The organism is Thermosipho sp. 1244, from assembly GCF_018588215.1.
Classification (GTDB): Bacteria; Thermotogota; Thermotogae; order Thermotogales; family Fervidobacteriaceae; genus Thermosipho; species Thermosipho affectus.
This window is the reverse complement of record NZ_LNGA01000003.1, coordinates 1-57,671: the sequence shown is the minus strand read 5'-3', so window position 1 is coordinate 57,671 and position 57,671 is coordinate 1. Positions and strand designations below refer to the sequence as shown.

Below are 57,671 nucleotides of genomic sequence, written 5' to 3'. Positions count from 1 at the left end.
TGGCAAAACTTTTTTCAACTTTTCACGTGCCTCTGTGGAAAGATTTGGAACCTTATCAAAATTTATATTTGATATATCAAAGGATTCATATTCTTCAAAAACCTTTACCTCTTCCAACATCTTTTCTATGTATCCTTCATACTTTATATAAATTTCTATCTGCTCCAAAAGTTCTTTGTCTTCTATTTTTTCATCATCTAATTCCTTTATATCTACGTATCTAATCTCTGGTCTTTTTAATAGATTATAAAGTTTTGTCCCCTCTTTAAGTGGTGTTGTACCCAAATTTTTTAAAAGATCGTTCACCCTATCTGATTTTGGTACTTTTACATTTCTCAACCTTTCAATTTGTGCATTTAAACTTTTTTCCAGATTCAAAACTTTTTCGTAAAACCATCTTGGAATAAGTCCCACCCTATACCCATACTTTGTAAGTCTTAAATGCGCGTTATCATGTCTTAAAAGAAGCCTATACTCTGCTCGTGAAGTAAGTAGTCTATACGGTTCATCTACCCCTTTGGTAGTTAAATCATCTATTAAAATCCCTATATAACTTTCAAAGCGTTTTAAAATAAGTGGTCTTTCACCTAAAATCTTCATTGCGGCATTTATTCCTGCAATTAATCCTTGACCAGCTGCCTCTTCGTATCCACTTGTACCGTTTATCTGCCCTGCAAAGTACAATCCTTCAACCAATTTTGACTCAAGTGTTTGATACAACTGCAATGGATCAATATAGTCATATTCTATTGCATACGCAGGTCTTACTATCACTACATTTTCAAGACCTGGTATTGTCCTTAGCATTTTTATCTGTGCAGCATACGGCAGGCTTGTAGATAAACCGTTTAAATAATACTCTTGGGCATCTCTTCCCTCTGGTTCGACAAACACCTGATGTGAATCTCTGTTAAACTTTACTACTTTATCTTCGATAGAAGGACAATACCTTGGCCCCACACTTTGTATAAGTTTTACATCCCCATACAATGGAGAGTACACAAGATAATCCCTTATTATCTTATGCGTTTTCTCGTTTGTATGGGTTAACCAGCAAGGATGTGTTTTGGAAAGTATTTTTGGCTCACTAAAGTACGAAAAAGCACGCGGTTTATCGTCTGTATCTTGTCTTACCATCTTTGAAAAATCTATACTACTTTTTAAGACCCTAGCAGGGGTACCCGTTTTAAATCTTGAAAGGTTAAACCCCAAAGATTTTAAACTTTTACTAAGACCCTTTGCGGGTAAATCTCCCATTCTACCAGCTTCCATAGTGTCTCTTCCTATAAATATCTTTCCACGGAGGAAAGTACCTGTGGTAATAATCACAGCCTTTGCATAATAATCTATTCCAAATGAATCTACAACACCTTTTACCTTCCCATTTTCCACCAATATTTCTTTTACAACTCCAAATCTTAACACCAAATTTTCTTGAGTTTGCAACTTATTTTTCATAGTTTGCGAATAGGCATATTTATCTATTTGGGCTCGCAATGCCCTTACCGCGGGGCCCTTTCCTGTATTTAGCATCCTTACATTTATCATAGTCTCATCTGTGGTCTTTGCCATTTCTCCACCCAAAACATCTATTTCCCTTACCACAATTCCCTTAGCAGGCCCACCAATTGCGGGATTACACGGAGCCCATCCCACACTATCAAGATTAGTTGTTAAAATAAGCGTTCTAAGACCAAGTCTTGCAGGTGCAAGCGCTGCCTCAATACCTGCGTGTCCTGCACCAACCACTATAACCTCAAATTCCATATCATCTTTTGGCCTTTCAAAAAACATATCAAGCCTCCTTAATTTTTAATAAATTATACCACAAAAAAATTCTGGGGATATTCCCCAGAATTATATGTGAATCGACCATTTTCCTTCAAATGCACCTAGTAGTGTTTCTGTCAACGTGGGATGGGGATGTATGGCCTCTGCCACTTGATGTGCGGTCATTTTGTATCTTACCGCTAAAACTCCTTCCATTATCATATCCGTTGCACTAGGTGAAACAATCGTTACTCCCAATACCTTTCCCGTCTTTTTATCTTCGATAACCTTTGCAAATCCTACTTTTTCTTCCATAGTCCTTGCCCTACCATTTGCAGAAACGGGAAATTTCCAAACATTTATACTTTCCTTATTCATATCCCCTTCCTTTATACCAACTGACGCAATCTCAGGATTTGAAAAGATAATAGAGGGTACTGCAGAGTAATCCATTTCCTTTTTCTCTCCCGCAATATTGTGTGCCGCAACTATTCCTTCGTACATGGCAACATGAGCAAGCATTATCTGCCCCCTTATATCTCCAATTGCATAAATATTTTCAATATTAGTTCTCATATGGCTATCTGTAACTATTCCTCTATCTACCTTTATTCCTAAATTGATCACATCTTCTGTAATATTTGGTCTTCTACCAACTGCAAGTAATACCTTTTCCACTTCAAATTCTTTATCTTTCAACTTCACCAAATAGCCCGTTTCTCCCTTTATTACCTCTTCAACTTTTTCTCCTTCTATTACCTTAACCTTTTTCTTTTTCAACTCCTTCTTTATCTCCTCTGCTACATCAATATCTTCAAATGGTAAAATATGCTCTGCAAGTTCTACAATTGTCACATCTACATCAAATGTGGAGAAAAACGTTGCAAATTCAATTCCAATAACTCCTCCACCTATTATTAATATACTTTCTGGAAGTTTATCCATTTTAAATACATCATCACTAGTCCAAATTCCAGGTACACCATCAAATGGTGGAAAGATCGCCGGAACAGAACCTTGAGCAAGGATTAAATGTTTTCCCTTAATTTTCTCCCCACTCTTTTTTAAAAGCACCGTCTCATTATCTTTTAACACACCTTCATCTTTGAACACATCTATTTTATTCTTTTTCATCAAAAACTCTATACCTTTCCTTGACATAGTTACAGACTTTTGCATATGTTTCATTATAGAAGAAAGTTCAAAACTTACACCTTCCACCTTTACACCAAACTTTTTGGCTTTTTCCCTTATGTCTCTATACAAATGCGCACTTGTAAGCATGGCCTTGGTGGGAATACATCCTTTGTTTGTACAAGTACCTCCCAATTCTTCCTTTTCTACAACCGCAACTTTCTTTCCAAGCTGTGAAAGCCTGATTGCCGCTACATATCCCCCTGGTCCCCCTCCTAAAATTACTACATCATACATACTCTCCCCTCCTTTAAAAGGTCTTCAACTAAATTATATATTTTAAAAAAAAAGAGTCAATCAAACTTTAAAGGAATTTTTCTTTTAAATATTACCCATTCTTCTTCAAAGGAAAACAATAACGGAACTATTTCAACACCTGCTCTATATGCTTCTTCCAACTTCTTTGAAAATACAGGATCAACTTTGTAGTTTGGTGAAAAATATTTTGCATCTGAAAAAACTAAAAAGTATATTTCTGCACAATATCCCATTTTCTTTAACTTAATTAATTCTTCTATATGACGAATGCCCCTTTTAGTAGGGGCATCTGGAAACATTGCCACGCCATCTTTTGACAGCGTACAACCTTTTACCTCTATGAATTTATTACCATCAACAAAAAAATCTATTCTGCTATTACCCACTTTTACCTCTGGCTTTACTATTTTATACTTTTTTCTTAAAATTTTCTCTGCTATATATCGATGATACTTGGAGTTTAAAAGTACAAATTCCTTCCCGCTCCACGCAGCAATTAAATCGTACTTTGTTTTCCTCCCTTTTTTATCTTCCCTCTTAATTAACACTTTATTTTTTTCGTATAATAATTCTTTCAATCTACCTGGATCATGGATATGTACATATTCTTCTTTCTGTAAGTGCACCACACCTACAAATTTATTTACCCTTTTCAAAAAAATCGCAGGTTCTGTTCCATTAATTTTATAAATTCTCACTTAATCCCCCTTTAAAAATTTTCTTACCTCATCTACTGTGGGCACTTTTCCAGAAACAACAATCTTTCCATCTACTGCAACAGCAGGCGTTGCAAAGATTCCTCTTGATACTATTTCATTTATATCTTGCACCTTTTCAACAACTGCGTCAAGCCCTTTTTCATTAACAACCATTTTTACAACCTTCTCCGTTTGTTTACATTTTGGACATCCACTCCCAAAAATTTCTATTTTCATATTATCCCTCCTTTAAATATGTCCGTAAATCATACCAAACATCGTTGAAAAAACAATAACAAGCATAAAATACGTAAATGCCTTTTTCCTTCCAAATAACTTTGTAATAACTATCATACTTGGTAAACTCAAGGAATTGCCCGCCATTAGCAATGCAAGTGTTGGACCTTTTGCCATACCTAGTTTTAATAAAGCTTGCACAATAGGTACTTCGGTAAGTGTTGCAAAGTACATAAACATACCTATAACCGATGCCAAAAGGTTTGAAAAAATGCCGTTACTTCCAAGAAGTTTTGTAACTACCTCTTGTGGAAGAAGTTTTGTCAATATCCCCGCAAGAAAGACACCAAAAAATAAATAAGGTAAAATTTTCTTTGCAAAATCCCATGTTTCCAGTAACCAAGCTTTTATTTCTTCTCTCTCAAACAAAAAGAGTACCATAAAAGTTATGGAAAGGAAAATTCCAAATAATATATAATACTTAAATCTTATCTTCAAACCACTAACAATTAGAAAAGAAAGTAAAAGTAGAAAAAAAGCTAGTTGCTTTCCCCCAAAATTTTTCCCTTCATCAACTACCAAACCTCCTTCTCCCTTTTCTTGATAAATAAATTCCATAATAAGTCCTATGAAAATTGCCGCGGTGATAGTAGAAACAAGCCTTGCAAATCCCAAATCCCAACCTAAAACCTTTGCAGTTAAAAATATAGCCGCAATATTTATCGCAGGTCCGCTAAATAAAAACGTTGTAGCAGGACCTATTCCCGCTCCTTTCTTGTAAATACCACCAAAAAGTGGAAGTATGGTACAAGAGCACACGGCTAAAATACCTCCAGATATAGCCGCAACGGGATATGAAACTATCCTTTTTGCCTTTGGTCCTAAAAGTTTTAATATTGCACCTTTGTTAAGCATAACAGAAATTGCACCTGCAATAAAAAACGCAGGAACAAGGCATAACAGCACATGATCCCTTGCATATTCATGGAGCATAAAAAAACCATTCAACAAGCTATCTTTTACCACAACCAAATTAAAAGGTACAAAATAGAAAATTAAAAATATTCCCAATATCACCAAAAATTCTTTCACAAAATCCACCACCTTTGATGATAATTTCGTATATTAGTATATAAGAAAATTCTAATATAGTCAACAAAAAAATTAACCTACAATCTGTATAACTTTTTTAACGAATTCATCTTTAATGGAATAATAAACTGTATTTCCTTTTCTTTCATCTTTTACAATTCCCAAATTTCTAAGAATTCCCAAGTGCTGAGAAAGGTTGGGTTGATTAACTCCAAGTTTTGGAAGAAGCTCACATACACACATTTCTCTTTTGCTGAGTAAATATAATATTTTCAACCTTGTGGGATGTCCCATTGCCTTTAGGATATTTGCCTTTTTAACCAACTCTTCCATTTTTTCACCTCTTGTCTATTATAACCAACTCTTATTATTTTTGTCAATTTAATGTTAAAATTTTCTGCTAAAATGTTAGTAATCCTAACAAACAAAAGGAGGGAATCTATGCACATATACAGAAAGCTCTTCAAAATTGCCATTCCCATTGCACTACAACAATTTTTATTCAGTAGTGTGAACTTTTTAGACACGTTAATGATAGGAAAACTTGGTGAAAACTCCATCGCTGCTGTTGGGCTTGCAAATCAATTTTTCTTCTTTTACAATATAGTGATTTTTGGACTTGTATCAGGTGGTGCCATATTTTTTGCGCAGTTCTGGGGAAAAGGGGATCTAGAAGGGCTATCTAAATCAACGGCACTTACCACCATATCTTCTCTTTTTATTTCCATTCCATTCTTTCTACTTACACTATTTTCCCCAAAATTTGTTATGACATTTTTTTCACCTGATCCACTGGTAATCGATTTAGGGATAAAATACTTAAAAATACTATCCATTTCATTTCCCATATTTGCCGTTTCAATGGTATTTTCTTTTATGCTCCGCAGTATACACAAGGCACATATCCCTATGTACACAACAGTTGTAGAATTATCTACAAACGTACTTTTAAATTACATACTTATATTCGGTAAATTTGGTTTTCCAAGGCTTGGTGTAATAGGTGCATCTATTGCAACTGTTATATCAAGATTAGTAGGTTTGATAGTTCTAATTGCAATAATAAAAATAAAGAATCTTCCAGGTATGTTTTCTATAACTCACATAAAACTCTTGAACAAAAGCTTTATAAAAAAATTTTTTCACTACACACTTCCCACAGTTGCAAACGAATTTGCATGGTCTTTGGGATTTACCATGTACTCTGTTATATACGCACATATGAGCACTAAAGTAATTGCCGCACGAAATATAGTAGGTACAATTGAAGGATTTGCCTGGGCTTTTTCATTTTCCCTTGCAAATGCCGCTTCCGTTATTGTTGGAAATTACCTAGGTGCGAAAAAATACAATGACGCATACAAAATATCAAAAAAAATAATAACACTCACGGAAATAGTAGCTATTATTTCGGCACTTGTTACGTACATATTAACCATATATGCGGTAAACTTATTTAACGTCTCTCAAGAAGTTAAAAGATTGGTAATAATAGCCATGGCTATATCCATGGGATTTGTCCCTGTGAAAATTTTCAATGGATTAAACGTCGTAGGATTCTTACGCGCAGGTGGAGATACCAGGTTTTCCTTCGCAGTAGAGGCCTCCACTCTTTGGTTTTTAGGTGTTCCTCTTGCCGCATTTGGAGGACTTGTATTAAAACTAAGTTTTCCAATTGTATTACTCCTTACAATGACAGATGAACTTGCAAAATTTCTAATACTTTTATTACGATACAAAAGTAAAAGGTGGATTAGAAATGTTGTTGAAAATATTTAATTTCCTCCTCGAGTGTTTCTATTTTTTCCAAAATTTCCATTATTTCATTTTCTAAATTTTCCTTCTTCTCCGTTAATTCCATAGCCTTTACATAGTCTGCACCTACCCCAGAAAGCTCTATTTCCACAAGTTCAAGCTTTTTTAAAAGCTTTTCCTCCATGCCTTTTAGTTTTTTTATTTCTTCTTTTGCCTTTTTTAATTGATTTTTTATCTTTTTCTTCTGTTCATATTCAAAGTTAGGCGATTTTTTCTCCACTTTTTTTTCTACACTAATTTCAAAATCAGATGAAACCTCAACAAGTCTTCTATTTTTTATCATATAATATCTAATACAAACATTTTTAATCAATTCTTCATCGTGAGACACAAGGATAAGACTTCCTTTATACTCCTTCAACGCCTTTTCAAGTGCCTCAACTGTTTCTAAATCCATATGATTTGTAGGTTCATCTAATACTAAAAGATTTGGTCTTTTCAATAGTACTTTTGCAAGTGCAAGAATTTGTCTTTCTCCTCCACTCAATTCAAATATATTCTTAAACACATCTTCGCCTTTAAAACCAAATCTTCCCGCATAAGCCCTAATTATATAATCAGGTTGAAATGACATTTCATTGGAAAGCTCTTCAAAAACTGTGTTTTCCTCATCCAAGTTTTCCACAAACTGGTCTAAAAACTCCACCTTTACGTTATGACCAAATTCCACAATTCCTTCACCTTTTAACCTTCCAGCCAACAATTTTAAAATGGTACTCTTTCCCGAACCATTTGGTCCAAGAATTGCCACCTTTTCCCCCGTATATACTTTAAACGACACATCTTCTAAAATATCCAAAAATTTTAAATTACTTACACTTAAAACAACATATCCAGATGGTTCAGGGATTGGTATGGAAACTTCTTTTTCCACATCTTCCTCAAATGTTACCTCAGATTGTAATTCCTCTAACATCCTTTGAAGCATTTTTTCTTTGCTTTTTGCCTGCTTCATAAACTTTTCCCTTCCCCATTTCCTGTACCTTTCAATTATCTTTTTTAACCTTTCTATTTCACGTTGTTTGTTTTTCATTGAGCGTTTTTGATTTAAAATTAAAGTTTCCCTTTCTCTCAAATAGTTATCAAAATTCATCCTAAAGTCCCAAATTTTTGAATTATTTATCTCCAAAAATCTTTCGCAGGTATCCCTCAAAAAACTTCTATCGTGGGATATAATTATGTATCCTCCACGAAAATTCTTTAAAAGATTTTTTAAAAAGTGTATACCTGGTATATCCAAAAAATTTGTAGGTTCATCCAAGAGGATAAAATCCGCATCTTCCAAAAAGATCCTTCCAATGTGAAGACGTGTTTTTTCCCCTCCACTAAATGTATTAATATCCCTGTGCCAATCTTCTTCTGCAAACCCCAAACCTTTTAGAATACTCCTAACAAGTCGTTGCTTTTCGGGGGTATCTGCAACCTCTAGATAATACTCATATGGTGTCCCACTGTGAAACGTTCGGTATTGATCAAGATACACCACTTTACCTGTGGTATTTATCTGTCCTACATAGTCTTTAAATTCACCAATTATTGCTTTTAAAAGGGTTGTTTTTCCACTTCCATTTTTCCCGATTAACGCAACCCTTTCACCATCTGCAATATTTAACGTTACATTGTTTAAAAGTTCTTTTCCAGGAAAGTGTATTGAGACGTTATTTAACGCTATCAATCTTTCTACCTCCCATAACTACTTTAAAAGACTCAATTGAAACAAGTATGGAGAATATGTGCCACAATACAATACAAATTGATATTACAAACACATGAACACCTGTAAAACTTGTACTCCCTTGTGAAAGACCCGTAAACTTTGAATAAAGTTGTGCAAAAAGTATAGTTAGAAGTTCTATACCTATAAATATTATTATCATCTTTCTTTGATGATTAAAGGCAAAAAACATAGTACCAATCCCACCAATCAAAGTAAATATCACCAATTCAACGGGCATTAAATAATCGTAAAGAAAATGTCCTACACTAAAAAACGCTACAAATGAAAATATTATAGGCGCAACAAAGGGGATTAGGGTGAGAAAAGAAAAAAAATACAAAAAAAATTTTTTCATATAAATCACCTCCTGAGTATCATTATACCATCAAACTCAACGATAAATTCAAAAATTATTCACATTTGAATAGTTCTACTGTGATATAATTAAAGTGGATAAATTTTGGAGGTGATATAATGCCAAATCCACAGTTTAATTTAAACAATGGCGATACAAAGATAAAAGAAAAAATGTCAAAGGTAAAACACAAAATAGCCGTTTTAAGTGGTAAAGGTGGAGTAGGAAAGACAACCGTTGCAGTGAATATTTCCACTGCACTAGCGGAAAGTGGTTACAAAGTAGGGCTTTTGGACCTTGATATACACGGTCCAAATATTGCAAGGATGCTTGGTGAAAAAAATCCATCTGTAGATGGAGAGGAAATTGTTCCCGCAGAGATTTTACCAAATTTAAAGGCACTTTCAATAGGAATGCTTGTTGAAAGTGGTAAAGCAGTTATTTGGAGAGGTCCACTTAAACATTCTGCAATTAAGCAATTTTTGGGTGACACAAAATGGGGAGAGTTGGACTTTTTAATCTTTGACCTTCCACCTGGTACTGGAGACGAAGCATTAAGTTTGTTTCAAACACTCCCGGATTTAGATGGTGTAGTAATGGTAACTACTCCACAAAAAGTGGCATTAGATGATGTACGTCGTGCAATTGATTTTGTACATTCTATGAACAAAAAACTCATAGGTATAGTTGAAAATATGTCTTATGTAAAATGTCCAAAATGCGGTGAAAAAATAGAAATATTTGGTAGCGGTGGAGGAAGCATACTTGCAAAAGAATACAACGTTGAACTCTTGGGACAAATACCACTTGATCCAAAAGCCGCTCAACTTGCAGACGAAGGAAAACCTATAACCTTGTACATGAGAGAAACAGAAGTCGAAGAAACGTTTAGGAAAATAGTGGAAAAAATTGCACAGATAGTAGAATAACCCCCAAATCTGGGGGTTTTTCTTTCCATAATTCAATATTTTATGATATAATCATACGAAGAACCTTTTTCTTAACTGGAAAGTCGAAAATTAGAGGTGAGTAACTTTGAGGATAGAACCTACAGGCGACCCGAAAATAAAAAATGAAAAAATAAAAAAGAAAAAAGGTTCAAAAGGTAAAAAAGTGAATTTCACAAACGAAACTCCCGGCTTTTTCGATGTATTAATGGATGTAGAAGAAGAAAAGATAAACATGGAACTTGAAAAGATTGTAAATGAAATATTGGATGCGGGGAATGATTTTATTAGATCCCCTACACCTGATACTTTGAAAAAGTACAAGGAAAAAATTAAAAAATTTCTAAAACTCATTGAAAAAAAGATGTATAAATTATCAGGTAAGATGGATTATTCAACTAATTCGCCGAGATTACACGTAATTGTAGAGGATATAGATGAAAAACTCAAAAACCTTGCCGAAAAGCTTATAACTTCAGAAGGTGGAACCATCAACTTTGCCGCCAAAGTTGATGAAATAAACGGCTTAATATTAGACTTGTATAAATAAGGAGGAAAAACATGAACATCTTGGTAACAAATGACGATGGGGTAACGGCAAATGGCATATTGTGTCTTGCAAGACATTTAAGCAAAAAACACAAAGTAACCGTAGTTGCGCCTGAAACGGAACAAAGCGCTGTAGGACATGCAATAACGTTGAGGCTTCCTTTGTGGCTTAGAAAAATAGATATAAACGAAGATTTTGAAATTTATGCAGTTTCTGGTACTCCTGCAGATTGTGTAAAGATAGGTATAGATGTCGTATTAAAGGAAAAACCAGATTTATTAATCAGTGGAATAAACAGGGGAAACAACTTGGGAACGGATGTGGTGTATTCTGGAACGGTAAGTGGCGCGCTAGAAGGTGCTATAGCGGGAATTCCAGCCATAGCCGTATCAAGTTTTAGTTTTGAAAATCCCATATATGAAACAGCGGCAAAGTTTATACTAGATTTTCTAGAAGAATTTGATATTAATTCCATACCGCAATTTACCGCATTAAACATAAACGTACCTTCCATCCCTTACGAAAAACTTAAAGGTTGGAAACTAACAAAACAAAGCAAGAGAATGTATGAAGACTACTTTGAAGAACGAAAAGACCCATCCGGTGGAAATTATTACTGGATGATGGGAAACATAATAGAAAATGACCCAGATCCAAAAGCAGATTACAAAGTACTAACCCAAAATTTCGTATCGGTAACTCCAATTAGTGTATTTTTGACAAACGAAGAATATCTAAAGCGATTGGAGGAAAGGTATGAAGATAAGGCTATACGGTGATCCAATTCTTAGGAAAAAGGCAAAAAAAGTTGAAGATTTTGAATACTTACAAAGTATAAAAGATGATATGTTAAAAACTATGTACATAGAAGATGGTGTGGGACTTGCCGCGCCGCAAGTGGGTATTTCTTTAAGATTTTTTGTTATGGATGATGGAAATGGACCACTTTTTGTTGTAAACCCCGAAATACTGGAACATTCAACTGAAAAAGAAATTGGAGAAGAAGGATGTCTAAGTCTTCCGGGCATTTTTGCCGATGTTGAAAGGTATAAATGGGTTAAATTGAAATTTCAAGACGAATATGGAAAAGTTCAGACAAAGTTGTTTGAAGGATACAGTGCAAGAATAGTACAACACGAAAGAGATCACCTTGATGGTATATTATTTATCGATCACCTTCCAACCACTGTAAAAAGACGACTTTCTCCTGAGCTTTCCAAAATAATGAGGATGAGATTGGAGGAAACAAAGTGAACTTTGAAGATTTTAACTTAAGTGAAAAGACGCTTCGCGCAATTTACGAGAAAGGATTTGAAACACCAACACCTGTGCAAGAAAAGGTAATACCTATACTGCTAAAAAAGGAAAAGAATTTAATTGTACAGGCAAAGACAGGCACGGGAAAGACTGCGGCATTTGGAATACCACTCATAGAACTTTTGGAAAACAAGGGGTATGTCCAAGCGATTATACTCACCCCTACACGTGAACTGGCACTGCAAGTTTCAGAGGAGATAAACTCTTTAAAAAGGAAGAGGCTCAAGATACTTCCCATATACGGAGGGCAGTCTATAAAGAGGCAAATAGACCATCTAAAAAGAGGTGTTGATATAGTAGTTGGTACACCGGGAAGGATCCTTGACCATCTAGAAAGAAAGACGATAGACCTTTCAAAAGTAGAGTACTTTATCTTGGATGAAGCAGATGAAATGCTTGATATGGGCTTTATAGACGACGTGGAAAAAATATTGAAAAATACAAATGGTGAAAAATTCTTTTTGATGTTTTCTGCAACGATACCAAAGAGAATCATAGACCTTGCAAAAAAATACATCAAAAACTACGAAGTTATAAAGATACTTGATAAACAACTCACCACAAACCTTACAGAACAAATATACATAGAATTAAACGAAAGCGATAAATTTGAAGCACTTTGTAGAATAATAGATGTGGAAGATGATTTCTACGGTATGGTATTTTGTAGAACAAAAGTAGAAGTAGATACCGTATCTGCAAAACTCATTGAAAGGGGATACGACGCAGAAGCATTGCATGGAGATTTTTCACAATACCAACGTGAAAGGGTGCTGAAAAAATTTAAAGAAAAGAAGATAAATATACTTGTCGCAACTGATGTTGCAGCACGTGGGATAGATATTACCGGTTTATCTCATGTAATAAATTATTCCATTCCGCTTAACCCGGAACACTACGTGCACAGAATAGGTAGAACGGGAAGGGCTGGAAAAGAAGGTATCGCCATAACGTTTGTTACCCCAAAAGAATATAGACAACTCTTTAGAATAAAGAAATTTTCAAAGGCGAAGATCAAAGAAGGTAAAATCCCTTCAGTGGAACAAATAATAAAGGCAAGATCGGAAAAAATAAAAAAAGATATTTTAAATCATAGTAAAAATATACAGAAAGTATACTACGACCTTGCTGATGAACTCCTTGAAAACGCAGAACCAAGAGAAGTTGTAGCAAAACTTTTAAGTACTGCTTTTAAATCTTTAAATCCAGAAAATTACAAAAAAGTATCCCCTACTTCAAAAGCAAAAGAAGTTGTAAGGTTGTTTATAGCCAAAGGAAAACAAGCTGGTCTTACCAAAAAAGATCTAGTTAAATTTATCGTTGAAAAAACCAACATAAATCCAAAAGTAATAAGTGATGTACTTGTTTTGGACAAATTTTCATTTATAACCGTCCCATACAAAGAAGCGGAAATAATACTATCAATCTTTAAAAAACGAGGAAGAAGATCCTTAATATCCAAAGCAAAAGAAAGAAACTAGGAGGGAAAAGTATGAAAAAAGTGGGTTTTCTAGTCGTATCTATAGCTATTTTACTCTCATTTGTACTACTCTTTGCAGGAGGAGACACAAACCAAAGTCCAAAAATTGCATACATTGATTCAAACAAAGTACTACAATCGTATGATAAATTTATAACACTCCAATCCAAGTATCAAGAAGACGCACAATTTTATCAGAAAAAACTCAAAGAACTTGCAGCAGAAATAAATCAAATGAAAAAAGATGGTGCAAGCGAACAAGAGTTAAATAAAAAGTTAGCAGAATACACACAAAAACAACAACAATATTCACAGCTTTTAAATAACGAATATCAACCAAAATTTTCACAGCTTGAACAGGAGATACTCCAAAAAATAGCAGAATACGCGGAAATAATGGGGTATGATTTTGTGTTTAACAGCAAATCAATGGCATATGGTTCCCCAAAATACGATATAACGGATAAATTTATTGAATACTTGAAATCCGCGCAATGAAAATAGTATGTAAAGATATAAAAAAAAGATTTGGAAAAAAACAAGTTTTAAACGGTGTAGATTTAATCGTAAACACAAACGAAATAGTGGGCTTGCTGGGGCCAAACGGTTCCGGCAAGACTACTTTATTTAATATTATATTGGGTGTAGTAATTCCAAGCAGCGGTAAAGTTTTTTTAAATGAAAAAGATATTACAAAGGTACCAATACACAAAAGGGCAAGGTTGGGAATAACATATCTTCAACAGGAAACATCTGTCTTTAGACAACTTACTGTGGAAAAAAATTTAAAACTCGTTATAGAACATTACGACAAAGACTTTGGTAAGATAGACACGCTTCTTAAAAATTTTGGATTACTTGATTTGAAAAACCAAATGGCATTTAGTCTATCTGGTGGGGAGAAAAGAAGGCTTGAACTTGCACGTATGATGACACTCTCTCCAAAGTTCTTACTCCTTGATGAACCATTTGTGGGTATAGATCCAAAGACGGTAAAGGAAATTCAAAAGATGGTACTAGAATTGAAAAAAATGGGATTGGGGATAATTATAACAGACCACAGTGTAGATGCACTAAAAGATATTGTGGATAGGTTATATGTAATACACAAAGGTGGTATAATTGCAAGTGGGGAACCAAGCGTTGTCTTAAACGATAAAATTGTCAAAAAAGTGTATTTGGGGGGATAGCATGAAGGTTATCTTAACTTTTTTATTTTCAATTTGGGGACTTTTCGCTCCAGAAAGTATTATTGTAAAAAACGGCGATTACTTCATTTCTCAAATGGGAAAGCTATACGTTGAAGATGGTAGTGTACTTTATATGTCAAAGGAAAAAAACGAAATACTTTTAAAAATGGTAGATCCACGGGGAATGCTCAAAGAAGGTAAATACCTCTGGATTGTAGATTTTGATAGGCTTGTAAGGCTTGATCTTTCAACGGGAAAGTACAAAAACTTTTTTGCATCTTCTCCTAAGTATTTAAATGATATAGTAAAATACAAAGAAAAATATTACGTTACAGATACATATGGAAACACAGTATACAAATTAAACGATGAAAAATTAGAAGTTACATACAATTTAAAAAGGCCAAATGGTATTACAACAGATGGAGAATATTTATACATTATATCCTTTACTTCTCCCGCTGTTGTCTACAAATGTGACGAAAACAAAATCATTGAAACATATACCTTAAACGAGGTAAAAGGTGGAGATGGTATAGTGTATGTAGATAATATGTTTTTCATATCGGGTTATACTTCAAAAAACGTGGTAATTTACAATTCTTCTTGGAAAAAGATTGGTGAAAAGAATGGATTTTCATCTCCCGCTGATATATACTACTCAGATGGAAATCTTTACGTACCAGATATGAAAGAGGGAAAAATTTACGTATTTAAGGTGGAAAATGAATAAATATCTGATCAAATTCAAAAAACTTGGAATGTACAGATTCATTTCGGGGCTTGATACCATATCCATGATAGAGAGAACATTTAGAAGAACAAATCTTAAAATGCAATTTACAGAAGGGTTTCATCCAAAACCCAAGTTTACTTATGTTGATCCAGTTGCAACTGGGGTAATAGATTGGGCTTTTTATCTTACAATTGAACTTTTGGAAGATTATGACACATCCTTTGTAAAAGAAGAAATAAAAAGGGTACAACCTCCGCATTTTGTAGTAGACAAAGTTTTAAAAAAAGATGTCAATCTTTCAAAAATACGTGCATATGAATTTAAAATTATAGCAAGAAAAAACTTTAATCTCCCGGAAAAAATAGTAAAAAAGACAAAAAGGGGGTTTAGGGAAATCCCCATATCTTCTTTGGAAAATCTCAAAATTATTGAAAAAAAGGACTATATTGTGATAAACTATATAGTTGAAAAGGAAAATACATTTAATCCGTATATCATTTCAGATGCCGTGTTCTTAGCTATAAGAAAGGAATGTTATCCTTCTTTTCTTTTTGAAGGGAGTGTATTAGATGAAAAAGATCCTTGTAGTGGATGATTCTGAAGTTTTGCGAAAAATCACGTCTTTTAACTTAAAAAAAGCGGGATACGAAGTGTACGAGGCCTTTGATGGGGTAGATGGCCTTGAAAAGATGAAAGACATAAAACCCGATCTCATAATATTGGATATAATGATGCCAAGACTCGACGGGTTTGGTGTTTTAAAAGAAAAGAAAAATATAGAGGAAATAAAAAACATCCCCGTAATTATACTCACCGCAAAGGGTGGAGCAGAAGACGAAAAAGTGGCCAAAAGCTTAGGAGCACAAATAGTCATGACCAAACCATTTAGCCCATCAAAATTAATCGAAGAGGTAAAGAGGCTGATTTCCGATGATTGAAAAATTGGAAAAACTATACCTAAAACTACTTGAAATTTCAAAAAACCAACAGAAATCATACTCATCTGAAGAGGAACTTTGGGCATTGGTAGAAGAAGAAATTAATATAATTACAAGTGAATTTCTATCTTACAAGCAGGAATTGGAATCATCTACAATACTTATTGAAAGTCAACTTGAAGAAATTTCCAGACTGTATGAAGAAATTTCAACACTTTTTGAAATAAGTAAAATTGTGGCATCCAACATAGAAACAAGGCAGATTCTAATGCCCGTGTTAATTACTTTGAAAAAGGCAATCAATTTTTCATGTGGAATAATTAGTATAAACTTTGATGGGAAATTTTCCGAAACTATTGGAGAATGTCCCAATAACATTGAAGAGATATTGAAAGATAATTTAGACGAAAATGCAGACATTATATTCAAAGAAACCTGTGAGAAATTAAATAATAGAAGTATAATATACAAATCTATATCCACCGCGTCAAATAAAAGAATGGGATATATCCTTGTTGTTGGAAAGGAATCCGGCACTATATTTACAGCAGGTGATAAAAAGATTATAGAATCTGCCGCACAGCAGATTGCAAGTAGTATAGAACGCGAAATAGCTTTAAGAGAAGAAATAGAAAGGGAAAAGTTAAACCAACAAATTGAAATTGCAAGAAGTATTCAATTTAACTTTTTCCCGAAGGCGTTCCCTCAAGATGAAAATTTTGATTCATTTGGCGAAAGCATCCCCGCTATACACGTTGGTGGAGATTACTTTGATGTGTTCTTGAAAAATAATAGTCTCTACGGTATAGTAGCCGATGTGTCTGGAAAGGGGCTTCCCGCATCTTTGATTATGTCTTCTCTTAGAAGTGCTTTTAAATCGCTAATAGAAAGTACAAATGGCGATCTATTAAAAACAGTGACAAGTCTAAACAACATGCTCTCATACGACGTGGGAGATGATAAATTCGTAACCGCTGTATTTGTGAAATTAAATAGGGATGGAGCATTGGAAGTGATAAACGCGGGACACGATCCACTCTATATAGTAAAAGATAAAATTACAAAGATAAACTCTACAAGCATCCCTATAGGTATGTTTGAATTTATGGAATTTGAAATACAAAGCACACAACTTTCCGAAAATACACTTATCTTTGCATACACAGATGGTATCCCAGAGGCAAGAAATATAAACAACGAAGAATATGATTTTGAAAGATTGGAAAGATTACTAAGTAAGATTCACATTTTACCTGCAAAAGATATAGTCGATAGTGTTGAAAAAGATGTCTTTAGATTTTCACAAGGTGCACTACAACACGACGATATGACAATTTTGGCGATAAAATACTTAGGATAGGAGGTAGTTAAATGATAGATGTAGGTGCATTAAGTAAAGGTATGTACATAAAGTACGACGGAGATATTTACAGAGTGGTAGACGTTAACAAGCACTTTAGAGCAAGGGGTTCTGGATTAATTAGAACAAAACTAAAAAATCTTTCCACGGGATTAATGAGAGACGTTAATTTTAACAGTGGTGAAAAGGTGGAAGAAGCAGAGGTTAATTTTAGAAAGGCATCTTACATATACAACGACGGTGAAATGTATTACTTCATGGACAATGAAACATTTGAACAATACGGTATTCCAGAATCTGATATTGAAGATGAAAAAAATTACTTAGTGGAAAACACCGAAGTGGATCTAATAATGCACGACGGAAAACCACTAGGTATACAACTTCCCACAAGCGTTGTGCTTGAAGTAGTGGAAACTGAACCGGGTTTTAAAGGTGATACGGTTTCAGGTGGAGGTAAACCTGCAATCTTGGAAACTGGTTTAAAAATTACAGTTCCTTTCTTTGTGGAGAAAGGTCAGAAAGTTAAAGTAGACACAAGGACAGGCGAATACATAGAAAGAGCCTAAAGGAGGGATAAATATGGATTTTGAGCAAGGAAGTATAAACATAAGCGATGATGTTTTAAAAGAAATAGCCTTTAGAAGTTTTATCGAAGTACTCGCACCAGATGAAAAAGATGTAAAAAAACTAAAGAAAAGTATCGAAATCGAAAGAACACCAGACGACAACGTAATAGTATACGTAAGGACTGTTGCACCATACGGGCAAAGCCTTGTAGAATTCGGTAAAAAAATTATGAAAAACATATCGGAAAATATCCAAAGAATGACAGAACTTCAAGTTTCCGCTGTTAACGTTACAATAACTGATGTTGTCGAAAAGATTGAAACAACAGAGGAGGAAGAGTAATTGATAAAGAGTCGGCACAAAATGAGAGAAGCTATTTTTAAAGCTCTCTTCCAGTGGGATTTCAACAGAGATGAAAATCTAGAAGACATATCCAAAGAACACATTAGCGTATTAGATGTTTCTTTACAAGAACTTGCGAAAAAATACGTGAGGGGGATAAGGGAAAATATATTAAAGATCGACGAAATTATATCCAAGTATCTAAAAAACTGGACACTAGATAGGCTATCTGTTACCGATAGAAATATACTTAGGCTTGGAACTTTCGAGTTATTGTACATAGATGATATACCCATAGAAGTTACGCTAGATGAAATGATAGAGCTAGGAAAAGCCTACGGTACGGAAAACAGTGGAAAGTTTGTAAATGGTGTATTGGATAAAATAGCAAAAGAGGAGGCACCAAAAGAAAAGTTTGAAATTTAAGGTGGGGGGAAAATTTCTTTTTCCGAGATCATCATTTCTCTGCTTATTTCAATATACGTAATCTATGCGTGTTATCTTATTCTTGATTCAACCATTGAATGGTATATATTTTTGAAAAAGGACTATATTAAATCTCTCGAAACGTTTTACGTGGTAAATTACATACGTCACGATTTTTATACGCGTGGTATATCCGGTGTAAATTTTGAAAATGAAAAATGCATATCCTTTACAGAAAAATTGAAAAATGGCGATGTAAAATTGGTAAAATATAAGGTTTTGGATACAAAAGACGGTATGTTTTTAAAAAGGGAAGTACAAGGTCTGGGAAACTACCTTGGTCCATTTAAAACAACTCTTTCATTTGAAAACGCTGCAAGTATAGTATACATCCAAACTTACAGGGGAAGGTTTGTGCTTCCAAAAGAGCCTCTTAAGTTTAAAATAAAAAAAATCTTAGTCTCCTTTTAAGCTGTACACATATGCTAGTACTTCCGCAACTGCTCTATAGAATTTCTCTGGAATTTCGTCTCCCACCTCTACGTTAAAATACAACTCCCTTGCAAGTTTTGGATTTCTAAAGACAGGTACGTTATTTTCCCGTGCAATTTTTTTTATCTTTTCTGCTATATTATCCACACCCTTTGCAACAACAATTGGTATCTCCATTTCATCTACTTCATATTTTATCGCAACAGCATAGTGTGTAGGATTGGTGACCACCACAGTAGCCTCGGGAACTTCTTGCATCATTCTATGCATTGAATATTGCATCATAATCTCCCTTTGCTTTCTTTTTACTTCTGGATTCCCTTCAACTTCTTTGAATTCCTCTTTAACCTCTTGTTTTGTCATTCTTATATTCTTTTCATATTCGTACCTCGAATAAAAATAATCAGCTATTGATACAATAAAGAGTGCTATACCGCACTTTATTAAAAGCTCAAACGTTATATTCCAAATAAGTAATGCGCCTTCTAAAACACTCGTATCTGTTGCAAGCAACAACTTATTCCAATTGACTTTCACTACCAAAAATCCTACATATCCCACTATAACCAACTTTAAAATAGACTTTAAAAGTTCAAATAACGAACGCAATGAAAACATCCTCTTTAAACCACTGATGGGATTTATCTTTGAAAAATCAAGTTTTAAAGATTTGAACGTAAATAAAAACCTTGTTTGTAAACTTCCAACAAAAATTCCCGTTACCATTACTATTGCAACAAAGATTATCAAATCAACAATTAACCCTTTAAACGCATCAAATGTATATATTCCCAAATCGTTGATAGTCAACGTATCGTAAGAAGGTAATTGTGCAAAAAAGGATATAGCAGATTCTAATCCCAGTATAATTCCCCTGCCTAAAAATGCAAAACCAATCACCGCCGCCAAGAATGTAAAACCAGAGGTAAGTTCCCTTGAAACTGGAACTTGACCTTCTTCTCTTGCCTTTTGTCGCCTTCTTGGAGTTGCCTTTTCCGTCTTATCTGGATCGGCAAATAACTGTATATCTATCCTGAAAGAAAATGTTGCAGGGTTTTTTCTAAAAGAACTGTCAACTTTGCAGAAGTCTCCGCCCATAACGGCACCATCCCCAAAAATATCAAAAAAACTAATATGCTTTTTAGTGGTATTCCAACCATAAATACATTCATTTGCGGTACCAACCTTGAAAGAATCCCCAAAAGCACGTTTACTATAAACATATAGCCTATAACTGGGAGTCCTATCTTTAATGCCACAAAAAATAATTCTATAAATTTTGACGTTATAAACTTAACAAAACCAAAATCCAAAAAATCCAAGTTAAGTGGAAACACTTTAATAGAATCAACAACCGCTTCGTATATTAACAAATGCCCATTTAAAGAGATAAACACAAAAATTGCAAGAAGAAATATAAGCTGCCCTATTATGGGACTTTCTTCCATAGTTGGATCCATAGAAGTAGCAAGCCCAAAACCAGACTCTATACCCAACAATTCCCCTGCAACGGCAAATGCTCCAAAAATCATATATGCCAATAATCCAATCGCAAAACCTACAATGAAGTTATTTAAAAGGGAAAGTACTATATGAAGAACAGGAGTATCTAGTGGTATAACACTTTCCTGTGGAAGCAGTGAATATGAAAATGCAAGCACAAGAAAAGCCTTTACTGTGGAAGGAATAAACTTTCCCGACAGTAAAGGCGAAATTACAAAAATCCCAGTTATTCTACTTATTAGCATTCCCCAGTTTAAAAATTGAGTCTCTACAAATTGATATAAATCCATTATCCTCCTATTTTAAACCAATTTGCTATACTTTTCAATTGTTCAGAGACCAAATCAATAGCTTTAACTGTTTCGTGTAATCTTTGAGAAAATTCCTCTAATTTTGACATATTCTCGTTAACCATCGCTAATTTATTCACCGCTTCTGAAACTGTATTTGTAGATCTTTCTGAGATATATACCATCTCGTTAAATACTTCTTTTGCTTGCTCTAAAACTTCCGATACCGTCTTTGTAGTTCCCGCAAGTTTTTGGATACGCTCAATTACAATTTGGAAACCTTGAGAAAATTCTTCTTTTGTCTCTGAAAGGGCTGAAAAATTATTCCTTGAATCTTCATATACCTTGTTTAAACCACTGAGATTTTGTGTGTATTCTTCCATATCCTTTACAAGTTTTTTTGAAATATCGTTTATCTCTATAGACAACTTCATAATCTCATCTGCAACTACCGCAAAACCCTTTCCCGCTTCTCCAGCCCTTGCCGCTTCTATTGCAGCATTAAGTGCAAGTAAATTCGTCTGATTTGCAACATTTTGTATCTTTGATATTTCACCAGTAACCCTGTTAAATTGCCCTATAGTTTGGTTAATATAACTGTTAAATTTTTCCATGGCATCTAGCGACCTTGTTATACTATTATCCATTTCCATTACAAGTTTTGTGTTGTCGTCTAACCTTTTCTCCGTATCTATTATATCATTAACCAACTCTTCTAGTGTATTTTCTACATTTTCTATAGATTGTTTTGCACCTTCTGTTGTATTCTTTAGGTTATCAAACTCATCTAAAATATCAGTGGTATTTTTAGAAAAAACCTCTATAGTACTTGAAAACTCACTGGAGGTCTTTTCCAATATATTGCTCAATTCTTCTAAGCCATCTACACGAGAAACAAGTCTATTTGAATTTGAAAGAAGATTTTGTGCAAAATCTTTAAACCTTTCAGAAAGATTTTTTAAAGAGTCCATCATAACTTTAAATTCTCCAGAAACATTCACACCGTCAAAGCTTTCAAATCTTCCCTCGGATAATTTTTCAATAACCGTCTTTGAATGCTCAAGTGCTTTTGAAAGCTGATTTGTTATAACAAATATCAAAATCACACTTATAACAAGAACAACAGCAACCAATAAAATTGTCTTTTTCACAATGATGGAATTGTCAATCTTTAAATTAATTGAAACATTTGGTTTTTCAAGTTTTGGAACAACAAATGGTTTGGGTTTTGGCAATTCAACACTTGTATCAATAGCTTTAAATGGAATGGCAACTTCTATTTCACCTATCTTCTTTCCAAGGTATTTAAATTCACCTACTTTTGCAAAATAGGTATCTTTTAGGATTTTAATTATATCACCTTTTAATTTTCTTAAAGGTTCTCCCACAAGTCTTTTACCATCTTCCCCTACCTTTGTGGTTATAAGTGCTTTACCGTTTACATATAACGTAATCTCTGCGTTTGAAACGGATTTTATTTCATCTAAAAATTTGTTGTCCATCTTATCAACAAATACAACAAAACCATTTACCGTATTACCAAGTATGGGGTGCATTACGGGAACAATGATAATTGAATACAAAAAATTATCATACGGAAAAATCAAAGAACGATAAAAAACAGACTTTGCAGAAATTATACTTGAAAAATTTTCTTCAAGTTCTCTAATGTATGGAGGTTTTTTGTAAAAACTTACATTTGCACCCGAAGAAACGGATTTTGCGTATTCTACTATGTATTTTCCATCGTATTTTGTGTACAATCTACTTTTAATCTTTGGCTTTTTTTCATCTATCGTCCAAAGTGCAGCATATTCAATAGAAAATTTTTCTATAAAGGGAAATAAAAGAGATTTTCTCTCAGTTAACGATAAACCTTTATCATTTGCGGCATTTACAGTCTCCTTTAATGATGCTGCAATTTGTGCACCTGTTAAAAGTTGTTCTGTCCTTTCTTTTATTAAATTTATAACCGTATCAAAAGTGAAATTCACTTGATTTTCAAGCGCTTTTTCGTAAACTTCATTAAAAGATTTTTGTATCTTTTTCTCTTGTTCTTTCACCGTTTCACTTAACCTTTTTGTATATTCTTCTGATTGTTTCAAAAGTTCATCTTTGAAACTATTAATGTACGATTCATACTTTGAAATAACGTTCTTTTCAACATATAAAGATATGTCTTTTTGCAAATTTTCGATCTGAGAATTTACCCCTCTGATATTGAAATACGTAACCAAGAATATTGGAACCGTTACCAAAATTATTGCAAACAAAACTATTTTTGCCCTAAAAGACATATTTTCACTCCTTAAATTTCTTTAACAAGTTCGGAAATTATTCTTACAATCATTCCTCCTGTTTTATTTGCAACTTCTAATACTTCTTCTGCCGTAAGTGGTTTTAAATCATCATGTACCGCTTTATCTGTAATAGCGGATACACCAAGAACCTTTAAACCGCCGTGATTTGCGACAATAACTTCTGGAACAGTTGACATGCCTACAGCATCTGCACCCATCCATCTCAACATCCTCAATTCAGCGGGAGTCTCAAAGTTTGGTCCAGATACAGCAACGTATACACCTTCGTAGAATGGTATATTAAGTCTTTGCGCAATCTCAATAGCCTTTTTTCTCAAATCTTTATCGTATGCATTTGACATATCTGGAAATCTTGGTCCCCATTCTTCTACGTTAGGGCCAATCAACGGATTGTCTCCCATCATGTTTATGTGATCGGTAATAAACATAGGTCTTCCAATCTCAAATTCTGGATTCATTCCACCCGCCGCATTTGTTACTATCAATACTTCTACACCCAAAAGTTGCATAACCCTTATTGGGAAGGTTACGGTCTTCATATCGTATCCTTCATAATAATGGAATCTTCCGTTCATCAGCATAACATCTTTACCATTGAGTTTTCCAAATATAAGTTCACCCTTATGTCCTGGCGCAGTTGATACTGGAAAACCTGGAATATCCTTGTATGAAAATTTCTTTGGATTTTCAATACTGTCTGCTATTCCATGCAACCCAGAACCAAGGATTATGGCAATCTGTGGTATAGAATCAATGTGCTCCTTTAAAAAATCTACCGCTTGATTTACTCTTTCAATGTATTCTTTCATCTTTTTGCCCCTCCTTTTTATTTTGTACATTGATAATTATATCATAAAAAAAAAGGCTATAAAGCCGCTTATTCCTCTATTATATAGACTAAATCTCCTGTTTTTAAAAGTGCCGCATTTGCTTCATCTGTATCTACATGAAATTCCAAAGCGTATTTCTCACTAACCCTTATAAGCACATCATCAAAAATTAATCTTCTTCCTTCTTTTTCGACTAACACTTTTACAATATCTTTATCTTTTACACCGTATTTTTCAGCATCACTTGTGTGCATGTGTATGTGTCTTTTTGCAATTATTACCCCTTTTTCTTTTATAACACTACCTTTTGGTCCTACTATAACTATTCCCGGGGTCCCTTCTAAATCCCCTGAATCTCTTACAGGTGGTCTAACTCCTATTTTAAACGCATCTGTAAGGGAAATTTCAACCTGTGTTTCTTTTCTTTCTGGTCCAAGTACCCTTACCTTCTCAATTGCACCTTTTGGTCCTACAATAATTACCGTTTCTTGACATGCAAATTGGCCGGGTTGACCTAGGTCTTTAATAGGTGTAAGTTTGTAATCTTTACCAAAGAGTATTTCCACATCTTCCCTTGAAAGGTGCACATGCCTGTTACTAACACCTGCTACAATTCCAGGTTGTTTTAAATTCATTTTATCCCTCCTCTTTTCGGCTTAAGTAATCTATCCCTAACAACTACCTTAATTTTTTCTGGAACTGTAACTTTTATTGTAAATGGTCCCCTTTTAATGTTCAAAAAACCCAAACCAGCTATTACTACCTCTTCCTCCTCATCTACTTCAAATATGTGTGTTACAAAATTTTCATCTATATCTTGCTTTTTACACGGTGGAATTAGAAGATCCCCTGCCCTCTTTTTCATTAACTCATCTGCCTTTTCTTTCTTTGTTTCATGAAAAGTTACCTTCTCAGGTGCAAAAATCTGGAAAATAGGCTTTTTTTCCGTTTTAAATTCCACCTCTATTTTACAAAATGCACTTACCAACACTGCTCTACTTTCGTCTATTTTAAAGGTTTTTCTTGTAAAAGACTTTGTATTTAAAATTTTTGCCTGACATTCTACAGAAAGTAAATCTGTTACTCTATCATTTGTCAATATTCCAGGTGTATCAAACAAATTTACATCAAAGACTTTTCTTTTTATTATACCCAAAGTCGTACCTGGAAATGGAGAAATAGTTGGCTTTGCTTCTGTAAAATGCGAAAGCAATGATGACTTTCCAACGTTTGTAACACCCAAAATTAAGATATCTTCCCTTAGACTTTTTAAAAATTTTTCAAACTTTCTCAACCCAAATTTATTTTTACTACTTAACAAAAATATACGCTCAGAAGAGCAACCCAACCTGTTTTTTAACCATTCTTGTGCTTCAATAGATGAAAGTGATTTTGGCAAAAGGTCAAACTTTGTAACGGCAAAATATACTTCTTTTCCGTTTAATTTTTTCATTATTTCCTTTCGAAAAGTACCTTCAAAATCCGTTATATCAACAACATATATTACCTTTTTAAAATCCTTTAAAATTTCATCTAATTTATCCAAAAATATCTCCTCTTCAACTGGTACACTCAACTTTCCATAATGAATCATTTTATAACAGCGCTGGCAGAGCGGTTCTTTTTCTTCTAACAGCACATGTTCTGGTATATATCCAGGTTTTTTTGGATCTTTAAATTGCAATTCAACTCCACAACCTCTACACTTCATCGTTAACCTCCTATATAAAGCTTTACCATAACAAATGCAAACCCAACTAAACTAGTCAAAAGATAAGGTTTAAACGCCCACTTTATATATTCACCAAATGAAAATTCTCTCCCTATTTGTTTTGAAAGTAAATTAACCCCCACAATATTCTGAACGGCACCAAGTGGCGTAAGGTTAGTGGCAAGATTTGCGCTTACCGCATATACCCACCAAAAGCTAGGTGAAAAGCCGGCATTCACCAGAATCTTTATAACAGGTGCAATAATCAAAGTCCCTGGAACGGCGCTAAGCCAAGGAATTGCAATCGAAGTAAAGGCAAATATTGCAAGAAGGGAGTAAAATAGATGTCCAGAAAGTGGTAAAAACATATTTGCAAGTAAACGTGTAATCCCTACTTCCTCAAGTGCATATGACAAAATGTAAAGTCCCGCATAGAAAAATAAAGTATCCCAATCTATTTCATTGCTTATATCATTAAAATTCTTCTTGTGAAATAGTATCACAGCTACCGCTCCAAGTAATGCAACAAATGAAAGATCAACCTCTACTACTTGATGAAGACCAAAAAGGGAAAGTACTATAAGAAAAACTAATAGTGTAAATTTCAAAGACTTTTTATCCGTAATAGCCATTGTTTCATCAATATCTGAAAGCTTTTCAAGTTTTTCTTCAACATCTTTATCCACTACTGTGTGTTTTTTAAACAAAAGCATAGTAATAGTAAATGAAATTATGGTAATCAATCCCATATTTTTAATAAAATCATTAAACCCCAAACCGCTTACTGAACCAAGTACAAGGTTTAAAGGACTACCAATTAATGTGGACATTCCACCAATATTGTCTATGAAGATGGTTAACATTAAAAACGGAATGGGATTTAAACCAAGTGAGTCTGTAATTAGAAAGATCATAGGGGCAATAAGGATTATCGTAACAAGGTTATCCAAAAAAGCAGACGATACAGCTACTAAAATCATCAACCCAGTTATGGTCAAAAAAAATCTCTTTCCACCTATCTTTACCACACGTATAGCCAAAAACTGAAAAAGTCCAGTTTTTTTCAAAAACTCCACTATAACAGTCATCCCTGCAAGAAGGCCCAATGTGTTAAAATCTACTACTTTACTAATATTCTCCGGTTCTAATCCCTCAATAAGTTTAAGCGCGGAAACTAAAATTGCCAGCCCAAAAACTATAGGCGCCTTATACTTTTTACCGAAAATAATATACCCATATGCAACTATTACAATAGATAATGCAAATACCTTTTCCACAAGTCCACCTCCCTATCACATTTTTTATTATAACTCTAATTTTCACATTTTCTTGTTAAAAATTATATAAATTTATATTTTAACTTCTTTTCTTTTTTCCTTTTCTATTAACATTTGTGAAAAAAATAAATACATTAAATATTCCAAATCTTATCACCTAAAATGGAAAATATTGCGGTTTGCAAAATAAATACTTATATTAGAAAATAAAAATGAAGAAACTAAAAAGGGGTGATAAAATGGCAAAAGTTTCTAACATGGTCTTGTTGAACAAACCCGGGGAAAAGATACTCCTTTTAGGTAACCATGCAATAGCAAGAGGAGCACTTGAAGCTGGCATATCGCTCTTTGCCGCATACCCTGGAACTCCTAGTTCCGAACTAACAGATACAATGGCAGCGGTAGCAAAAGATGCAGGTGTTTATATGGAATACTCTACAAACGAAAAAGTGGCATTTGAAACGGCTTTATCCGCTGCATGGAGTGGTCTTCGCGCGATGACTGCTATGAAACATGTGGGATTAAACGTCGCAGCAGATTCATTCATGAGTGCCGTAGGAATGGGAGTAGAAGGTGGATTTGTTATAATGGTTGCAGATGATCCAAGCATGTGGTCCTCACAAAATGAGCAAGATACAAGGGTTTTTGGGAAATTTGCAAATGTTCCAGTATTGGAACCCTGTAGTGTTCAAGAAGCAAAAGATCTCACAAAATACGGTTTTGAAATTAGTGAAAAGTACAAACACATGGTAATCCTCAGAACAACAACCAGGTCTTCACACATGAGGGGAGATGTAGTATTAGATAAGCTACCCGATGAAATAGTAAACAAAATAAGAAGAGTTGGAAAATTTGAAAAAGATCCAAAAAGGTTTGTCGATATACCAGCACATTCTAGAACGTTTCATCCAAAAATTCTTGAAAACATAGAAAAAATTAGAGAAGAATTTAACAACTGTCCATTCAACAGAATAGAAGGTGATGGAAAGGTAGGAATCATTACATCAGGTCTTTCATATACATATGTAAAAGAAGCTATCTCCTGGCTGGGAATAAACAATGTAAAAGTTCTTAAACTTTCAACTCCATATCCCGTTCCATTTGGACTTGTGGAAAAGTTCTTAGAAGGACTCGAAAAAGTATTAATAGTTGAAGAGCTTGAACCAGTTGTCGAAGAACAGATAAAATTGTGGGCATATGATAAAGGTTACACCATTCCTATATATGGCAAAAACATTGTACCAAGAACATACGAAATGGATACAAAACGTGCAGTAAAAGCTATTTCGAAATTTTTAAACATCGACACTCCCATCGATTTTAACACGCTAGAAGAAAAATACAAAGAAATAAGCTCAATGCTTCCACCAAGGCCACCTTCATTGTGTCCCGCATGTCCACACAGAAATTCGTTTTTTGCAATTAACAAAGCTACAAGAAAAAATGCAATTTTTCCAAGTGACATAGGATGTTATACCTTAGGTGTATTGCCACCTCTTAGTGCTGTTGACACAACAGTTGCAATGGGTGGATCAATTGGAATAGCACATGGACTTAGCGTATCACTAAATGGTGCAACAAATGAAGAGATATACAATAAAAAAGAAGTAATTGTTGCGACAATAGGAGATTCTACCTTTTACCATACGGGACTCCCCGCAATAGCAAATGCCATATACAATAGATCAAACATATTGGTAGTAATTGTAGATAACGAAATCACAGCCATGACTGGTGATCAACCAAATCCAGGTACTGGAGATACTCCACATGGACCTGGAAAAAGAATCCCCATTGAAGATGTGGTAAAGGCTATGGGGGCAGATTTCGTCGAAGTAGTAAATCCGTACAACATAAAGAAAACAACCGAAGTAATCAAAAAAGCATTGGATGTATACGGTGTTAGTGTTGTTGTATCAAGGCAAGTATGTGCTTTACATAGGGTAAGTCAAGCAAGAAAGAAAAAACAAAAATTACCCACATTTAGGGTTAATCCAGATAAATGTACAGGTTGTAAAGTATGTGTCACCACATTTGGATGCCCTGCAATATTCTGGGATAGTGAAAATAACAAGGCAAAAATTGGTCCTACTATGTGTTGGGGCTGTGGAAGCTGCGCACAAATATGTCCATTTGGAGCCTTTGAACTTGTAAAGGAGGCGAAATAATGGTTAAAGAATACAATATAGTCATTACAGGTGTAGGAGGGCAGGGAATACTAACAGCTGCAAACCTACTTGGATGGGCCGCACTAAAAGAAGGATACAAAGTTAGAGTAGGAGAAGTGCACGGAATGAGCCAGAGATTTGGCAGCGTTATATCTTATGTAAGGTTTGGAGAAAATGTCTACGGTGCAATGGTACCAGAAGGAAAGGCAGATGTGATAATATCATTTGAACCAGTAGAAGCATTAAGATATATCAATTACTTAAAAGAATGTGGGCTTGTATTTACAAATTCCAGACCTATTCAACCTGTACAAGTATCAATGGGGCTTGCAAAATACCCTTCACACGAAGAAATTAAAGATATCGTAGAAAAAAAGTTTAACGCAAAATATTTAAGTTTTGATGCCGAAAGCCTTGCAAAAGAGGCAGGAAATATAATTACAACAAATGTGGTATTAATCGGTGCTTTAACATCAACACCAGACTTTCCACTCTCTCCACAAACAATAAAGGAAGTAATTAAAGTTAGTGTTCCACCAAAAGCTGTAGATTTGAATATGAAGGCATTTGAATTGGGATTAAGCAAAGCAAAAGAAATGTTATAAAATCACGAAAAATGAGTATAAAACCCCTTGCATCTTTTGCAGGGGGTTGTTTTTTTTTACTTTCTAAGTTAAAATATAAAGCAAAATGTAAAATGAAAGGGGAAAATAAATGTATCTACTTTCTTCTATAATCTTTGGAATACTACTGGGGTCAAATGATTCCGCAAATATATTTGGTCCTTCTGTAGAAATGGGAATATTAAAATACAGAAAAGTTACCATAATTGCGGCTATTTTTACCTTTTTAGGGGCAATAATTGGTGGAGAAAGGGGAATAAGAACTATAAGCACTTTTTCAAATATAGATATTTACAGTGCAACAATTTCCGTTATTTCAGCTGCAATTACCATGTTCATACTCTCAAAAATCGGTATTCCTTCGTCTTCTTCCCAGTCTATTGTTGGAGCGATAATTGGTATAAACTTATTAACCAATAATCTAAATACAAAACTTCTTTTAAAACTCTTTCTTGCCTGGATTCTTACACCCATTGGCGGGATAATCTTTACATATTTGCTATATAAAACTCTTTCTCCTCTGTTTAATAAGATAAAATCGATACAAACTAGGGAGAAAATTATAATACTTTCAACATTAATCATAGGTTCATACGGCGCGTATTCTCTCGGCGCAAATAACGTTGCAAACATTACTGGGGTCTTTGCTAACAATATCGGTACTAAAAATGCAACGTTTGTAGGCGGCATAAGTATGGCAATTGGTGCATTACTTTCAAATAAAAAGGTTATGTACACCATAAGTAAAAAGATAATGGAATTAGATTATTTTTCCTCTGCTGTATCTTCACTGGGCCAAGCTATAACTGTGTGGATATATTCACTTGTTGGAATACCCGTATCCGTCTCTCAGGCCATTGTTGGTGCGGTTATAGGTGCAGGATATGCAAAGGGTTCAAAGATAACAAACAAAAAAGTAATTATACAAATATTCCTCACTTGGATTATTACTCCCACTTTTTCGGCGTTTATCTCAATTATTCTAAATTACCTTCTTAAAATTTCCATTTTTTAAATTTTTATCAAAAATTAAAATATGTTACTATATAATAATTGTTAAAATGAATAAGAAAATAGGAGGTGGTGTAAATATTTATATACTTACTTCCAGCTATTTTTTTTGGCTGGTCTCTTGGAGCAAATGATGCAGCAAATATATTTGGAACTGCAGTTTCAAATAGAATCATTAAGTACAAAACTGCAACAATAATTTCTGCAATATTTATAATAATCGGTGCAGTTATTGGCGGAGAAAAAGGTATTTTAACTATTAGCAGTATTTCCGCAAGTGATTTAAAACTTGCTGCAATATCCGTACTTTCGTCTGCTATTACAATGACTACCATGACTTATATAGGTGTCCCCGTCTCTTCTTCTCAGGCAATAGTAGGTTCAATAATTGCAACTTCTTTAATAGAAGGTACAGTAAAATGGGGGATACTCTCAAAGCTTTTTCTTGCGTGGTTTTTTACACCAATTGGTGGTATTTTCTTTAGTTATATCTCATATAAAATCTTTGCAAGACCGTTTAATAAAATAAAATCCATTTATGTAAAGGAAAAAGTTATATTTTTTGCGACATTAATAATAGGGGCATATGGTGCATATTCACTTGGTGCAAACAATGTTGCAAATATCACAGGAGTATTTGCAAATGCCATTGGAGTTAAAAATGCCGCACTATTAGGTGGTATAAGTATAGCATTGGGTGTTTTAACGTATAGCTACAAGGTAATGTACACAGTGGGTACACAAATAATAGAGCTTGATTATTATTCCTCTGCAATTGCAGTATTGGGTGAATCCATTACCGTATGGATTTACGCACTACTTGGTATACCCGTTTCAACATCACAAGCAATAGTAGGGGCAGTTATAGGTGCAGGATATGCAAAGGGCTCGAGAATTTCAAGTAAAAAAATTATCTTCAAAATAGTTAGTGCTTGGATTAATACCCCTGTAATTGCAGGGGCTATAACTTTTCTGATATACTATTTAATGAGACTGGTATAAAAGGAGGAAAATAATATGAGTCTATTTTTTGGTAAAAAAGAGCAACTAGTAATTGAGTTATTTGAAAGTCATTTGGATTCCGTAGAAGATACCATAAAAAAATTGGTAGAACTTGTAAAGGAAAATGATATAGAAAAACGAAAGGAACTTGCCGAGGAAGTTAGAAAAATAGAATCACAGACAGATCAAATTAGAAGAAAAGCAGAACTTGAAATGTATTCAGGTGCATTTCTTCCAAACTTTAGGGGGGACCTTTTGGGTACCATTGAAGCATTAGATAGAATTGCAAACAAAGCAGAATCAGTAGCAGATGAGATAGATCTACAAAATCTAGTAATCCCACAAGAAATTAGAGAAAATATTATAGATCTCGTTGAAACATCTCTTGAAACCTATAAAGCCTTAAAAAAAGCCGCAAAAAAGATGTTTAAAGATTTTGATAAAGCAAGTGAGATGATAATAGAAACGGAAAAGTTCGAACATAAAACAGATGATATAGAAAGGGAAACAATAAGAAAGATATTTAATCTTGATATATCACTTGCGGAAAAAATACAATTAAAAAAACTAGTACACAGAATAGCTGACATATCCGATACTTCAGAAGATGTCTCAGATAGAATCCAAATAATACTTTACAAAAGAAAAGTATGAAAACGAAAACTCGCATTTGAGGAGTAAAATTGATTAGTAAAAAAAACATTACAAAAGAAATTTTATCTTTAAAAGAAAATATCAAAGAACATTGTAAAATTTTCCATATAGAAAAAAATGAAGTATTACACTCACCACATGAAAAATTAGAACAAATAAGTGTTGTTTTAAATGGAAGACTAAAAGTTGTAAAATTTACATCAGAAGGAAATGAACAAGTTGTAAAATATATAAGCGAAAACGAAAGCTTTGGCGAAGGGCTAATATTTGCTGGTGAATTTTATCCATCCTTTATAATCTCCGAAAAGAAATCAGAAATAATGGAAATCTCTAAGGAAGGAATTTTATTTTTGTTAAAAAATAACGAAGAATTCCTTATTACTTATTTGAATGAAATATCAAGAAAAATGGTAAATTTATCAAATGTAATAGATATACTCATTATTAAATCTATAAAAGAACGGATAATAAAGTACTTCTCACTACTACATAAAACTCAAAACAGTGATGTAATATTTTTTAAATCAAAACAAAAAATAGCAAATGATATCGGTAGCGTAAGAGAAGTTGTCTCAAAAAAGATTAAAGAATTAGAAAACGAGGGGATAATAAAGATAATAGATAAAAATCATATCAAAATCATAAATAAAAAGCTCTTTAGATAAAACCGTGATTTCAATCACGGTTTTATTTTTTTGTGTAAAATATAATAAAATTAGAAAAATTTATCAAAAGGAGTGATCTAATGAATACGATAATTTTGATTATTCTAGCAGTATTATTTTTGTCATGGTCAACATTTAAAAGTAGAGAAAAAACAAAAGAAAGCCTTATCTTATCAAAAAATCTTCTTATAAAGACATTTATCGAAATAATAGGAGTTATGGCATTAGTTGGTCTAGTTTTGGCAATATTACCACCAGAACTCATAAAGCAACTACTTGGAAATTCAAATGAATTTTTAAGCACGCTTTATGGAGCAATTATAGGGGCCTTAACTATAATCCCCGCTTTTATAGCCTTTCCACTATCCAAATCACTTTATCAAAGTGGTGCTAACTTAACGGCAATCGCTGCATTCATAACCACACTAACAATGGTAGGTTTTGCAACTATACCAATAGAAACAAAGTATTTTGGAAAAAAATTTACACTACATAGGTTATGGTTAAGTTTTGTTGCTGCAATATTAATAGCTTCAGGTATGGCGGTGATATTGTGATTAAATTAATAAAAAACAACAAATTAATATTTATTAGTATAGTTCTCTATACTATAGCATTTTTTGTAAAACCATCGATATTTTACAAAGGTTTGGAAATGACAAAAGGATTTCTTATAGAAATGCTAGAAGTTATGCCACCCATTCTTATAATATCTTCACTAATAACAGTATGGGTACCTTCAGAAATTATAATGAAACACTTTGGAAAAAAATCTGGAATAAAAGGTAAACTCTTATCGATATTTACAGGCGCAATATCGGCAGGTCCAATATACGCGGCTTTTCCCATTGCACAAGCTCTATTTTTCAAAGGGGCAAGTATTGCAAATTTAGTGATAATTATTAGTTCATGGGCAGTAGTTAAAATCGTAATGTTTATGGTCGAATCAAGCTTTCTTGGACTATCTTTTGCATTAACAAGATATATACTAACAATACCTGCTATTTTACTAATGGGATACATTATGGAAAAATTAGTTAAGAGAGAAGATATTTTAAACGAAATTTCAAACAACAATTACACGTACAAAAATATAAGGGAAATATTAAACAATTTACCAAACATGGATTGTGGTGCTTGTGGGTATGCAAATTGCAAAGCTTTCGCAAAAGGAGTTTTAAATAAAGAAGTTACAATCGATGATTGTGTTATCAGAAGAAATGCAAAAAAAATAGCATAAGTCCAGTTCCAAGTGGAACTGGACTTTTAATAATTATTCACCTACTGTAAATTTAACAAATCTTGAAACTTTGATATTTTCTCCTATCTTTGCAATTGCTTCTTTTATCATATCTTCAACTGTCTTTTCTTCATCAAATGCAAATTTTTGTTCGTAAAGACAATTTTCCTCAAAGAATTTGTTTAATTTTCCTTCAATTATTCTTTCGATAACATTTTCTGGTTTTCCAGAATCTTTAAGTTGTTCTCTGTAGATATCCTTTTCCTTTTCGATAACCTCTTGTGGTACTTCTTCTCTTTTTACCCATCTTGGTGACATTGCAGCAATGTGCATTGCTATTTTGTTTCCAAGTTCTTGGAATTCCTCTGTTCTTGCAACAAAGTCTGTTTCACAATTTAATTCCACCAAAACTCCTATTCTTTTGTTAAAATGTACGTAAGATGCAATTATACCTTCTCCTGTTTCCCTTGATGCTTTTTTTGCAGCCTTTGCAATACCTCTCTTTCTTAAGACCTCTATGGCCTTTTCTATATCTCCGTTTGTCTCTTCTAGTGCCTTTTTACACTCCATCATTCCAGCACCAGTTCTATCTCTAAGCTCCTTAACAAGTTTTGCACTAATCATACTTTCTCCTCCTTTATATATTTTTAGAAGATATTTTCCACCCATTCTCATATACCATCAAATACTTTATACCTACCTCTTCCAAAATTTCATACACCTTTTCTATTCCCCTTCCCACATGTTCTACTTTATGGGCATCGGAACCTATTGTAACATATTTTCCACCAAGTTTCTTAAAGAGTTTTAAAATATCAATTGAAGGATTTGGCTCACCATATCTAAAAATACCAGCAGTATTAACTTCGATTGTTTTTCCCTTTTCAAGTACAAGTCTTAACACATCTTCAATAATTGGATAAAGCTTTTTAGAAAAAGGTTCAAAACCCTCAGAAAACCTTCTTGGAAAATCAAGATGCCCTAGTACGTGAAAATCGTCTATTTTCTTTACAAATGTGTATAAATCCAAAAGATACTTCTCATATACCTTTTGTCTATCTTTTTCATCATATTTCTTATGATTTGAGAGAATAACAAAATCAAAATCCTTTAAATCTATATCAATCTTTCCTTTTCCGTCCCATCCAAATTCTACACCTATTGGTAAATTCCTTTTTCTCATCTCTCTTTTATACACTTCCACATCAAATTTAAAACTTTCCTCACCATCCACTGCTTCATAGTGATCCGTTATTATTATACTCAAATTTCCAGCCATACTTAGTATATCATCTATAGAAGATGTGGAATCTGCGGAAAAGTTACTGTGTAAATGGTAATCTATCATTTCTTTCCACCTGCAATATTTACTAACCACTTAAAAATCGGATGAGGCGTTCCCACCTTTGACTTGTATTCTGGATGGTACTGTACACCCAAGAAAAATGGATGATCTTCCAATTCCACAGCCTCAACAAAATCTGATTTTGCAGAAATTGTTAATTTATAACCCTCATTGCCAGGTAATTTAAATATATCTGAAAATGATTCGGCATCAACTTCGTATCTGTGTCTATGTCTTTCGTATATTACTAATTGGTTGCCGTATATTTTGCTCAAAAGTGTGTTTTCTAAAACATTTGTCTTTTGAGCTCCAAGCCTCATAGTACCACCAAGTTTTAAAATTTCTTTTTGAGATTCCATCATATTAACCACGGGATACGGTGTATTTGGATCAAATTCCGTAGAATTCGCCCCTTCGTACCCTCCAACGTTTCTTGCAAATTCAATTGCCATAAGTTGCATACCAAGACATATTCCAAGAATGGGTTTTTTATTCTCACGCGCATACTTTATTGCCTTTATCTTACCTTCTATTCCCCTTCTTCCAAACCCTCCTGGTATAATTAACGCATCAAAACCATCAAGGTAATCTTTTACCTGTTCATCTGTCATATCTTCAAGTTCTTGTGCATCTACAATCACGGGTTTTTGTGCACCCGAAAGGTATATAGATTCAATTATACTTTTGTATGCATCATCTGTACCAAGGTATTTTCCCACAATCCCTATTTTTAAAAGCTCAAATGATTTTGGATAACTCCAAGAAAAATTATCTTCAATATTCAAGTTCAATTTCTCAGAGATAAGATTATGTAAATTTAACGAGTGAAGTACCACTGGTACCTCGTATACATTTGATACATCTGGAAGATTTATCACCCTATTTTTTGGTACACCACTAAACAGAGCTACTTTAAATAAACTATTTGCATCAATGGGCATTTCCGTCCTAACTATTATAGTGTCAGGGTGAATACCTATTTTCCTTAAAAGCTGAACAGATTGCTGAGTGGGTTTGGTCTTAAACTCATTTGTGGTTCTAAGATACGGAACATACGTTACATGTACAAAGTGGAAATTTTCCCTTCCCACTTCAAAGGCAAGTTCTCTTACCGCTTCTAAAAACACTTCACCCTCTATATCTCCAACTGTTCCCCCTATTTCTATTACCAAGAGTTCTCCATCCATTGACTTAATTCTATCTTTAATTTCAGATGTGACGTGAGGTACTATTTGAACGGTGGAACCCAAATACCTTCCATCCCTTTCACGTTGGATAACGGAAAAGTATATCTGCCCCGCCGTAATATTATTTTTTCTTGAAACGTTTATTCCCAAAAATCTTTCATAATGCCCCAAATCAAGATCTGCCTCATAACCATCGTCTGTAACAAATACTTCACCGTGCTGATTTGGATTCATAGTCCCCGCATCTACATTTAAGTATGGATCTATCTTTAATATATTAACATCTATACCACTATCTTTTAAAATCCTGGCAAGAGATGCGGAAAAAATTCCCTTTCCTATTCCACTTAATACACCACCAGTAACCACAATAAATTTTTGAGGCATATTATCCCTCCTTTTAGTAAAATTTTACTATTTTTTGTTATATTTCGTGTTTCTTTAAAGTTACAGCTTTTCTTTTTTTGTGGTATCATATATTTGGAAACGTTCCAAAAACGAAAAGAGGTGAATTTATATGAAAAAATCCATAATTTTGGCAATAGGAAATGAACTAGTTGAGGGAATAATACTAGATACAAACTCAAAATATATATCAAGAAAGTTATTAGATTTCGGATACAAAACTATAGCTATAAAAACACTTCCTGATGACATGAAAATATTGGTAGAAGAAATCGAAAGTTCCTTAAAAAAAGCAGATTTATTAATAACAACTGGAGGTTTAGGTCCTACAGAAGATGATCTAACAAGAGAGGCAGTTTCCAAAGCCCTTGGAAAAAAGCTCGTATTTTCAGATAAAATATACAAAAGCATATTAGAAAAGGTTAAAAAATTTCACAGAGAAGTGCCAGAAAATGTAAAAAAACAAGCATGGGTAATAGAAAGTGCAAAGGTAATAGAAAATCCCGTTGGAACAGCACCTGGACAAATAATTGATAATATAATTATTCTTCCAGGCCCCCCTGTTGAAATGAAACCTATTTTTGAAGAAGCGTTAAACCATATAAAAAAAGGCGAAAAAATATATCAAAGAAGGGTTAAATTTTTGGGTATTCCAGAGGCAGTCTTGGTAGAAAAATACAAAGATATAATATACAAACACGATATCAACGTCGCAACAATGGCAAGCCATATTACAGGTGTGGAATTAAGGTTTACCGGCGAAAGAAAAAAAGTAGATGAAATAGTAAATTTACTTAAGGAAAAATTATCTGATTATATTTACGCATTTGACAACAAAACAATAGAAGAAGTGGTCTTTGAAAAATTGGGAGATAAAACTGTCTCCTTTGCAGAATCTTGTACAGGTGGATTGATTTCCTCAAAGTTTGTCAGTCTACCTGGTGTTTCAAAAGTATTTAAAGGCGCAATTGTAGCATATTCAAATGAAGTAAAGGAAAATGTTTTAAATGTAAGTAAAAATACCCTTAAAACATTTGGAGCTGTAAGTAAAGAATGCGTAATTGAAATGGCACAAGGGGTATGTAAGATTCTAAATAGCGATTATTCTGTCTCGGTGTCCGGTATAGCAGGACCCACAGGTGGTACCAAGGAAAAACCCGTAGGGACTGTTTGGATTTGTGCCTACGATAGACAAAAAGATGTTTATCTTGCAAAAAATTTTCTCTTTAGGGGAAATAGACAAATAATAAGGGAAAAATCTTCACTCTATGCATTAAATCTACTAAGGAGGATTATAGAATGAAAAAGAAAAATATTACCATAAAAGATGTGGCAAAAAAAGCAGGTGTTGGTGTGGGAACTGTTTCACGGGTTATAAATAACAGTCCGCACGTTAACCCAAGAACTAAAGAACACGTATTAAAAATTATACAGGAAATGGGTTACATGCCAAATCCCCATGCAAGAAGGCTTTCAAGTGGACACACAAAGATAATAACCACTATCTTTCCACAGATGGTTGGTGAATTTCATCAACTTTTGCTTTCTGGAATAGATGAAGTATTTGAAAAAGAAGGATATACTTCCTTTGTATATCCACTTTACAGTGAAAATAGATATAAATTTGTAAGGGAAAGCTCTGATTTTGTGCTCGGTACTGACGGAGTAATAATTGATGCACTAAACGTTGACAAGCTCTTAAAACAGTATATCCCAAAAAATGTACCCGTTGTTTCGGTGGAATTTGATTCGCAAAAGTACGATTCTGTAATATTGGATAACTTCTACGGTGGAATGATAGCAGGAGACTATCTATCTAATTTTGAAGGTGATTTATTTATAGTAACACACGATAGAAAAACAAAATTAGAAAGTACCGTCTTTGAAGAAAGGGTAAGTGGATTTATCGAATCAATAGAAAGAAAAGGAAGAAAAGTAGAAAAAATATTTAAAATAGATCTTGACTGGCTTGAAGCAATTAAAGTTGCAAAAGCTGTTTTTACCATTTCAAAAAAACCCATTATATTTGCAACAACAGATTACTTTGCATTCCCGGTAATAGAATTTGCAAGGATAAAAGGACTTGAACCTAAAAAAGACTTTTTCCTCTGTGGATTTGATAACCTTACTTTATCCAGCATATTAAATATTACCACCATAAAACAGCCTATAAAGAAAATGGGGAAAACTGCAGGTGAAATGTTATTAAGAAAAATAAAGGGGTATAACAGAAAAAGACAAACAATTGCCTTTAAACCGGAATTAATAGAAAGAAATACATAAGGAGGAATATTATGAAAAAAGGTGATTTTATTTGGATATTTACATTTCTTCTAATAATTTTTCTTTTAATCTCTCTCCATGACTATTATATAGCTTTAAATAGATCCCATCCATACTTTATGGGATTTTTAAAGGTATCCATACTTGCAACAATGGGAGAAATACTATCTTTGAGATTACAAAGAAAAAGATATACAAAACCATACGGATTAATATACAGATTTATTATATGGGGATTTCTAGGTATGTGTTTTGTACTTGTATTTGAATTATTCTCAAGTGGCACGTATAATGTTATGGAAAAAGGACTTCTTCCAGGAAAAAATAGATTCTTTCACGCATTTTTTACCAGCACGTTGATGAACCTTATATTTGCCCCAACTTTTATGGCATTTCATAGAATAACTGATACCTACATAGACTTGGGAAAGGGAAAAATAAAAGGGATACTTTCCGTAAAATTTAGTGATGTTATAAATACAATTGACTGGAATAAATTTTTTGGTTTTGTTGTTCTAAAAACCATACCGTTCTTTTGGATTCCAGCCCATACTATTACGTTCTTACTACCAGCAGAATATAGAGTATTAACAGCTGCAATGCTCTCTATTGCACTGGGAGTGTTGTTATCCATACGAAAGGGGTAATACTGTGCTTAAATTGAAACCCATGCATTTTATAGATTTTATAGATGCACCTGTTGAAAAGGTATACAAAACGTTTGTAAATGAAAACGGATGGGATCCATGGTTTACAGATGGCATGAAAATGGAATTAAAAGACGGTGGAAATATATTCTTTAGATGGGAAAGATTAACAGGTGAAGAGGTTATTGATAGGGGATACACTATTGAAATAATCCCAAACAAGTTATGGGAATTCTGGTGGTACGAATACGAAGACGGATTTAGATCAAAAGTTACTATAAAGTTTCAAAAGAACTTAGACGGTGGAACTTGGATAAGTATAACGGATAATACCATCGTTAAAAACTTAGAAGAAATAGACATTAGATACGGCTGTGCATTTGGTTGGGGACAGATGCTCATACTCGCAAAGGCATATATAGAACAAAATATAATACTATTTCGGTAAGTATTTTGGAAAGTTTATATACTATATATAGTTCTTTGGAAAGATTTATATACTATATATTGATTTCTAACCACATGGTAAGAAATTTACCTTCCAATTTGCAAAATTTCTTACCACTAAAAATCTCACAAACAATCGTCTTTTACTGTATATAACAAGAGAAACGAAAACTTACCACCCAAAATCTCATTTTTTAAGTATTTATCTTCTTTTTACCAAAGACTGGTAACTTACCATTTAGAAAATTGGAAAGTTACAAATTAAGAAATAGCAACAATTTACAAGCCTTTTTTTTAATAACTTTCCAATTTTCACCCTCTATATTATTATTATTAATAAGAAAATATAAAGAAAGGATGAAACAGATGTTTGAAAAAGAACTTGATGAAGAACAGTATAAAGCGGTAACAAAATCACAAGGAAGAACATTGGTAATAGCAGGACCTGGCAGTGGTAAGACAAGGGTAATTACATACAAAATAGCATACCTTATAAACTCCGGTGTAAAACCACAGGAGATAATGCTTGTTACATTTACAAAAGCAGCTGCAAAAGAAATGCTACAAAGGGCCAAAGTAGTTTCAAAATCAAATCTAGAAGGTATTACGGCAGGTACGTTCCATCACGTATGTAACCTATTTCTTAGAAGATATGGAAGCACAATTGGACTAAAACCAAACTTTACCATCCTAGATAGTGAAGATGCAAAAGATTTAATGGAAAGCATCAGAAGTCAATTAATACCAAAATCCGAAAGAAAAACAGTACCAACTGCAAAACAACTCATCTCAATATACTCGTATATGAACAATACACTTTCATCGCTAAAAGAAGCAATAACAAGATACAACCCAAGATTCCTAGAACAAGAACATACAATAGAACAAATATTAATAAAATACCAACAAGAAAAACAAGCTCAAAATTCTGTAGATTATGACGATCTTCTAATCCACACACTCCACATACTTTCAACAAGTAAAAGCATCAGATTAAGAGAATCGGAAAGATACAAGTGGATACTCGTTGATGAATTTCAAGACACCAATATAGTACAATTCAAAATAGTAGAACTACTATCAACTGTACACAAGAATCTAATAGTTGTTGGAGATGATGCACAAAGCATTTATTCATTTAGAGGTGCAAGGTTTGAAAATGTACTTGATTTTCAAAAAGAAGCAGAAACATTCAAAATCCAAACAAATTACAGAAGTTCACAAGAAATAGTCAATTTTATAAATAAAATGCTTCCAAAAAAATCTATAAAGAAAACATTACGCGCAAAAAGAAGTACGGGTATAAAACCATTCGTAGTACAAGTATTTGACCATTACGATGAAGCAGACTTTGTTGCAAATGAAATTGTAAACTTTCAACATAACGGAATATCTCTAAATGATATCGCAGTGCTATACAGAGCACACGCACATTCCCTTGAGCTTCAACTTGAACTTTCAAAACATAACATTCCATTTAAGTTATACTCTGGTTTACGATTTACCGAAACAGCACACGTAAAAGATTGCATGGCATTTCTAAAGACCACGGTAAATCCTGAAGAAAAAATTTCATGGATACGGCTCCTAAAACTTGTAAATGGCATAGGAAATATAAAGGCAAATAACTATGCAGAAGAAATTTCAAAAAGAGGATATAGCGCATTAGACGAGATAAAAGAAAAAAGTTCCGATTTTAAAAAACTAAGGGAAACTATTAAAAACACACTAACTGTGGAAAATCCAGGTGAAAGAATAAAGATATTTTACATAGACTTTTATCACAAAAAAATGGAAGAAAAATTTGAAGATTACAAGGATAGAAGAGAGGATATAGAACGCCTTATAGAAATGGCATCATTTTACAAAAATACCGAAAACTTTATCGGTGATATATTAATAAGTGAAAGCTATGAAATGAGAAACGAAGACAACGAAAAAGAAAAGGTAACACTTACCACTATTCACCAGGCAAAAGGACTTGAATGGAAAGTAGTTTTTATTTTAAGTGTTAACCCAGGTGATTTTCCACATATAATGAGTTTGCGCGAAAATAACATAGATGAAGAAGAAAGACTATTTTATGTTGCAATAACACGTGCAAAAGATCATCTATACATAATTCACAGTGTAGGAGGCTCATCTAGAATATTCTACGGAAATGATTATCTAATGAGACGTGGAAAAAGCTTTATAGACGAGATTCCATTTCATCTTGTCGAACACCTTGAATATGGAGTTGAAAAATGATATACATAGGAACAAGTGGTTTTCAATTTGATGATTGGATAGGTACAGTATATCCAAAAGATATTAAAAAAGCACAGATGTTAAATTATTACATTGGAAAGTACACATTTAATACAGTGGAATTAAACTACACGTATTATAGAATGCCAAAATACAAAGGCATTGTATCTCTTTTAAGAAAAACTCCAAGAAATTTTATATTTTCAATAAAACTATACGGCGGAATAACACACGAAAAAGATTTAGAACTTGTGGATAAATTTTTGCAAGAAACCTGTGAAATGGAAAACGAAAATAGATTGATAGGTTATCTTGCACAATTTCCGTTTTCATTCAAGAAAAATCCGGAAAATGAAGGGTATTTGTATAAACTTTCAAAAAAGATAAAAAATTTGTTTGTTGAGTTTAGACATATATCTTGGGTGGATTTTAAAACAAAAGATTTTGAAATAATAACAATTGATCAACCACAGTTAAAGGATTTCTATCCATTTAAGATAAATGCAAATGAGAAATTATACGTTAGACTCCATGGAAGAAATAAAAAGTGGTTTGAAGGAGATGTTAAAACAAGGTATAATTACAATTACAAAAGAAAAGAACTTTTGGAAATTTATGAAAAAATAAAGGATTTTAAAGGAGAAAAGTATATTTACTTTAATAACTGCTATCGTGGATACGCGCTTTTAAACGCAATGGATTTTAGGGAAATAATTGGTGGTGGAAAACTTGAAATTTTTTGAACACAAAGAAAAAGACAATAGTCAAATTAGTTGGGAAGGTGAAAAAAAGTTTATAGATGCCCTAAAAAAGGGAGAAGAATGGGCATACAGAAGGTTATACAGAGAATATGCACCAAAGATTGGATCCTTTGCCAAAACGTATTTTGGGACAGATGATGTGGATGATATAGTACAGGAAGTCATGTTGAGGATATTTAAAGGAATAAAAAAGTTTAAAGGAAACTCTTCACTTTCTACTTGGATATATAAAATAACGTTAAATGTATGTAACACGTACTATGAAAAATTCAAAAAGAAAAGTGAAAAAGTTTTCAGTGTAGAAAACGATGAAGAAGATATAGAAGCAGATATTCCAGATAAAGAAAAAGATGTGCAAAAAGAAGTAGAATCGGAATTGTTATACGAAAAAATTAATAAAGTGCTAGAAAAGCTCCCAGAAAATGAGAGAATATTAATAAAACTTAGGGATATAGATGAAATGTCTTACCTTGAAATAGCGGATATCCTAAGCATACCTGAAGGCACTGTAAAGAGCAGACTTCATAATGCCAGGAAAAAATTTAAAAAGATTCTTAAGGAGGAAGGTATAGTATGACCGAGGAAAAATATGGTAAGGTTATAGAACTATTAAAACAAACCACTTGCTATAAACCGGGAGATATTTTGGAAGAAAAGGTAATTAATAATATCAAAAAAAAGAAAAGATTTTCTATGTTGTACAAATCGATAATTTTGATAGCGGGAATTAGTATAATCTCTTTAGTCTACATGGGAATTGACAAACCCAAAAATGAGGTTTTTACACAAAATAACACCACACCTGTATTGAAAGAGTTTGAACCAATTTATGATATAACATTGGTAAGCGATGGATTTTGAGAGGTGAAATAGTGAAAAAATTTTTTCTTTTTTTCTTGATATTTATTTCTACATACATTTTCCCACAATCTTATCATGCGTTTAGATTGATATTTGAATACTACAAAGATCAACTTCAAATGGTAAGATATGAGGAAGTTTTCTGTGAGGACGGCAACAAAATAGTCTTTGTAAAGGTTCCAAAAAAGGTAACGTGGGTAAAGTTAAATGGGAAATTTTACATTGGAAATGGAAAATTAAAACTTTCACCACCTATAAATGACTTGGAGGATGTGTTTTATAAGTATCTTGATGCACATAAACTTTCAGGGGATTTTAATGGGGAGATTACAATTGTAGAAAAATTATTCACAATAAAAGCGGTAAAAACAAATGGAATGCTTACAAAAATTGTTAGAAAGTTTAGTAATATTTTAACTGAGATGCACTTTATCTACCTTCCAACTACAAAGACTTTTGAAGATATTTTATCTTCTTTAAAATTGTCTAATGAGAGTGATTTGCCTCCTAAAATATACAGTATTTTAAATAAATTTTTGTGGTTTACACCAAAGATTTCAAAAGATAATCTTGAGATTTATGCAATAGACAAAAATGGCGAGGAAGTTATCCTTGAAATTTCGAAAAAATACGGGGAATTTAAGATAGATTCGTTTTATTTAACTATAAAAAAATCAAGTGAAGAGACAAGAGAGGAAATAAAAAATGAAATCAGCCGTGTTAATTGATGGATATGTGGATGAACCCGCTGTTTTAGGAGTTCCACCATATATAAGCACATATGCCCGCTATATAGCGGGTACTTTGTTGTTAAAGGGGTTTGAAGTAACATACACTACTATAGACCAAATAAGAGAAAAAGATGATTGGCAAAATTTCAACGATTATGATGTTATGGTTATTTTATCCTCCGTTACAGTTCCTGGAAAGTACATCGGTGGAACACCAATAACGATAGATGAAATCGAAAAGCTATTTGATCTAAACAAAAAGCCTTTTAGAATTTTAACAGGTGCAATTGTGAAATTTTTGAAAAGTACAAAAGCAGATGATGTAGCTGAAGATTTTTTAAAGTATGCATTTGAAAATGTAAGCTACGAAATAATTAGGAAAGTTTCTATAGAAGGTGCACAGATTGTAAAACAACATCCGAGATATCCAGACGTTATCTGTGAAATTGAAGTTTCATTGGGATGTGAAAGAAAAACGTATTGTACTTTTTGCAGTGAGCCAATTTTACACCCAATTTTTTCATCAAGACCTGTAAAAGATATAGTAGATGAAGTTGAAGCAATTTATAAATGTGGAGTAAGGGCTTTTAGGCTAGGTAGAAGTGCAAATATACTTGCGTACGGATTTGACAAAAATTCATCAAAAATTAATATTTCATTAATAGATGAGTTGTACAATGGAATTAGAGATGTAGCACCTGAGTTGGAAGTATTGCATACAGACAATGCAAACCCGGGATTTATAGCAAAATATTATCCAGAAAGTGTCAGGGCAATAGAAATAATTGTAAATTACAACACACCAGGTGATATTTTTTCGTTTGGAATTGAAAGTTTTGACGAAGATGTAAGAAAGAAGAATAATATCCAAGGAAGTGTAGATGATATAGATTTTGCAATAAGACTTGTAAACGAGGTTGGTGGAAAAAGGGTGGAAGGCGTACCAAAACTTTTGCCAGGATTAAATTTTATATTTGGTTTATACGGTGAAACAAAAAAGTCCTATGAGATATTGTACAAAAAATTAAAAGAATATTTAAATGATAATGTATTGATAAGAAGGATAAATTTAAGGCAACTTTATTTGGTACCAAATACGCCTATGTGGTATTTGAGCAAGAGAAAGCATCTTAAGGTAAATAAAAAGTTATTTAACCACTATAAATATCTAATTAGAAGAGAAATAGATGCCCCTATGCTAAAAAAAGTATTTCCAAAAGGAACTATCATTCGAAATGTAATTTCTGAATTTAGAGAGGGAAATATAACGTTTGCAAGACCTCTTGGCACTTATCCTATTTTGATAGGGGTTATAGGAAATTTTGAAGGAAAATCAGATGTTTATGTGGTAGATCACGGAAGAAGGTCCATTACGGCAATTGAAATGGAAAGAAAAGTAGGCGATTACTCAATTAATGAGCTTACAAAAATTCCGGGGATAGGAAAATCAACTGCACAAATGTTAAGAGAAAAATTTTTCAACCAGCCTTTATGGAAAGTATTGGAGGGACAAGTTGATTAAATCGTATTTTGACCTTTTGACATCGAAAATTTTACTGGAAACAACAGTAGAAGTTTTAAAAAATGAAAGTGTGGATAAATTTTTCCACAAGTTAGCGGATAAATCATTACCCATTTTAAAATTTGACGCATGGTCTGTTTTGGAAGTTGAGGATAAAGAAAGGGTAAAATTTGTTGCTGTATCTGATTTTTACCGAAGGTTTGATGTTGAAAAAATTGAAAAAAAACTTTCTTTTCAAGACTTTGCATTGTATAATGTAGTTTTAAATACCAAGAGGTGGAAATATATAAAAGACGTTTCAAAGACAAGGGCTTGGGTACCAAATAATAGGATTTCTTCTTGGATAGGGATTCCATTGCTTTTTGATTCTAAAGTATATGGTGTTTTAAGTTTGGATTATTTTAAGATAAAAAGACTTGGACTAAAAGAAAAACTATTTTTGGATAATTTTCAAAGAAATTTTTCAAAAATTGCATCTGATTTTAGACAGCTTAAGGAACTATTCTATCAAAAATATATTGATCAACTTACAAGTTTAAAAAACAGACACTTTATAGAAGAATTTTTTGAAAACAATAAAGAAAGGGTTGGATTAATTTTTTGTGATTTAAATAAATTTAAATCAATAAATGATACATATGGTCATAGATTTGGAGATGAAGTTATAAAGGTCGTGGCAAAGAGATTAAAAAATGTATTAAAATCCACTGATCAGGTTGTAAGATACGGAGGAGATGAGTTTATAATCATAACGAAAAATGTGGATAAAATACATATAATAATAAATAGGATTAAGAATATAATTAAAAAATATGATATAATTATCGATGGGAAGAAAGTGAATTTGGGAATTTCTTGTGGATATGCAATCTTTCCAGATGATGGAACGGATCTTTGGGAAATACTACATATTGCTGATCTTAGGATGTATGAAGAAAAAAAAGGAGTAAAAGATGAAGATTCTTTTTAATACGATAAATCTAGTTCCAAATTTTGGTGTACATTCTCTTCAAGTAGCTTTTCTATCATCTGAGATTTCAAAATTGCTTTCCCTTGATTATAAAAAGGCGTTTATAACAGGTTATATACATGATATTGGGGTTTTAATTCCCCATGAAGGTTTTGTTTTGGATGATATCAACTCATCGTATCTTTTACTCCATGATGTATCAAGTCTTAATGAGCTTACGAGAATGCATACTATAATAGGAAGTTTTATAATAAGCCAGATAAATTCACTAAAAGAATATTCGGATATCATCCTAAAGCACCATGCTGTTCCAAAGTTTTTGGATGAAAAATTTAGAGATGATATCTATGCGAATATTATTTCAATATCTGAAGAAATATCAAAGTACCATTTTATTAACGATGATGTGGATTACGACGATCTCTTTTTTCCAATTTTATCCATAAAAAATAGATTTTTTAAAGAAGTTTTTGATGCAGCTGTAGAATGCATAAAAAAAGAGTACGTGATGTGGATATTGGATGATATAAAACATAGCATATTAAAGGAGAAGTTAATCCAAGAATTTATAGATATAAGAAAAGACCAAGATTTCTTAATTGAATTAGGAATTTTAATTTCATTTATAGTAGATGTAAAGAGCAAATTTACAAAAGATCACTCATGGAGAGTTGCAACGGTAGCACGTGAAATGGCAAGTGTAGCTTCATTGGATAAAGACTCCATGTTTTTAGCGGGATTGTACCATGATATTGGAAAGATAACAACGCCTATAAGTATTTTAGAAAAAAAGGGAAAGTTAACGGAAAGCGAGATAAAGATAATGAAAAAACACGTGTATTACTCTATGATTATCCTACACGATTATTTGAATGAAAGCTGGTATTTACCCGCTGTAAGACATCAGGAAAGGTGTGATGGAACGGGATATCCGCTTAGGTTAATTTCTGATAATATGGAGTTTGAAGATAAAATACTTCAGGTAGCAGATTATTTTTCTGCATTGCTTGAAGATAGGCCATATAGGGAAGGTTTTAGCACTAAAAAGGCTTTTGAAATAACCTATGAGACGGCGAAAAAAGGTACATTGTCTGTTGAAGCTGTGGATGTTTTAAACGAAGTGTTGAAGAAAGATATGGATTTTAAAAATATTCCATATATTTCAGATGTGCAAAAAAACATTGATCAGTTTATAAATGGTATAACCATTTAAGGGGGGAGTGTGTGAGGTTTTTGGTAATTTCCGATTTACATATTCCCACAAGAAACAGGGAAATACACCCAAAGATTGTTGATCTTTCTAAAAGCTGTGATGGTATTTTTGCATTGGGTGATTTTGTTGATTTAAATACAGTTTTGTATTTGCAATCTTTAAATAGGAATTTTTATGCTGTGTTTGGCAACATGGATGATTATGACGTAAAAGATTATCTTCCCGCACAAAGGATAGTAAAGATAGGAAGGTATATCATTGGACTTACACATGGAAGCGGTTCACATACAAGAATTCCAGAAAGAATAGTAAATTGGTTTGATGACGATGTGGATGTAATATTATTTGGACACAGCCATGTACCTGAAGATAGAATTTTTCGTGGAAAGCGTTTCATAAATCCCGGGACAGCTATGGAAACATACGGTATAATGGAGATTAATGAGAAGTTAAAATTTGAAGTATTTAAGGAGGATTAAGGATGATAGGTTACGAAATTTATATCCGCTCTTTTTACGATTACAATAGTGATGGTATGGGAGATTTCAAAGGACTTTCACAAAAGGTATCTTATTTAAAAGACTTAGGTATAGACCTTGTTTGGATAATGCCGCATTTTAGAGCACCAAGTTATCATGGATATGATATAATTAATTTTTTTGATACAAATATTTCGTATGGAACACTAGAAGAATTCAAAAAAATGGTAGATGTTTTACATGAAAATGGTATAAGAGTTGTTATTGATTTACCTTTAAATCACGTTTCTTCAAGGCATCCTTGGTTTAAAGCAGCGCTTGAAAATGATCCAAAATATAAAAATTATTTTCTTTGGGCAGATGAAGATGTAGATTTAAACGAAAAAAGGCCTTGGGATAATGAGGTGATTTGGCATCCATACAAAGGAAAGTGGTATTATGGAGTATTTGGGGGAGCATCTCCCGATTTAAACTATGAAAATGAAGAAGTTGTAGAAGAAGCGCTAAAAATTGTGGAGTTTTGGTTAAAAGTGGGGGTAGATGGTTTTAGATTTGATGCGGCAAAGCATATTTACGATTATGATACTGTAAACAAGAGATTTCACTACAACCATGAGAAAAATATTGCTTTTTGGAAGAAAATAATGGATAAAGCAAGGAGTATAAAAAATAATGTATTTGCCGTAACTGAAGTGTGGGATTCCCCAGAAATAGTTATGGAATATGCAAAAACAATAGGATGTTCATTTAATTTTTACTTTACAGAGGCTATAAAGGAATCTATGACAAATGGAAATACACATAAAATATGGGATTGTTTTTCAAGGACTTTAACGGATAATAGAGGGTTGTATATCCCTTCAAATTTTTCCGGAAATCACGATATGACACGACTTGCATCCGTTATAAAATCAGAAGAACAGAGAAAGGTGTTCTTTGCAATGCTTCTAACGACACCTGGTATACCATTTATTTACTATGGTGATGAATTGGGAATGAAAGGCGTTTTTGATCCATACTTTACCGAAAACGTAATAGAACCTATGCCTTGGTATGCTTCACTTTCAGGTGAAGGACAAACTTTATGGAAATCTATAGGTTTTAATTATGCATTTACAGGTGTTTCTGTTGAGGAGCAATCAAAGAGAGAAGGTAGTTTACTTAACGCCGTAAAACAATGGATAAGGTTTAGAAAGGAAAACACTTGGATGGTAAATTCATGGATAGTGGATTTAAAAACAAGTGAGTTTGTTGTAGCGTATACCATTACAAATGGAGAAAAGTCCTTTAGAATATATCACAATATAGCAGGGCACGAAGAGCAATTTGAGGGAATTCATCTAAAACCATTTGAGTCGAGGGTACTTTAATGGCAAAGATAAAGAAACTTGACAAAAACGTAATTTCCAAAATAGCAGCGGGAGAGGTTGTAGCAGGACCATTTTCAGTTGTAAAAGAACTCGTGGAAAATGCATTGGATGCCGATGCAAAAAAAATAGAAGTAGAGCTCCAAAACGGTGGAAAAAGTTATATAAAAGTAAAAGACAATGGAGAAGGTATGTCAAAAGATGACCTTCTCCTTTCTGTTGAAGAACACACAACTAGCAAAATAAAAGATTTTGAAGATATATACACTTTGTATACATTTGGATTTAGAGGTGAGGCGCTATCTTCTATATCAAAGGTAAGTAGAGTTGTAATTACTTCAAATAACGGAAAGGAATCTCATAGACTTGAAGTTATAGGAGGGAAAATAAAGAAGATAGAAGAATTTCCCACTATTGAGCGAGGAACAACTGTTGAGGTGCTTGATTTGTTTTTTAATGTACCTGCAAGGAGAAAATTTTTAAAATCTTCAGCTGTTGAAAAAAGGCGTGTTATAGAATTTGTGGAAAAGTTTTTGCTGAGCAACCCTGAAGTTTCCTTTACTCTAAAGTCCGATGGTGATGTTTTGTACAATGCAGAATCTTCCAGTTTGGAAGAAAGATTTAAGTTGATATTTCCAGAGGTAAGAGAATTTACAAATATTAACGGGAAATTTGTAAATGGTATTATCTCATCTCCCAATTATTACAGAAAAAATCGTACAGGGCAAATCTTTTTTGTACAAAAAAGATTTGTAGTAGATAAAATGCTTTATTATGTATTTGAAAATGGATATGGAGAATCCTTGGTAAATCACCCATATGGTGTGTTGTTTATAGATTTACCACCAAAATATGTAGATGTGAACGTACACCCACAAAAACTTGAGGTAAAGTTTTCAGATCCCAATGCGATTTATTCGGATATAATAAGAACTGTTAGAAATGCACTGAAAAAATTTATATCAAAGAAGATATTTGTAAGTGATAAAAAATTTGAAGTTAAAGAAAGGCATCTTAACTACATTAATAGGCAAAAGGTAGAAAATGAAATTTCAAAAAATCAAATTTTTCAGACTTTGTTTGATATAGAGAGAAAAAATTTGGAGGTAAAAAGAGATGTTATTATTTTAAGGAAAAGGTATGTTTTGTTTGAATCTGAAGATGGTATCTATATAATGGATTTTCACGCAGCGCATGAGAGAATATTGTATGAAGATATATTAAAAAAATTAAATGAAAAAGTAGATGTGTTGGATTTAATGATACCTATTGAAGTAAAATTTGGAAAGAGTTTTTTAAGCATCGCAAGCGAGAGGAAAAAGGATTTTGAAAAGTTTGGATTTGATATAAAAATAGAAGATGATAGTATAAAGATCCTTTCTGTTCCGTCGTTTATTAAACCTTCAAATGTTGAAGAAGTATTAAGGGAAATATTGGATGAATTTAGATTACCTGGGGATAGCCCCAAAAATATGAAACACATTATTGCAGACAAAGCGTGTAAAAGTGCTGTAAAGACAGGATATGATATTACTGAAAGTGAGGCAAAAAAGCTAGTTGAGGAAGTTTTAAAAAGGGGACTGACTACTTGTCCCCATGGAAGACCTCTTTTTTTAAAATTAACTTTTCATGAACTTGATAGTTATTTTGAGAGGATTTAGCTTTTTCCATATCAAAAGTTTTACCAAGTGAAAGTACCAGTCCTAATTCAATGGGAAGCCCTTTTTTGACTATTTTTTCAACCACTATTTTTATGTTGTACTCTACAAACTTAAATCTGTAACTTACCACTCCATTTTCTATTTCCAAAATTAAATACGTAGCACCTGGTTTTCCATTCTTTGTTCTTCCCACACTTCCCGGGTTTAAAATAATTTTTCCACAAAGATATTTTGCCATTGTAATGTGTGTATGGCCTGTGATTATTATATCTTCATTTGTAGATTGTATAATTAGCTTTAACCTTTCTGGAGAAATATCAGGTCTTACGTATTCTAAAAGGTGGTTTAGCGGACTTCCGTGTACTAGCAAAATTTTTACATTTTCTACTTCTAAAGAAAGCTTCTGTGGAAGGTTTTTCAAAAATTCTTTATTTTTGTCACTGGTATTCTTTATTGTCCATGAAAGAGATATATCACCTATTTCTGTTTCCCTGCCAGGATTATATGAACAACCACAACTGTTTTTTTTATTTCCCACTGCATCGTCGTAATTTCCCATAACAGAGATAATACCTTTTTCCTTAATTAGTTCAACTACCTCGTTTGGATTTGGACCGTATCCTACTAAATCTCCTAAACAATATATTTGATCAACTTTTTCATTTTCGATATCAAATAGTACACTTTTAAGTGCTTCAAGATTTGAATGAATATCTGAGATGAATGCAATTTTTTTCAAAACCTCACTCCTTTTTTTGATATTAATTATATCGTATCATTTGTTTTTATTCTTTTATCCATTTTTCAACTTTTTCCGTATCTATGGTTGCAAGGGCTATGTAATTGTCTGCTCCTCCGTAATAAATATAATATTTATCTTTGTATCTTACCATTGCATCTGAAAAGACAACGTTTGGAACTCCTCCAAAAATCTCCCATTCTTCTTTTGGTTCTAAAATAGGTTCTTGTGATCTTTTAATTATTTTAGTTGGATCATTTAAGTCAAGAAGCATAAATCCCAGTCTGTATATATTTCGTGGAGCTTTTTGTACGCCGTGGTACAAAAGAAGCCAGCCATATTCGGTCTTAATTGGAGGTGCACCTGCACCAATCTTAAGGTTGTCCCAGTGATTTTTTCTTGGAGATGCTATTTTCACGTAGTTTTCCCAATGAATTAAGTCATCTGAAAATGCAAGATAAATATCGGGTTCGATCCTGTGAATAAGTACATATTTTCCGTTTATTTTTTCTGGAAAAAGGGTGGCATCTTTGTTGGGACTTTCAGGGAGTATTGTTCCAAATCTTTCATACGTGATGAAATTTTTTGTTCTTGCCATTGCAACTTTAATACCCGTTGGAGAATATGCAGTGTAATTTATATAGTAGTATCCTTCTAAGAAAGTAATCCTTGGATCTTCAACTCCGTATAATTCTTCTTGTGTTGATGGGCCAAATACATATCTTTCAAGCCTATTCCAGTGGACACCATCTGTGCTAACGGCATAACCTAATCTTGATACCATATCTTCTCCTTGTGCTCTGTAGAGCATATGGAATAATTCTCCATCGAACACTACTGCGGGATTAAAAACAAATCTACTTTCCCATATATGATTTGGATTGGGACCAAATAAAGGATTTTTGGGATGTCTTTCAAGTTTTAATTTCACATATTTCGCCCCTTTCTATATAGAACTTTTTCTCTTGATAAATTTAGTAAATAAAGAAATCATAACAGGATGAGTATCATGACCAATAAGAAGTTCATACATTCTCTTTGCAGCTAAAGACCCCATCTCATCTTTAAAAACCTTCAAAGTAGTTAAGGAAGGTTCAAACTCTTTTGCACTGAGTATATCGTCAAAACCTATTATTGATACGTCTTCTGGTATTTTAAAATTCCTTTTTTTTAATTCTCTAATCACTCTCATTGCGGTGATATCATTTGAAGCAAAAATAGCTTCTGGAATACCGTCTTTTTTTAGCATAAATTCTATTACATCTTCCATGTTATCTTTTACATCATCGTATTCATAATATTTTGGAAGTAAGTTTGCTTGATGCATAGCCGTGGTATATCCTTCGAATCTTCCTTTAAAACCGTATGAGTTCAATGGACCATGTATGTGAAATATTCTTCTAAATCCTTTCTTTATTAAATAATTAGTTGCATAATATGCCCCATCGTACCCATTTGTGACAATACAATTGACTTTTTCTCCTGGAATGTAATGGTCCAGAAGCAAAAAAGGCTTTTTGATATCTTTATAGTATTTTACCGTTTCTTTCGTAGTATCACCACCTACAAGTATATATCCATCACACTCTATATGAGTAAGTAATTTTGTTTTGCAAAATTCAATGCCATATTCTTCCCCTATTTTTTCTAAAAACGTTAAAATAACAGAATAAAATTCTGGAGATATATTTTCCTTTTCCATTTTTATCAATCTGTCACTTTCACAAATTCCTACTTTAAACTTTTTTTTATGCCTTGCAAGTGCAGAAGCAAGAATCTTTGGTTTGTAATTTAATTCTTCAATTGCTTTCCAAACTTTCATTTTGGTTTTTTCTGAGACATTTTCTAAATTGTTTAATACACGAGATACAGTAGCAATAGAAACACCTGCCTTTTTTGCAACATCGTCTATTGTTATCACGAAAAATCCTCCTTTTTTGTAAGCGGTTTTCTATAGTGTATTAAATAGCTTAACACTTTAAGACGTATTTTCAAAATTTAAATATGCATTTTATTTGAAAATTATGCGTAAAAATATAAATTTTTTTTCAAATTATCTATTTTTTTCTTTAAGTATCTATATGTAACCGTTTACATTATTTAAAAAAGCCACCTGTAGGTGGCCTTTTTACACATATGCTGCTAAATCAAATAATCCGTGACCTGAAAGTGTAAATACAATTGTTTTTTCCATTTTTTCTTCTTTTGCTTTTAACGCTTCTTTTATAGCTCCTGCTATTGCATGAGCAGATTCAGGTGCTGGTATTATTCCTTCAACTTTAGCAAAAATTTTTGCAGCTTGAAAAGTTTCGTCTTGATCAAACGCTTCTGCTTCGATTAATCTATTTTTTAAAAGAGCTGAAACGATAGGAGCAGCTCCATGGTATCTTAATCCACCTGCGTGTATTTTGGGTGGTACAAAATCTTTTCCGAGTGTGAACATCTTTAAAAGTGGAGTAAATCCGACACTGTCTCCAAAATCGTATTTATATTTTCCTTTTGTTAAAGTTGGACAACTTTTTGGCTCGCAAGCCAAAAATTTTATGTTTTTTCCGGAGAGTTTTTCCGGTATAAACGGTAATATTGTACCTCCAAAATTTGAACCTCCGCCATGACAACCTATTAAAACATCGGGAATTAAACCTAATTTTTCAAGTTGTTTTTTTATTTCAAGCCCAATTATCGTTTGATGCAAAAGCACATGATTTAATACACTGCCCAGCGCATACTTTGAGTTTTTTTGTTCCAAAACTTTTTCCATTGCCTCACTAATTGCAATTCCAAGTGTTCCAGGATGATTTTCTCCGTATTTTTTTCCAGATGCCGTTAAATTACTTGGTGATGGAACAACTTCTCCATTAAAGAGATTCATTAGTTGTTTTCTGGCAGGTTTTTGCATATAACTTACTCTTACCATGAATACTTTTACTTTCAATCCAAATTTTAATCCCGCATATGAAAGTGCGCTTCCCCATTGACCGGCACCCGTTTCTGTATAAAGGGTTTTAGTACCGGAAATCTTGTTGTAATATACTTGTGCAAGTGCGGTATTTGTCTTATGACTACCTGTAGGACTTACTCCTTCGTATTTGTAGTAAATCTTTGCTGGAGTCTCTAAATATCTTTCGAGAAAAGTTGCTCTGATTAATGGAGTTGGTCTAAAAACATAGTATTCATTTAATACTTTTTCTGGGATTTCAATAAATCTCTTATCTGAAACTTCTTGTTCCAATAACGGTAGTGGGAATGTTTTTAATAGTTTTTCTGGAGTCATTGGTTTGTTTGTTTCTGGATCAAGCGGTGGATCAAGCTTAAACGGTAAATCTGCAAGTACGTTGTACCAACTTTTTGGAAGTTCGTGAAGATGTACATATTCCCTCATTTCTATCCCTCCTTAATATAATAAAAAATGCCGGGCAGATAATGCCCGGCAATTGTCCTCTCAAGTATATTTTTACCACAACAAAGGTGGTGGACAATTGCCACTGTTCCACCACCAAACAAAGTTTTCACTTTTAAAATAGGTAAAATATTCTTTTGTCGATAATTTTTTCATAATATCACCAACTATTAATTTTTTCTTTCCATTATTTTAATATAAAGAAGCGATATTGTCAATTAATTTTGGGAGTGTTTCAAAAATAAGAGGAAGTGGTTCAAAAATAAAAGGGGAGATGATATAATCTCCCCTGATATGAGAAGAACTAACATAAAGAAAATACTCAAACTTGTTAAAAAATTTTACAACAATATTTTACCACAACTTCCTCAAAAATCTACCTCCAAAGGTAGACCTAAGAAATACCCAGACGCACTAATTCTTTCCTTAGCAGTTTTAAAAGAACTGTTTGCTCTTTCGTTTAGAGAGACATTAGAAATGGGTGCATTATACTTTAAGAGAGTTCCATCTCTTAGAGATTTTCATTACAGACTTCTTCAGTTAGAAGAAGTTATAAAACTTCTTATAAAATTCATTCACGACGAACTTCAAGAAGATATACAAAGTGTTATTGTAGATGGTACA

The 57,671-nt window shown here is 33.1% G+C and carries 61 protein-coding genes and 1 pseudogene (1 of these 62 running past the window's edge); 40 read left to right on the top strand and 22 right to left on the bottom strand.

Translation table 11 applies throughout. The features are described from left to right. The 6 genes from mnmG to AS157_RS00540 form a co-directional block, all read right to left on the bottom strand. Positions 1 to 1,794, bottom strand: the 5' portion of a protein-coding gene (gene mnmG / locus AS157_RS00565; RefSeq protein ID WP_077289243.1) for a tRNA uridine-5-carboxymethylaminomethyl(34) synthesis enzyme MnmG. Its footprint begins 81 nt before the window's first position; 1,794 of the gene's 1,875 nt are visible here — the first part of the coding sequence; it begins with the start codon at positions 1,792 to 1,794; its stop codon lies beyond the left edge, outside the window. Between the two features lie 63 nt (positions 1,795 to 1,857). After that, a complete protein-coding gene (gene lpdA / locus AS157_RS00560) occupies positions 1,858 to 3,201 on the bottom strand; it encodes a dihydrolipoyl dehydrogenase (RefSeq protein WP_077289244.1) in 1,344 nt (447 codons plus the stop codon). 56 nt (positions 3,202 to 3,257) lie between these two features. Further along, positions 3,258 to 3,920, bottom strand: a complete 663-nt coding sequence (sfsA, locus tag AS157_RS00555) for a DNA/RNA nuclease SfsA (protein WP_077289245.1) — start codon at positions 3,918 to 3,920, stop codon at positions 3,258 to 3,260. After that, entirely contained in the window at positions 3,921 to 4,157 is a 237-nt protein-coding gene (locus tag AS157_RS00550; RefSeq protein ID WP_077198193.1) for a thioredoxin family protein, read from the bottom strand. A 12-nt stretch (positions 4,158 to 4,169) separates the two neighbouring features. Beyond that, on the bottom strand, positions 4,170 to 5,249 hold the full coding sequence (locus tag AS157_RS00545) for a permease (RefSeq protein WP_077289246.1): 1,080 nt from the start codon (positions 5,247 to 5,249) through the stop codon (positions 4,170 to 4,172). A gap of 72 nt (positions 5,250 to 5,321) precedes the next feature. Next, the gene (locus AS157_RS00540) at positions 5,322 to 5,582 is read right to left on the bottom strand and encodes an ArsR/SmtB family transcription factor (RefSeq protein ID WP_077289247.1); all 261 of its coding nucleotides are present in this window, start codon (positions 5,580 to 5,582) and stop codon (positions 5,322 to 5,324) included. 108 nt (positions 5,583 to 5,690) lie between these two features. On the opposite strand from AS157_RS00540, the gene AS157_RS00535 reads away from it, so the two are divergent. Beyond that, positions 5,691 to 7,028, top strand: a complete 1,338-nt coding sequence (locus tag AS157_RS00535) for an MATE family efflux transporter (protein WP_077289248.1) — start codon at positions 5,691 to 5,693, stop codon at positions 7,026 to 7,028. On the opposite strand, the gene abc-f is transcribed toward AS157_RS00535, so the two are convergent. Both abc-f and AS157_RS00525 read right to left on the bottom strand, forming a co-directional pair. Next, a complete protein-coding gene (gene abc-f, locus AS157_RS00530; RefSeq protein WP_077289249.1) occupies positions 7,003 to 8,739 on the bottom strand; it encodes a ribosomal protection-like ABC-F family protein in 1,737 nt (578 codons plus the stop codon). The genes AS157_RS00535 and abc-f overlap by 26 nt on opposite strands. Continuing rightward, positions 8,723 to 9,136 carry a hypothetical protein gene (locus AS157_RS00525; protein WP_077289250.1) on the bottom strand — a complete coding sequence of 138 codons (414 nt, stop codon included), beginning with the start codon at positions 9,134 to 9,136 and terminating at the stop codon, positions 8,723 to 8,725. Before AS157_RS00525 ends, abc-f begins: the two co-directional genes overlap by 17 nt. Before the next feature lie 119 nt (positions 9,137 to 9,255). On the opposite strand from AS157_RS00525, the gene AS157_RS00520 reads away from it, so the two are divergent. From AS157_RS00520 to AS157_RS00450, 15 genes are all read left to right on the top strand, one after another. Then, positions 9,256 to 10,065: an Mrp/NBP35 family ATP-binding protein gene (locus AS157_RS00520; protein WP_077289251.1), complete on the top strand. Its 810-nt coding sequence runs from the start codon at positions 9,256 to 9,258 to the stop codon at positions 10,063 to 10,065. Positions 10,066 to 10,171: 106 nt separating this feature from the next. Beyond that, positions 10,172 to 10,633 (top strand): YaaR family protein, encoded by a 462-nt coding sequence (locus tag AS157_RS00515; protein WP_077289252.1) that lies wholly within the window; start codon positions 10,172 to 10,174, stop codon positions 10,631 to 10,633. Positions 10,634 to 10,644: 11 nt separating this feature from the next. After that, entirely contained in the window at positions 10,645 to 11,412 is a 768-nt protein-coding gene (surE, locus tag AS157_RS00510; RefSeq protein ID WP_075665799.1) for a 5'/3'-nucleotidase SurE, read from the top strand. After that, positions 11,390 to 11,887: a peptide deformylase gene (gene def / locus AS157_RS00505; protein ID WP_075665800.1), complete on the top strand. Its 498-nt coding sequence runs from the start codon at positions 11,390 to 11,392 to the stop codon at positions 11,885 to 11,887. Before surE ends, def begins: the two co-directional genes overlap by 23 nt. Further along, the gene (locus tag AS157_RS00500) at positions 11,884 to 13,431 is read left to right on the top strand and encodes a DEAD/DEAH box helicase (RefSeq protein WP_077289253.1); all 1,548 of its coding nucleotides are present in this window, start codon (positions 11,884 to 11,886) and stop codon (positions 13,429 to 13,431) included. Before def ends, AS157_RS00500 begins: the two co-directional genes overlap by 4 nt. Positions 13,432 to 13,442: 11 nt before the next feature. Further along, positions 13,443 to 13,928 (top strand): OmpH/Skp family outer membrane protein, encoded by a 486-nt coding sequence (locus AS157_RS00495; RefSeq protein ID WP_077289254.1) that lies wholly within the window; start codon positions 13,443 to 13,445, stop codon positions 13,926 to 13,928. Continuing rightward, positions 13,925 to 14,620 (top strand): LPS export ABC transporter ATP-binding protein, encoded by a 696-nt coding sequence (lptB, locus tag AS157_RS00490; RefSeq protein ID WP_077289255.1) that lies wholly within the window; start codon positions 13,925 to 13,927, stop codon positions 14,618 to 14,620. Before AS157_RS00495 ends, lptB begins: the two co-directional genes overlap by 4 nt. A gap of 1 nt (position 14,621) precedes the next feature. Then, on the top strand, positions 14,622 to 15,353 hold the full coding sequence (locus tag AS157_RS00485) for an SMP-30/gluconolactonase/LRE family protein (RefSeq protein WP_077289256.1): 732 nt from the start codon (positions 14,622 to 14,624) through the stop codon (positions 15,351 to 15,353). Next, a complete protein-coding gene (locus tag AS157_RS00480; RefSeq protein ID WP_077289257.1) occupies positions 15,346 to 15,951 on the top strand; it encodes a TIGR03936 family radical SAM-associated protein in 606 nt (201 codons plus the stop codon). The genes AS157_RS00485 and AS157_RS00480 overlap by 8 nt, the downstream gene beginning before the upstream one ends. Next, positions 15,926 to 16,294 carry a response regulator gene (locus AS157_RS00475; protein WP_075665806.1) on the top strand — a complete coding sequence of 123 codons (369 nt, stop codon included), beginning with the start codon at positions 15,926 to 15,928 and terminating at the stop codon, positions 16,292 to 16,294. The genes AS157_RS00480 and AS157_RS00475 overlap by 26 nt, the downstream gene beginning before the upstream one ends. After that, positions 16,287 to 17,654, top strand: coding sequence for a PP2C family protein-serine/threonine phosphatase (locus AS157_RS00470; RefSeq protein WP_077289258.1), 1,368 nt, complete (start codon positions 16,287 to 16,289; stop codon positions 17,652 to 17,654). Before AS157_RS00475 ends, AS157_RS00470 begins: the two co-directional genes overlap by 8 nt. A gap of 11 nt (positions 17,655 to 17,665) precedes the next feature. Beyond that, entirely contained in the window at positions 17,666 to 18,223 is a 558-nt protein-coding gene (gene efp, locus AS157_RS00465) for an elongation factor P (RefSeq protein WP_075665808.1), read from the top strand. Positions 18,224 to 18,236: 13 nt separating this feature from the next. Further along, entirely contained in the window at positions 18,237 to 18,566 is a 330-nt protein-coding gene (locus tag AS157_RS00460) for an Asp23/Gls24 family envelope stress response protein (RefSeq protein WP_075665809.1), read from the top strand. Between the two features lie 21 nt (positions 18,567 to 18,587). Continuing rightward, entirely contained in the window at positions 18,588 to 18,992 is a 405-nt protein-coding gene (gene nusB / locus AS157_RS00455) for a transcription antitermination factor NusB (RefSeq protein WP_369819175.1), read from the top strand. A 111-nt stretch (positions 18,993 to 19,103) separates the two neighbouring features. Next, positions 19,104 to 19,463 (top strand): hypothetical protein, encoded by a 360-nt coding sequence (locus tag AS157_RS00450; protein ID WP_077289260.1) that lies wholly within the window; start codon positions 19,104 to 19,106, stop codon positions 19,461 to 19,463. On the opposite strand, the gene flhB is transcribed toward AS157_RS00450, so the two are convergent. From flhB to AS157_RS00415, 7 genes are all read right to left on the bottom strand, one after another. After that, entirely contained in the window at positions 19,449 to 20,582 is a 1,134-nt protein-coding gene (gene flhB, locus AS157_RS00445; protein ID WP_077289261.1) for a flagellar biosynthesis protein FlhB, read from the bottom strand. The genes AS157_RS00450 and flhB overlap by 15 nt on opposite strands. Next, the gene (gene fliR, locus AS157_RS00440) at positions 20,513 to 21,277 is read right to left on the bottom strand and encodes a flagellar biosynthetic protein FliR (RefSeq protein ID WP_077289262.1); all 765 of its coding nucleotides are present in this window, start codon (positions 21,275 to 21,277) and stop codon (positions 20,513 to 20,515) included. Before fliR ends, flhB begins: the two co-directional genes overlap by 70 nt. Further along, on the bottom strand, positions 21,277 to 23,574 hold the full coding sequence (locus tag AS157_RS00435) for a methyl-accepting chemotaxis protein (protein ID WP_077289263.1): 2,298 nt from the start codon (positions 23,572 to 23,574) through the stop codon (positions 21,277 to 21,279). Before AS157_RS00435 ends, fliR begins: the two co-directional genes overlap by 1 nt. Before the next feature lie 11 nt (positions 23,575 to 23,585). Further along, on the bottom strand, positions 23,586 to 24,407 hold the full coding sequence (locus AS157_RS00430; protein WP_077289264.1) for a purine-nucleoside phosphorylase: 822 nt from the start codon (positions 24,405 to 24,407) through the stop codon (positions 23,586 to 23,588). A gap of 68 nt (positions 24,408 to 24,475) precedes the next feature. Continuing rightward, a complete protein-coding gene (gene pduL / locus AS157_RS00425) occupies positions 24,476 to 25,063 on the bottom strand; it encodes a phosphate propanoyltransferase (protein WP_077289265.1) in 588 nt (195 codons plus the stop codon). Continuing rightward, positions 25,060 to 26,139 (bottom strand): ribosome biogenesis GTPase YqeH, encoded by a 1,080-nt coding sequence (gene yqeH / locus AS157_RS00420; protein WP_077289266.1) that lies wholly within the window; start codon positions 26,137 to 26,139, stop codon positions 25,060 to 25,062. The genes pduL and yqeH overlap by 4 nt, the downstream gene beginning before the upstream one ends. Before the next feature lie 2 nt (positions 26,140 to 26,141). Next, on the bottom strand, positions 26,142 to 27,416 hold the full coding sequence (locus tag AS157_RS00415; protein ID WP_077289267.1) for an ArsB/NhaD family transporter: 1,275 nt from the start codon (positions 27,414 to 27,416) through the stop codon (positions 26,142 to 26,144). 239 nt (positions 27,417 to 27,655) lie between these two features. On the opposite strand from AS157_RS00415, the gene iorA reads away from it, so the two are divergent. The 8 genes from iorA (at position 27,656) to AS157_RS00375 (ending at position 34,779) form a co-directional block, all read left to right on the top strand. Continuing rightward, positions 27,656 to 29,584, top strand: coding sequence for an indolepyruvate ferredoxin oxidoreductase subunit alpha (iorA, locus tag AS157_RS00410; RefSeq protein WP_077289268.1), 1,929 nt, complete (start codon positions 27,656 to 27,658; stop codon positions 29,582 to 29,584). After that, entirely contained in the window at positions 29,584 to 30,189 is a 606-nt protein-coding gene (locus tag AS157_RS00405) for an indolepyruvate oxidoreductase subunit beta (RefSeq protein WP_077289269.1), read from the top strand. The genes iorA and AS157_RS00405 overlap by 1 nt, the downstream gene beginning before the upstream one ends. A 109-nt stretch (positions 30,190 to 30,298) precedes the next feature. Next, positions 30,299 to 31,222, top strand: a complete 924-nt coding sequence (locus AS157_RS00400) for an inorganic phosphate transporter (RefSeq protein WP_077289270.1) — start codon at positions 30,299 to 30,301, stop codon at positions 31,220 to 31,222. An 80-nt stretch (positions 31,223 to 31,302) separates the two neighbouring features. Further along, positions 31,303 to 32,220, top strand: coding sequence for an inorganic phosphate transporter (locus AS157_RS00395; protein ID WP_077289271.1), 918 nt, complete (start codon positions 31,303 to 31,305; stop codon positions 32,218 to 32,220). Positions 32,221 to 32,235: 15 nt separating this feature from the next. Beyond that, positions 32,236 to 32,874: a TIGR00153 family protein gene (locus AS157_RS00390; RefSeq protein WP_075665823.1), complete on the top strand. Its 639-nt coding sequence runs from the start codon at positions 32,236 to 32,238 to the stop codon at positions 32,872 to 32,874. 29 nt (positions 32,875 to 32,903) lie between these two features. Next, the gene (locus AS157_RS00385; protein ID WP_197023222.1) at positions 32,904 to 33,539 is read left to right on the top strand and encodes a Crp/Fnr family transcriptional regulator; all 636 of its coding nucleotides are present in this window, start codon (positions 32,904 to 32,906) and stop codon (positions 33,537 to 33,539) included. Positions 33,540 to 33,619: 80 nt separating this feature from the next. Further along, complete coding sequence (locus tag AS157_RS00380) at positions 33,620 to 34,096, top strand: permease (protein ID WP_077289272.1); 477 nt, start codon at positions 33,620 to 33,622, stop codon at positions 34,094 to 34,096. Next, positions 34,093 to 34,779, top strand: coding sequence for a permease (locus AS157_RS00375; RefSeq protein WP_197023224.1), 687 nt, complete (start codon positions 34,093 to 34,095; stop codon positions 34,777 to 34,779). Before AS157_RS00380 ends, AS157_RS00375 begins: the two co-directional genes overlap by 4 nt. Before the next feature lie 33 nt (positions 34,780 to 34,812). On the opposite strand, the gene tsf is transcribed toward AS157_RS00375, so the two are convergent. From tsf to pyrG, 3 genes are read right to left on the bottom strand one after another with little or no spacing between them, the layout of a single operon-like run. Further along, positions 34,813 to 35,403 (bottom strand): translation elongation factor Ts, encoded by a 591-nt coding sequence (gene tsf, locus AS157_RS00370; RefSeq protein WP_077289295.1) that lies wholly within the window; start codon positions 35,401 to 35,403, stop codon positions 34,813 to 34,815. Between the two features lie 13 nt (positions 35,404 to 35,416). Next, positions 35,417 to 36,127 (bottom strand): PHP domain-containing protein, encoded by a 711-nt coding sequence (locus tag AS157_RS00365; protein WP_077289274.1) that lies wholly within the window; start codon positions 36,125 to 36,127, stop codon positions 35,417 to 35,419. Then, positions 36,124 to 37,698 carry a CTP synthase gene (gene pyrG / locus AS157_RS00360; RefSeq protein ID WP_077289275.1) on the bottom strand — a complete coding sequence of 525 codons (1,575 nt, stop codon included), beginning with the start codon at positions 37,696 to 37,698 and terminating at the stop codon, positions 36,124 to 36,126. Before pyrG ends, AS157_RS00365 begins: the two co-directional genes overlap by 4 nt. Before the next feature lie 130 nt (positions 37,699 to 37,828). On the opposite strand from pyrG, the gene AS157_RS00355 reads away from it, so the two are divergent. The 15 genes from AS157_RS00355 to mutL all read left to right on the top strand — a co-directional run bounded on the left by AS157_RS00355 (position 37,829) and on the right by mutL (position 52,908). Beyond that, positions 37,829 to 39,019: a competence/damage-inducible protein A gene (locus AS157_RS00355; RefSeq protein WP_077289276.1), complete on the top strand. Its 1,191-nt coding sequence runs from the start codon at positions 37,829 to 37,831 to the stop codon at positions 39,017 to 39,019. After that, positions 39,016 to 39,999, top strand: a complete 984-nt coding sequence (locus tag AS157_RS00350) for a LacI family DNA-binding transcriptional regulator (protein ID WP_077289277.1) — start codon at positions 39,016 to 39,018, stop codon at positions 39,997 to 39,999. Before AS157_RS00355 ends, AS157_RS00350 begins: the two co-directional genes overlap by 4 nt. 11 nt (positions 40,000 to 40,010) lie before the next feature. Further along, a complete protein-coding gene (locus AS157_RS00345; RefSeq protein WP_077289278.1) occupies positions 40,011 to 40,646 on the top strand; it encodes a hypothetical protein in 636 nt (211 codons plus the stop codon). 4 nt (positions 40,647 to 40,650) lie between these two features. Then, on the top strand, positions 40,651 to 41,094 hold the full coding sequence (locus tag AS157_RS00340; RefSeq protein WP_077289279.1) for an SRPBCC family protein: 444 nt from the start codon (positions 40,651 to 40,653) through the stop codon (positions 41,092 to 41,094). 365 nt (positions 41,095 to 41,459) lie between these two features. Next, a complete protein-coding gene (locus AS157_RS00335; RefSeq protein ID WP_143611763.1) occupies positions 41,460 to 43,343 on the top strand; it encodes an ATP-dependent helicase in 1,884 nt (627 codons plus the stop codon). Beyond that, positions 43,340 to 44,086 carry a DUF72 domain-containing protein gene (locus tag AS157_RS00330; protein WP_077289281.1) on the top strand — a complete coding sequence of 249 codons (747 nt, stop codon included), beginning with the start codon at positions 43,340 to 43,342 and terminating at the stop codon, positions 44,084 to 44,086. Before AS157_RS00335 ends, AS157_RS00330 begins: the two co-directional genes overlap by 4 nt. Next, positions 44,073 to 44,681, top strand: a complete 609-nt coding sequence (locus tag AS157_RS00325; RefSeq protein WP_077289282.1) for an RNA polymerase sigma factor — start codon at positions 44,073 to 44,075, stop codon at positions 44,679 to 44,681. The genes AS157_RS00330 and AS157_RS00325 overlap by 14 nt, the downstream gene beginning before the upstream one ends. After that, positions 44,678 to 44,965 carry a hypothetical protein gene (locus tag AS157_RS00320; protein ID WP_077289283.1) on the top strand — a complete coding sequence of 96 codons (288 nt, stop codon included), beginning with the start codon at positions 44,678 to 44,680 and terminating at the stop codon, positions 44,963 to 44,965. The genes AS157_RS00325 and AS157_RS00320 overlap by 4 nt, the downstream gene beginning before the upstream one ends. A gap of 11 nt (positions 44,966 to 44,976) precedes the next feature. Continuing rightward, positions 44,977 to 45,693 (top strand): hypothetical protein, encoded by a 717-nt coding sequence (locus AS157_RS00315; RefSeq protein WP_077289284.1) that lies wholly within the window; start codon positions 44,977 to 44,979, stop codon positions 45,691 to 45,693. Then, positions 45,671 to 47,218, top strand: a complete 1,548-nt coding sequence (locus AS157_RS00310; protein WP_077289285.1) for a radical SAM protein — start codon at positions 45,671 to 45,673, stop codon at positions 47,216 to 47,218. The genes AS157_RS00315 and AS157_RS00310 overlap by 23 nt, the downstream gene beginning before the upstream one ends. Further along, on the top strand, positions 47,211 to 48,188 hold the full coding sequence (locus AS157_RS00305) for a sensor domain-containing diguanylate cyclase (protein ID WP_231450321.1): 978 nt from the start codon (positions 47,211 to 47,213) through the stop codon (positions 48,186 to 48,188). Before AS157_RS00310 ends, AS157_RS00305 begins: the two co-directional genes overlap by 8 nt. Continuing rightward, positions 48,172 to 49,401, top strand: coding sequence for an HD-GYP domain-containing protein (locus tag AS157_RS00300; RefSeq protein WP_077289286.1), 1,230 nt, complete (start codon positions 48,172 to 48,174; stop codon positions 49,399 to 49,401). The genes AS157_RS00305 and AS157_RS00300 overlap by 17 nt, the downstream gene beginning before the upstream one ends. Before the next feature lie 11 nt (positions 49,402 to 49,412). Then, complete coding sequence (locus tag AS157_RS00295; protein ID WP_077289287.1) at positions 49,413 to 49,880, top strand: metallophosphoesterase family protein; 468 nt, start codon at positions 49,413 to 49,415, stop codon at positions 49,878 to 49,880. A 2-nt stretch (positions 49,881 to 49,882) separates the two neighbouring features. Further along, positions 49,883 to 51,250 carry an alpha-amylase family glycosyl hydrolase gene (locus tag AS157_RS00290; RefSeq protein ID WP_077289288.1) on the top strand — a complete coding sequence of 456 codons (1,368 nt, stop codon included), beginning with the start codon at positions 49,883 to 49,885 and terminating at the stop codon, positions 51,248 to 51,250. After that, positions 51,250 to 52,908, top strand: coding sequence for a DNA mismatch repair endonuclease MutL (gene mutL, locus AS157_RS00285; RefSeq protein WP_077289289.1), 1,659 nt, complete (start codon positions 51,250 to 51,252; stop codon positions 52,906 to 52,908). The genes AS157_RS00290 and mutL overlap by 1 nt, the downstream gene beginning before the upstream one ends. Here mutL and AS157_RS00280 read toward each other — a convergent pair. The 4 genes from AS157_RS00280 to AS157_RS00265 form a co-directional block, all read right to left on the bottom strand. After that, on the bottom strand, positions 52,832 to 53,647 hold the full coding sequence (locus tag AS157_RS00280) for a metallophosphoesterase family protein (RefSeq protein WP_077289290.1): 816 nt from the start codon (positions 53,645 to 53,647) through the stop codon (positions 52,832 to 52,834). The two genes, mutL and AS157_RS00280, sit on opposite strands and share 77 nt — an antisense overlap. Before the next feature lie 46 nt (positions 53,648 to 53,693). Beyond that, positions 53,694 to 54,578 (bottom strand): glycoside hydrolase family 130 protein, encoded by an 885-nt coding sequence (locus AS157_RS00275; RefSeq protein WP_077289291.1) that lies wholly within the window; start codon positions 54,576 to 54,578, stop codon positions 53,694 to 53,696. A gap of 15 nt (positions 54,579 to 54,593) precedes the next feature. After that, on the bottom strand, positions 54,594 to 55,568 hold the full coding sequence (locus AS157_RS00270; RefSeq protein WP_077289292.1) for a LacI family DNA-binding transcriptional regulator: 975 nt from the start codon (positions 55,566 to 55,568) through the stop codon (positions 54,594 to 54,596). A gap of 207 nt (positions 55,569 to 55,775) precedes the next feature. Further along, positions 55,776 to 57,029 carry a TrpB-like pyridoxal phosphate-dependent enzyme gene (locus AS157_RS00265; RefSeq protein WP_077289293.1) on the bottom strand — a complete coding sequence of 418 codons (1,254 nt, stop codon included), beginning with the start codon at positions 57,027 to 57,029 and terminating at the stop codon, positions 55,776 to 55,778. A gap of 312 nt (positions 57,030 to 57,341) precedes the next feature. On the opposite strand from AS157_RS00265, the pseudogene AS157_RS00260 reads away from it, so the two are divergent. Further along, positions 57,342 to 57,671 (top strand): annotated as a pseudogene (locus AS157_RS00260) (hypothetical protein); the annotation flags it as partial.

Bases quoted from the DNA above. Each gene is read 5' to 3' on its own strand.
- AS157_RS00405 (WP_077289269.1), top strand. From the start codon at position 29,584: ATGGTTAAAGAATACAATATAGTCATTACAGGTGTAGGAGGGCAGGGA.
- AS157_RS00310 (WP_077289285.1), top strand. From the start codon at position 45,671: ATGAAATCAGCCGTGTTAATTGATGGATATGTGGATGAACCCGCTGTT.
- nusB (WP_369819175.1), top strand. From the start codon at position 18,588: ATGAGAGAAGCTATTTTTAAAGCTCTCTTCCAGTGGGATTTCAACAGA.
- AS157_RS00345 (WP_077289278.1), top strand. From the start codon at position 40,011: ATGAAAAAAGGTGATTTTATTTGGATATTTACATTTCTTCTAATAATT.
- def (WP_075665800.1), top strand. From the start codon at position 11,390: ATGAAGATAAGGCTATACGGTGATCCAATTCTTAGGAAAAAGGCAAAA.
- AS157_RS00430 (WP_077289264.1), bottom strand. From the start codon at position 24,407: ATGAAAGAATACATTGAAAGAGTAAATCAAGCGGTAGATTTTTTAAAG.
- AS157_RS00520 (WP_077289251.1), top strand. From the start codon at position 9,256: ATGCCAAATCCACAGTTTAATTTAAACAATGGCGATACAAAGATAAAA.
- AS157_RS00550 (WP_077198193.1), bottom strand. From the start codon at position 4,157: ATGAAAATAGAAATTTTTGGGAGTGGATGTCCAAAATGTAAACAAACG.
- AS157_RS00290 (WP_077289288.1), top strand. From the start codon at position 49,883: ATGATAGGTTACGAAATTTATATCCGCTCTTTTTACGATTACAATAGT.
- AS157_RS00470 (WP_077289258.1), top strand. From the start codon at position 16,287: ATGATTGAAAAATTGGAAAAACTATACCTAAAACTACTTGAAATTTCA.
- fliR (WP_077289262.1), bottom strand. From the start codon at position 21,277: ATGGATTTATATCAATTTGTAGAGACTCAATTTTTAAACTGGGGAATG.
- iorA (WP_077289268.1), top strand. From the start codon at position 27,656: ATGGCAAAAGTTTCTAACATGGTCTTGTTGAACAAACCCGGGGAAAAG.
- AS157_RS00350 (WP_077289277.1), top strand. From the start codon at position 39,016: ATGAAAAAGAAAAATATTACCATAAAAGATGTGGCAAAAAAAGCAGGT.
- AS157_RS00435 (WP_077289263.1), bottom strand. From the start codon at position 23,574: ATGTCTTTTAGGGCAAAAATAGTTTTGTTTGCAATAATTTTGGTAACG.
- flhB (WP_077289261.1), bottom strand. From the start codon at position 20,582: ATGGGCGGAGACTTCTGCAAAGTTGACAGTTCTTTTAGAAAAAACCCT.
- yqeH (WP_077289266.1), bottom strand. From the start codon at position 26,139: ATGAAGTGTAGAGGTTGTGGAGTTGAATTGCAATTTAAAGATCCAAAA.
- AS157_RS00495 (WP_077289254.1), top strand. From the start codon at position 13,443: ATGAAAAAAGTGGGTTTTCTAGTCGTATCTATAGCTATTTTACTCTCA.
- AS157_RS00380 (WP_077289272.1), top strand. From the start codon at position 33,620: ATGAATACGATAATTTTGATTATTCTAGCAGTATTATTTTTGTCATGG.
- AS157_RS00365 (WP_077289274.1), bottom strand. From the start codon at position 36,127: ATGATAGATTACCATTTACACAGTAACTTTTCCGCAGATTCCACATCT.
- surE (WP_075665799.1), top strand. From the start codon at position 10,645: ATGAACATCTTGGTAACAAATGACGATGGGGTAACGGCAAATGGCATA.
- tsf (WP_077289295.1), bottom strand. From the start codon at position 35,403: ATGATTAGTGCAAAACTTGTTAAGGAGCTTAGAGATAGAACTGGTGCT.
- pyrG (WP_077289275.1), bottom strand. From the start codon at position 37,698: ATGCCTCAAAAATTTATTGTGGTTACTGGTGGTGTATTAAGTGGAATA.
- AS157_RS00265 (WP_077289293.1), bottom strand. From the start codon at position 57,029: ATGAGGGAATATGTACATCTTCACGAACTTCCAAAAAGTTGGTACAAC.
- AS157_RS00460 (WP_075665809.1), top strand. From the start codon at position 18,237: ATGGATTTTGAGCAAGGAAGTATAAACATAAGCGATGATGTTTTAAAA.
- AS157_RS00300 (WP_077289286.1), top strand. From the start codon at position 48,172: ATGAAGATTCTTTTTAATACGATAAATCTAGTTCCAAATTTTGGTGTA.
- lpdA (WP_077289244.1), bottom strand. From the start codon at position 3,201: ATGTATGATGTAGTAATTTTAGGAGGGGGACCAGGGGGATATGTAGCG.
- AS157_RS00330 (WP_077289281.1), top strand. From the start codon at position 43,340: ATGATATACATAGGAACAAGTGGTTTTCAATTTGATGATTGGATAGGT.
- AS157_RS00525 (WP_077289250.1), bottom strand. From the start codon at position 9,136: ATGAAAAAATTTTTTTTGTATTTTTTTTCTTTTCTCACCCTAATCCCC.
- mutL (WP_077289289.1), top strand. From the start codon at position 51,250: ATGGCAAAGATAAAGAAACTTGACAAAAACGTAATTTCCAAAATAGCA.
- AS157_RS00390 (WP_075665823.1), top strand. From the start codon at position 32,236: ATGAGTCTATTTTTTGGTAAAAAAGAGCAACTAGTAATTGAGTTATTT.
- AS157_RS00475 (WP_075665806.1), top strand. From the start codon at position 15,926: ATGAAAAAGATCCTTGTAGTGGATGATTCTGAAGTTTTGCGAAAAATC.
- AS157_RS00485 (WP_077289256.1), top strand. From the start codon at position 14,622: ATGAAGGTTATCTTAACTTTTTTATTTTCAATTTGGGGACTTTTCGCT.
- AS157_RS00400 (WP_077289270.1), top strand. From the start codon at position 30,299: ATGTATCTACTTTCTTCTATAATCTTTGGAATACTACTGGGGTCAAAT.
- AS157_RS00480 (WP_077289257.1), top strand. From the start codon at position 15,346: ATGAATAAATATCTGATCAAATTCAAAAAACTTGGAATGTACAGATTC.
- AS157_RS00535 (WP_077289248.1), top strand. From the start codon at position 5,691: ATGCACATATACAGAAAGCTCTTCAAAATTGCCATTCCCATTGCACTA.
- efp (WP_075665808.1), top strand. From the start codon at position 17,666: ATGATAGATGTAGGTGCATTAAGTAAAGGTATGTACATAAAGTACGAC.
- AS157_RS00355 (WP_077289276.1), top strand. From the start codon at position 37,829: ATGAAAAAATCCATAATTTTGGCAATAGGAAATGAACTAGTTGAGGGA.
- AS157_RS00320 (WP_077289283.1), top strand. From the start codon at position 44,678: ATGACCGAGGAAAAATATGGTAAGGTTATAGAACTATTAAAACAAACC.
- AS157_RS00540 (WP_077289247.1), bottom strand. From the start codon at position 5,582: ATGGAAGAGTTGGTTAAAAAGGCAAATATCCTAAAGGCAATGGGACAT.
- lptB (WP_077289255.1), top strand. From the start codon at position 13,925: ATGAAAATAGTATGTAAAGATATAAAAAAAAGATTTGGAAAAAAACAA.
- AS157_RS00335 (WP_143611763.1), top strand. From the start codon at position 41,460: ATGTTTGAAAAAGAACTTGATGAAGAACAGTATAAAGCGGTAACAAAA.
- pduL (WP_077289265.1), bottom strand. From the start codon at position 25,063: ATGAATTTAAAACAACCTGGAATTGTAGCAGGTGTTAGTAACAGGCAT.